Annotated in this window: 60 protein-coding genes, 5 tRNA genes and 1 pseudogene (2 of these 66 only partly in view); 28 read left to right on the forward strand and 38 right to left on the reverse strand. The window is 54.0% G+C overall.

Annotated elements, in window-relative coordinates; translation table 11 throughout:
- Together cobS and cobT are read left to right on the forward strand one after the other, a co-directional pair.
- Positions 1 to 709, forward strand: partial view of an adenosylcobinamide-GDP ribazoletransferase gene (gene cobS / locus AAIG26_RS09580; RefSeq protein WP_343180600.1) — the 3' portion only. Its footprint begins 32 nt before the window's first position; only the last 709 of its 741 coding nucleotides appear in the window; its start codon lies off the left edge, out of view; it ends in the stop codon at positions 707 to 709.
- A gap of 27 nt (positions 710 to 736) precedes the next feature.
- Complete coding sequence (gene cobT / locus AAIG26_RS09585) at positions 737 to 1,795, forward strand: nicotinate-nucleotide--dimethylbenzimidazole phosphoribosyltransferase (protein ID WP_044489406.1); 1,059 nt, start codon at positions 737 to 739, stop codon at positions 1,793 to 1,795.
- A 38-nt stretch (positions 1,796 to 1,833) separates the two neighbouring features.
- Here the strand turns inward: cobT and AAIG26_RS09590 are convergent, their stop codons facing one another.
- Positions 1,834 to 2,145, reverse strand: coding sequence for a helix-turn-helix domain-containing protein (locus tag AAIG26_RS09590; protein WP_020454244.1), 312 nt, complete (start codon positions 2,143 to 2,145; stop codon positions 1,834 to 1,836).
- 237 nt (positions 2,146 to 2,382) lie between these two features.
- Between AAIG26_RS09590 and fusA the strand changes: the two genes are divergently transcribed.
- Positions 2,383 to 4,485 carry an elongation factor G gene (fusA, locus tag AAIG26_RS09595; RefSeq protein ID WP_343180601.1) on the forward strand — a complete coding sequence of 701 codons (2,103 nt, stop codon included), beginning with the start codon at positions 2,383 to 2,385 and terminating at the stop codon, positions 4,483 to 4,485.
- A gap of 233 nt (positions 4,486 to 4,718) precedes the next feature.
- Here the strand turns inward: fusA and AAIG26_RS09600 are convergent, their stop codons facing one another.
- Together AAIG26_RS09600 and AAIG26_RS09605 are read right to left on the reverse strand one after the other, a co-directional pair.
- Complete coding sequence (locus AAIG26_RS09600) at positions 4,719 to 5,159, reverse strand: DUF3828 domain-containing protein (RefSeq protein WP_343180602.1); 441 nt, start codon at positions 5,157 to 5,159, stop codon at positions 4,719 to 4,721.
- Between the two features lies 1 nt (position 5,160).
- A complete protein-coding gene (locus AAIG26_RS09605; RefSeq protein WP_020454241.1) occupies positions 5,161 to 5,520 on the reverse strand; it encodes a hypothetical protein in 360 nt (119 codons plus the stop codon).
- Positions 5,521 to 5,719: 199 nt separating this feature from the next.
- Between AAIG26_RS09605 and ldtA the strand changes: the two genes are divergently transcribed.
- The 5 genes from ldtA to AAIG26_RS09630 all read left to right on the forward strand — a co-directional run bounded on the left by ldtA (position 5,720) and on the right by AAIG26_RS09630 (position 9,582).
- On the forward strand, positions 5,720 to 6,673 hold the full coding sequence (gene ldtA / locus AAIG26_RS09610) for a L,D-transpeptidase (protein ID WP_343180603.1): 954 nt from the start codon (positions 5,720 to 5,722) through the stop codon (positions 6,671 to 6,673).
- Between the two features lie 142 nt (positions 6,674 to 6,815).
- The gene (locus AAIG26_RS09615) at positions 6,816 to 7,841 is read left to right on the forward strand and encodes an LLM class flavin-dependent oxidoreductase (RefSeq protein ID WP_343180605.1); all 1,026 of its coding nucleotides are present in this window, start codon (positions 6,816 to 6,818) and stop codon (positions 7,839 to 7,841) included.
- Between the two features lie 188 nt (positions 7,842 to 8,029).
- On the forward strand, positions 8,030 to 8,506 hold the full coding sequence (locus AAIG26_RS09620) for a cold shock domain-containing protein (protein ID WP_020454238.1): 477 nt from the start codon (positions 8,030 to 8,032) through the stop codon (positions 8,504 to 8,506).
- Between the two features lie 253 nt (positions 8,507 to 8,759).
- Positions 8,760 to 9,299 (forward strand): DUF2058 domain-containing protein, encoded by a 540-nt coding sequence (locus AAIG26_RS09625; protein ID WP_044489404.1) that lies wholly within the window; start codon positions 8,760 to 8,762, stop codon positions 9,297 to 9,299.
- Between the two features lie 37 nt (positions 9,300 to 9,336).
- Entirely contained in the window at positions 9,337 to 9,582 is a 246-nt protein-coding gene (locus AAIG26_RS09630) for a DUF2543 family protein (RefSeq protein ID WP_097405711.1), read from the forward strand.
- 97 nt (positions 9,583 to 9,679) lie between these two features.
- Here AAIG26_RS09630 and AAIG26_RS09635 read toward each other — a convergent pair whose 3' ends face one another.
- Positions 9,680 to 10,186 (reverse strand): hypothetical protein, encoded by a 507-nt coding sequence (locus AAIG26_RS09635; RefSeq protein WP_343180607.1) that lies wholly within the window; start codon positions 10,184 to 10,186, stop codon positions 9,680 to 9,682.
- Positions 10,187 to 10,696: 510 nt separating this feature from the next.
- Positions 10,697 to 11,032, reverse strand: coding sequence for a gamma-glutamylcyclotransferase family protein (locus tag AAIG26_RS09640; RefSeq protein WP_097405712.1), 336 nt, complete (start codon positions 11,030 to 11,032; stop codon positions 10,697 to 10,699).
- Positions 11,033 to 11,362: 330 nt separating this feature from the next.
- Between AAIG26_RS09640 and AAIG26_RS09645 the strand changes: the two genes are divergently transcribed.
- Together AAIG26_RS09645 and AAIG26_RS09650 are read left to right on the forward strand one after the other, a co-directional pair.
- Positions 11,363 to 11,623, forward strand: coding sequence for a hypothetical protein (locus AAIG26_RS09645; protein WP_343182133.1), 261 nt, complete (start codon positions 11,363 to 11,365; stop codon positions 11,621 to 11,623).
- Positions 11,613 to 12,920, forward strand: a complete 1,308-nt coding sequence (locus AAIG26_RS09650; RefSeq protein WP_343180608.1) for an MFS transporter — start codon at positions 11,613 to 11,615, stop codon at positions 12,918 to 12,920. The genes AAIG26_RS09645 and AAIG26_RS09650 overlap by 11 nt, the downstream gene beginning before the upstream one ends.
- 105 nt (positions 12,921 to 13,025) lie before the next feature.
- On the opposite strand, the gene AAIG26_RS09655 is transcribed toward AAIG26_RS09650, so the two are convergent.
- Positions 13,026 to 14,204, reverse strand: a complete 1,179-nt coding sequence (locus AAIG26_RS09655; protein ID WP_343180609.1) for a CocE/NonD family hydrolase — start codon at positions 14,202 to 14,204, stop codon at positions 13,026 to 13,028.
- A gap of 98 nt (positions 14,205 to 14,302) precedes the next feature.
- Here AAIG26_RS09655 and AAIG26_RS09660 point away from each other — a divergent pair, with 98 nt between their 5' ends.
- Positions 14,303 to 14,473, forward strand: a complete 171-nt coding sequence (locus AAIG26_RS09660; protein ID WP_343180610.1) for a hypothetical protein — start codon at positions 14,303 to 14,305, stop codon at positions 14,471 to 14,473.
- Between the two features lie 20 nt (positions 14,474 to 14,493).
- On the opposite strand, the gene AAIG26_RS09665 is transcribed toward AAIG26_RS09660, so the two are convergent.
- Positions 14,494 to 14,569, reverse strand: a tRNA-Asn gene (locus tag AAIG26_RS09665).
- 225 nt (positions 14,570 to 14,794) lie between these two features.
- On the opposite strand from AAIG26_RS09665, the gene AAIG26_RS09670 reads away from it, so the two are divergent.
- Positions 14,795 to 16,210 (forward strand): EmmdR/YeeO family multidrug/toxin efflux MATE transporter, encoded by a 1,416-nt coding sequence (locus tag AAIG26_RS09670; RefSeq protein WP_343180644.1) that lies wholly within the window; start codon positions 14,795 to 14,797, stop codon positions 16,208 to 16,210.
- Between the two features lie 81 nt (positions 16,211 to 16,291).
- A tRNA-Asn gene (locus tag AAIG26_RS09675) sits at positions 16,292 to 16,367 on the forward strand.
- Between the two features lie 49 nt (positions 16,368 to 16,416).
- Here the strand turns inward: AAIG26_RS09675 and AAIG26_RS09680 are convergent.
- The 7 genes and pseudogenes from AAIG26_RS09680 to AAIG26_RS09710 form a co-directional block, all read right to left on the reverse strand.
- Positions 16,417 to 16,548: a hypothetical protein gene (locus AAIG26_RS09680; RefSeq protein ID WP_343180611.1), complete on the reverse strand. Its 132-nt coding sequence runs from the start codon at positions 16,546 to 16,548 to the stop codon at positions 16,417 to 16,419.
- A 59-nt stretch (positions 16,549 to 16,607) separates the two neighbouring features.
- Positions 16,608 to 18,386 (reverse strand): aminopeptidase P family protein, encoded by a 1,779-nt coding sequence (locus AAIG26_RS09685; protein WP_343180613.1) that lies wholly within the window; start codon positions 18,384 to 18,386, stop codon positions 16,608 to 16,610.
- Positions 18,387 to 18,405: 19 nt separating this feature from the next.
- The gene (locus AAIG26_RS09690; protein WP_020454228.1) at positions 18,406 to 19,860 is read right to left on the reverse strand and encodes an AMP nucleosidase; all 1,455 of its coding nucleotides are present in this window, start codon (positions 19,858 to 19,860) and stop codon (positions 18,406 to 18,408) included.
- A 136-nt stretch (positions 19,861 to 19,996) separates the two neighbouring features.
- On the reverse strand, positions 19,997 to 20,974 hold the full coding sequence (locus tag AAIG26_RS09695) for an MDR family oxidoreductase (RefSeq protein ID WP_044489683.1): 978 nt from the start codon (positions 20,972 to 20,974) through the stop codon (positions 19,997 to 19,999).
- A pseudogene (locus AAIG26_RS09700) lies at positions 20,971 to 21,708 on the reverse strand (TetR/AcrR family transcriptional regulator). Before AAIG26_RS09700 ends, AAIG26_RS09695 begins: the two are co-directional and overlap by 4 nt.
- 145 nt (positions 21,709 to 21,853) lie before the next feature.
- Positions 21,854 to 22,042 carry a YjfB family protein gene (locus AAIG26_RS09705; protein WP_017458405.1) on the reverse strand — a complete coding sequence of 63 codons (189 nt, stop codon included), beginning with the start codon at positions 22,040 to 22,042 and terminating at the stop codon, positions 21,854 to 21,856.
- A 159-nt stretch (positions 22,043 to 22,201) separates the two neighbouring features.
- Entirely contained in the window at positions 22,202 to 22,690 is a 489-nt protein-coding gene (locus AAIG26_RS09710) for a GNAT family N-acetyltransferase (RefSeq protein ID WP_343180615.1), read from the reverse strand.
- A 96-nt stretch (positions 22,691 to 22,786) separates the two neighbouring features.
- On the opposite strand from AAIG26_RS09710, the gene AAIG26_RS09715 reads away from it, so the two are divergent.
- Positions 22,787 to 23,719 carry a LysR family transcriptional regulator gene (locus tag AAIG26_RS09715; RefSeq protein WP_343180616.1) on the forward strand — a complete coding sequence of 311 codons (933 nt, stop codon included), beginning with the start codon at positions 22,787 to 22,789 and terminating at the stop codon, positions 23,717 to 23,719.
- Between the two features lie 350 nt (positions 23,720 to 24,069).
- On the forward strand, positions 24,070 to 25,614 hold the full coding sequence (locus AAIG26_RS09720) for a methyl-accepting chemotaxis protein (RefSeq protein WP_343180617.1): 1,545 nt from the start codon (positions 24,070 to 24,072) through the stop codon (positions 25,612 to 25,614).
- Positions 25,615 to 25,960: 346 nt separating this feature from the next.
- Here the strand turns inward: AAIG26_RS09720 and AAIG26_RS09725 are convergent.
- A tRNA-Asn gene (locus AAIG26_RS09725) sits at positions 25,961 to 26,036 on the reverse strand.
- 330 nt (positions 26,037 to 26,366) lie between these two features.
- On the opposite strand from AAIG26_RS09725, the gene nac reads away from it, so the two are divergent.
- Both nac and cbl read left to right on the forward strand, forming a co-directional pair.
- Positions 26,367 to 27,284: a nitrogen assimilation transcriptional regulator NAC gene (gene nac, locus AAIG26_RS09730; protein WP_086873058.1), complete on the forward strand. Its 918-nt coding sequence runs from the start codon at positions 26,367 to 26,369 to the stop codon at positions 27,282 to 27,284.
- Positions 27,285 to 27,388: 104 nt separating this feature from the next.
- Entirely contained in the window at positions 27,389 to 28,339 is a 951-nt protein-coding gene (cbl, locus tag AAIG26_RS09735) for an HTH-type transcriptional regulator Cbl (RefSeq protein WP_343180618.1), read from the forward strand.
- Positions 28,340 to 28,382: 43 nt separating this feature from the next.
- On the opposite strand, the gene shiA is transcribed toward cbl, so the two are convergent.
- Positions 28,383 to 29,708, reverse strand: coding sequence for a shikimate transporter (shiA, locus tag AAIG26_RS09740; RefSeq protein ID WP_045511178.1), 1,326 nt, complete (start codon positions 29,706 to 29,708; stop codon positions 28,383 to 28,385).
- Between the two features lie 349 nt (positions 29,709 to 30,057).
- Positions 30,058 to 30,603, reverse strand: a complete 546-nt coding sequence (locus AAIG26_RS09745; RefSeq protein WP_045511181.1) for a chorismate mutase — start codon at positions 30,601 to 30,603, stop codon at positions 30,058 to 30,060.
- Between the two features lie 304 nt (positions 30,604 to 30,907).
- Here AAIG26_RS09745 and AAIG26_RS09750 point away from each other — a divergent pair, with 304 nt between their 5' ends.
- Positions 30,908 to 31,420: a GNAT family N-acetyltransferase gene (locus tag AAIG26_RS09750; protein WP_343180619.1), complete on the forward strand. Its 513-nt coding sequence runs from the start codon at positions 30,908 to 30,910 to the stop codon at positions 31,418 to 31,420.
- Positions 31,421 to 31,479: 59 nt separating this feature from the next.
- Here the strand turns inward: AAIG26_RS09750 and AAIG26_RS09755 are convergent, their stop codons facing one another.
- Positions 31,480 to 32,271: an MBL fold metallo-hydrolase gene (locus AAIG26_RS09755; RefSeq protein ID WP_343180621.1), complete on the reverse strand. Its 792-nt coding sequence runs from the start codon at positions 32,269 to 32,271 to the stop codon at positions 31,480 to 31,482.
- 226 nt (positions 32,272 to 32,497) lie between these two features.
- Entirely contained in the window at positions 32,498 to 32,842 is a 345-nt protein-coding gene (locus AAIG26_RS09760; RefSeq protein WP_020454215.1) for a helix-turn-helix domain-containing protein, read from the reverse strand.
- Positions 32,843 to 32,932: 90 nt separating this feature from the next.
- On the opposite strand from AAIG26_RS09760, the gene AAIG26_RS09765 reads away from it, so the two are divergent.
- Both AAIG26_RS09765 and AAIG26_RS09770 read left to right on the forward strand, forming a co-directional pair.
- On the forward strand, positions 32,933 to 33,259 hold the full coding sequence (locus AAIG26_RS09765; RefSeq protein ID WP_097405724.1) for a nuclear transport factor 2 family protein: 327 nt from the start codon (positions 32,933 to 32,935) through the stop codon (positions 33,257 to 33,259).
- Positions 33,259 to 34,038, forward strand: a complete 780-nt coding sequence (locus AAIG26_RS09770) for an SDR family oxidoreductase (protein WP_343180622.1) — start codon at positions 33,259 to 33,261, stop codon at positions 34,036 to 34,038. Before AAIG26_RS09765 ends, AAIG26_RS09770 begins: the two co-directional genes overlap by 1 nt.
- Before the next feature lie 187 nt (positions 34,039 to 34,225).
- Here AAIG26_RS09770 and AAIG26_RS09775 read toward each other — a convergent pair.
- A tRNA-Asn gene (locus AAIG26_RS09775) sits at positions 34,226 to 34,301 on the reverse strand.
- Positions 34,302 to 34,400: 99 nt separating this feature from the next.
- Positions 34,401 to 35,198, reverse strand: coding sequence for a DgsA anti-repressor MtfA (mtfA, locus tag AAIG26_RS09780; protein ID WP_020454212.1), 798 nt, complete (start codon positions 35,196 to 35,198; stop codon positions 34,401 to 34,403).
- Positions 35,199 to 35,291: 93 nt separating this feature from the next.
- Here mtfA and AAIG26_RS09785 point away from each other — a divergent pair.
- The 4 genes from AAIG26_RS09785 to AAIG26_RS09800 all read left to right on the forward strand — a co-directional run bounded on the left by AAIG26_RS09785 (position 35,292) and on the right by AAIG26_RS09800 (position 37,289).
- A tRNA-Ser gene (locus AAIG26_RS09785) sits at positions 35,292 to 35,381 on the forward strand.
- 399 nt (positions 35,382 to 35,780) lie between these two features.
- Positions 35,781 to 36,047 carry a cell division protein DrpB gene (gene drpB, locus AAIG26_RS09790; protein WP_343180645.1) on the forward strand — a complete coding sequence of 89 codons (267 nt, stop codon included), beginning with the start codon at positions 35,781 to 35,783 and terminating at the stop codon, positions 36,045 to 36,047.
- Between the two features lie 36 nt (positions 36,048 to 36,083).
- Positions 36,084 to 36,782: a phosphohydrolase gene (locus tag AAIG26_RS09795; protein WP_045511200.1), complete on the forward strand. Its 699-nt coding sequence runs from the start codon at positions 36,084 to 36,086 to the stop codon at positions 36,780 to 36,782.
- Positions 36,783 to 36,794: 12 nt separating this feature from the next.
- The gene (locus AAIG26_RS09800; RefSeq protein ID WP_343180623.1) at positions 36,795 to 37,289 is read left to right on the forward strand and encodes a very short patch repair endonuclease; all 495 of its coding nucleotides are present in this window, start codon (positions 36,795 to 36,797) and stop codon (positions 37,287 to 37,289) included.
- On the opposite strand, the gene yedA is transcribed toward AAIG26_RS09800, so the two are convergent.
- Complete coding sequence (yedA, locus tag AAIG26_RS09805) at positions 37,264 to 38,175, reverse strand: drug/metabolite exporter YedA (RefSeq protein WP_020454208.1); 912 nt, start codon at positions 38,173 to 38,175, stop codon at positions 37,264 to 37,266. The genes AAIG26_RS09800 and yedA overlap by 26 nt on opposite strands.
- 176 nt (positions 38,176 to 38,351) lie before the next feature.
- Here yedA and AAIG26_RS09810 point away from each other — a divergent pair, with 176 nt between their 5' ends.
- The 3 genes from AAIG26_RS09810 to dgcQ all read left to right on the forward strand — a co-directional run bounded on the left by AAIG26_RS09810 (position 38,352) and on the right by dgcQ (position 41,316).
- Entirely contained in the window at positions 38,352 to 39,263 is a 912-nt protein-coding gene (locus tag AAIG26_RS09810; RefSeq protein ID WP_020454207.1) for a DUF808 domain-containing protein, read from the forward strand.
- 79 nt (positions 39,264 to 39,342) lie between these two features.
- The gene (locus tag AAIG26_RS09815) at positions 39,343 to 39,525 is read left to right on the forward strand and encodes a DUF2158 domain-containing protein (protein WP_020454206.1); all 183 of its coding nucleotides are present in this window, start codon (positions 39,343 to 39,345) and stop codon (positions 39,523 to 39,525) included.
- Positions 39,526 to 39,618: 93 nt separating this feature from the next.
- The gene (dgcQ, locus tag AAIG26_RS09820; protein ID WP_020454205.1) at positions 39,619 to 41,316 is read left to right on the forward strand and encodes a cellulose biosynthesis regulator diguanylate cyclase DgcQ; all 1,698 of its coding nucleotides are present in this window, start codon (positions 39,619 to 39,621) and stop codon (positions 41,314 to 41,316) included.
- On the opposite strand, the gene AAIG26_RS09825 is transcribed toward dgcQ, so the two are convergent.
- Complete coding sequence (locus AAIG26_RS09825; RefSeq protein WP_343180624.1) at positions 41,280 to 42,110, reverse strand: mannosyl-3-phosphoglycerate phosphatase-related protein; 831 nt, start codon at positions 42,108 to 42,110, stop codon at positions 41,280 to 41,282. The two genes, dgcQ and AAIG26_RS09825, sit on opposite strands and share 37 nt — an antisense overlap.
- A 222-nt stretch (positions 42,111 to 42,332) precedes the next feature.
- Positions 42,333 to 42,563 (reverse strand): YodD family peroxide/acid resistance protein, encoded by a 231-nt coding sequence (gene yodD, locus AAIG26_RS09830; RefSeq protein ID WP_017458383.1) that lies wholly within the window; start codon positions 42,561 to 42,563, stop codon positions 42,333 to 42,335.
- Between the two features lie 127 nt (positions 42,564 to 42,690).
- Here yodD and dsrB point away from each other — a divergent pair, with 127 nt between their 5' ends.
- Complete coding sequence (dsrB, locus tag AAIG26_RS09835) at positions 42,691 to 42,879, forward strand: protein DsrB (protein ID WP_017458382.1); 189 nt, start codon at positions 42,691 to 42,693, stop codon at positions 42,877 to 42,879.
- Positions 42,880 to 42,922: 43 nt separating this feature from the next.
- Here dsrB and rcsA read toward each other — a convergent pair whose 3' ends face one another.
- The 14 genes from rcsA to fliF form a co-directional block, all read right to left on the reverse strand.
- The gene (gene rcsA / locus AAIG26_RS09840; protein WP_343180626.1) at positions 42,923 to 43,546 is read right to left on the reverse strand and encodes a transcriptional regulator RcsA; all 624 of its coding nucleotides are present in this window, start codon (positions 43,544 to 43,546) and stop codon (positions 42,923 to 42,925) included.
- A gap of 276 nt (positions 43,547 to 43,822) precedes the next feature.
- Positions 43,823 to 44,620 (reverse strand): flagellar biosynthetic protein FliR, encoded by a 798-nt coding sequence (gene fliR, locus AAIG26_RS09845; protein WP_017458380.1) that lies wholly within the window; start codon positions 44,618 to 44,620, stop codon positions 43,823 to 43,825.
- Between the two features lie 8 nt (positions 44,621 to 44,628).
- Entirely contained in the window at positions 44,629 to 44,898 is a 270-nt protein-coding gene (gene fliQ, locus AAIG26_RS09850; protein WP_269230762.1) for a flagellar biosynthesis protein FliQ, read from the reverse strand.
- A gap of 9 nt (positions 44,899 to 44,907) precedes the next feature.
- Complete coding sequence (gene fliP, locus AAIG26_RS09855; protein ID WP_017458378.1) at positions 44,908 to 45,645, reverse strand: flagellar type III secretion system pore protein FliP; 738 nt, start codon at positions 45,643 to 45,645, stop codon at positions 44,908 to 44,910.
- Positions 45,645 to 46,019, reverse strand: a complete 375-nt coding sequence (fliO, locus tag AAIG26_RS09860) for a flagellar biosynthetic protein FliO (protein WP_017458377.1) — start codon at positions 46,017 to 46,019, stop codon at positions 45,645 to 45,647. The genes fliP and fliO overlap by 1 nt, the downstream gene beginning before the upstream one ends.
- Before the next feature lie 7 nt (positions 46,020 to 46,026).
- Complete coding sequence (gene fliN, locus AAIG26_RS09865) at positions 46,027 to 46,443, reverse strand: flagellar motor switch protein FliN (RefSeq protein ID WP_020454200.1); 417 nt, start codon at positions 46,441 to 46,443, stop codon at positions 46,027 to 46,029.
- The gene (gene fliM / locus AAIG26_RS09870) at positions 46,440 to 47,444 is read right to left on the reverse strand and encodes a flagellar motor switch protein FliM (protein ID WP_020454199.1); all 1,005 of its coding nucleotides are present in this window, start codon (positions 47,442 to 47,444) and stop codon (positions 46,440 to 46,442) included. Before fliM ends, fliN begins: the two co-directional genes overlap by 4 nt.
- 4 nt (positions 47,445 to 47,448) lie before the next feature.
- Entirely contained in the window at positions 47,449 to 47,916 is a 468-nt protein-coding gene (fliL, locus tag AAIG26_RS09875; RefSeq protein ID WP_020454198.1) for a flagellar basal body-associated protein FliL, read from the reverse strand.
- Positions 47,917 to 48,019: 103 nt separating this feature from the next.
- A complete protein-coding gene (fliK, locus tag AAIG26_RS09880; protein ID WP_097405731.1) occupies positions 48,020 to 49,294 on the reverse strand; it encodes a flagellar hook length control protein FliK in 1,275 nt (424 codons plus the stop codon).
- On the reverse strand, positions 49,291 to 49,734 hold the full coding sequence (gene fliJ / locus AAIG26_RS09885) for a flagellar export protein FliJ (RefSeq protein WP_017458372.1): 444 nt from the start codon (positions 49,732 to 49,734) through the stop codon (positions 49,291 to 49,293). Before fliJ ends, fliK begins: the two co-directional genes overlap by 4 nt.
- 19 nt (positions 49,735 to 49,753) lie before the next feature.
- A complete protein-coding gene (fliI, locus tag AAIG26_RS09890; RefSeq protein WP_020454196.1) occupies positions 49,754 to 51,124 on the reverse strand; it encodes a flagellar protein export ATPase FliI in 1,371 nt (456 codons plus the stop codon).
- Positions 51,124 to 51,840, reverse strand: coding sequence for a flagellar assembly protein FliH (gene fliH / locus AAIG26_RS09895; protein ID WP_020454195.1), 717 nt, complete (start codon positions 51,838 to 51,840; stop codon positions 51,124 to 51,126). The genes fliI and fliH overlap by 1 nt, the downstream gene beginning before the upstream one ends.
- Entirely contained in the window at positions 51,833 to 52,831 is a 999-nt protein-coding gene (gene fliG / locus AAIG26_RS09900) for a flagellar motor switch protein FliG (RefSeq protein WP_020454194.1), read from the reverse strand. The genes fliH and fliG overlap by 8 nt, the downstream gene beginning before the upstream one ends.
- A protein-coding gene (gene fliF, locus AAIG26_RS09905) for a flagellar basal-body MS-ring/collar protein FliF (protein ID WP_020454193.1) crosses the window boundary here: on the reverse strand, positions 52,821 to 54,370 show its 3' portion. Its footprint extends 151 nt past the window's final position; the window shows 1,550 of its 1,701 coding nt (coding positions 152-1,701); the start codon falls outside the window, past its right edge — the gene reads right to left on this strand; its stop codon occupies positions 52,821 to 52,823. Before fliF ends, fliG begins: the two co-directional genes overlap by 11 nt.

The raw sequence follows: 54,370 nt of genomic DNA on the forward strand, positions 1-54,370 counted from the left end.
TATCAGCCGTTTGCCGGTGCCTGGCCGTTGTGTGCAGGGGCTGGATGTCGCGGAATATGTGCGGGGTATTGTGACCTTTCCATTGGTCGGGCTGCTGCTCGGGGCGCTCAGCGGTGTTGTCGTACTGGCGTTACAACCCTGGTGCGGCGTGCCGCTGGCGGCGCTTTTTGGCGTGCTGGCGCTGGCCTTGCTAACCGGTGGCTTTCATCTGGATGGTCTGGCGGACACCTGCGACGGTATCTTTTCCGCGCGTCGACGCGAACGGATGCTGGAAATCATGCGTGACAGCCGACTTGGCACCCACGGTGGCCTGGCGCTGGTGTTTGTGCTGGTCGCCAAAATCCTGGTTATCAGCGAGCTGCAACTGCGCGGTGTCAGCATCATTGCCGCACTGGCGATGGCCTGCGCCGCCGGGCGTGGTTGCTCGGTGTTACTGATGTTCGGCCATCGCTATGCGCGCGAAGAGGGGCTGGGCAACCTGTTTATCGGTAAAGTTTCCGGCAGAGACACGCTGGTTACGCTGACCATCACTGCGTTGCTGGTAATTGCCATATTGGACTTGAAAGGGATTATTGCGCTGCTGGTGACGCTGGCGGCGATCTTCCTGCTGGGGCAGATGCTTAAACGCACGCTGGGTGGGCAAACCGGCGACACGCTGGGCGCCGCGATTGAACTTGGCGAAGTGGTATTTCTTCTGGCGCTGCTCTGAACAGCCCGCAACATAACGAGAAACAACATGCAGACATTGACGACACTACTGGCAAGTATCCCGACCCCCAATGACGTAGCAATGGCGCAGGCACAGCGCCACCTGGATGGTTTACTGAAGCCGGTTGGCAGCCTCGGGCGACTGGAAGCATTAGCGGTACAACTTGCGGGAATGCCGGGGTTAAACGGCACGCCACGTAGCGGTGAGAAAGCCATTGTGGTGCTGTGCGCCGATCATGGTGTCTGGCATGAGGGCGTGGCGGTATCACCGCAGGTTGTCACTGCGATTCAGGCGGCGAACATGACGCAGGCGACGACGGGCGTTTGCGTACTGGCCGCGCAGGCCGGTGCAAAAGTACATGTGCTGGATGTTGGCATTGATGCCGATCCGATCCCCGGCCTGGTGAATATGAAAGTCGCGCGCGGCAGCGGCAATATCGCCACCGGCCCGGCAATGAGCCCGCAGCAAGCTGAAGCATTGCTGCTGGAAACGATGCGCTACACCCGAGAGCTGGCGGCGCAAGGCGTGAAGCTCTTTGGCGTCGGTGAACTCGGCATGGCCAACACCACACCAGCGGCGGCGATTGTCAGCGTGCTGACCGGCGAAGAACCTGAACATGTGGTTGGCATTGGCGCAAATTTGCCGGAAAACCTGCTCGGGCATAAAGCGCAGGTGGTGCGTAAAGCAATTGCCGTCAACCAGCCCAACCCCGCCGATGGCCTTGAGGTGCTGGCAAAAGTGGGGGGATACGATCTGCTGGGAATGACCGGCGTGATGCTTGGCGCGGCGTCTTGTGGTCTGCCGGTGGTGCTGGACGGTTTCCTTTCTTACGCGTCGGCGCTGGCGGCGTGCCGCATGGCGCCACAGGTAAAACCGTATCTGATCCCTTCTCATCTGTCGGCGGAAAAAGGGGCGCGCCTGGCGCTGGAACATTTAGGGCTGGAACCGTATCTCAATATGGGCATGCGTTTAGGCGAAGGGAGCGGGGCGGCGCTGGCGATGCAACTGGTTGATGCGGCCTGCGCGATCTACAACCATATGGGTACGCTGGCAGCGAGCAATATCGTGCTGCCGGAGACGAAATAACGATGTCCGTTGCCGGGGGAGTTTTGACTTGCCCGGCATTACCCCTCTTTTTGCATTGCCTGCAACAGCGTATCCAGCAAACCCGGATAGCAGGCGTCGAGATCTTCGCGGCGCAGGGAGATCATATTTTCCCGACCCTGCGGACGCTGCCAGACCACGCCGCTATCGCGCAGGACGCGCCAGTGGTGCGTCATCGTGGATTTCGCCACATCTTCCGGTCGCAGAGCGTTACAACTTAATTCGCTGCCGTCGGCAAGCCGCTTGATCATCGCCAGGCGCAGGGGATTGCCAAGGGCAAAGAGCACATTTTCAAGGCGAAATTGCTCACGTTCGGGGTGGTTAGCGATCATAATCTTCCTGTGTCGGCGGTGGCTGTGCTGGAAAAGCAGCAGCCCGTATCGGCGGCTGGGCCGGTACTATACGCAAACTGCTTTGCGAAAGCCACGAGGTCAATCGCGGCTCAACCAATCGTAAGAATAGCAAAAATAGTTCGAATATACTCGTACAGTTGTACTATTATAGATGCCGTGAATGAATAGCGGCCAATTCCGGTCGCGAACTAACAGTCAAATGACTAAGGACGCATCATGCCCCGACCCATCCCCCTCGAACGTTATCGTAACATCGGTATCTCCGCGCATATCGATGCCGGTAAAACAACCACTACTGAGCGCATTCTGTTTTACACCGGGATGAGCCACAAACTGGGTGAAGTACACGATGGCGCGGCAACAACCGACTGGATGGCGCAGGAGCAAGAGCGCGGCATTACCATTACGTCTGCGGCGGTAAGCTGCTTCTGGCCTGGTATGGACAGAGGTTTTGAGCCGCACCGCATTAATATTATCGACACCCCCGGGCACGTGGATTTCACCATTGAAGTGGAACGTTCCATGCGTGTGCTCGACGGCGCGGTAATGGTGTATGACTCCGTGGGTGGCGTGCAGCCGCAGTCGGAAACCGTGTGGCGTCAGGCTAATAAATACCACGTGCCGCGTCTCGCGTTCGTCAACAAGATGGACAGACCCGGCGCGGATTTTTTCCGCGTGGTGCAGATGATGATCGACCGCCTGAAAGCCAACCCGGTGCCGATTGTGATCCCTATCGGCGCAGAAGAGCATTTCACCGGCGTGGTGGATTTGATCAAAATGCGCGAAATCATCTGGGATGACGCGACGCAGGGCATGACTTTCAGCTATGGCCCGGTGCCGGATGATCTCATGGCAACCGCGCTGGAGTGGCGTGAGAAGATGATCTCCGCGGCGGCGGAAGCCAGTGACGAGCTGATGGATAAATATCTGGAAACCGGCTCGCTCGACGAAGCGGAAATTATTGCCGGCCTGCGCAAACGCACGGTTTCCGGGGAAATTCAGCCGATGCTGTGCGGCAGCGCCTTTAAAAATAAAGGCGTCCAGCGCATGCTCGACGCGGTGGTGGAACTGATGCCGTCGCCGCTGGATATCCCTGCTATTCAGGGCGTGGATGAAAAAGGCCAACCGGCAGAGCGCCATGCGAATGACGACGAACCGTTCTCGGCGCTGGCGTTTAAACTGATGACCGACCCGTATGTTGGCCAGCTTACCTTTATCCGCGTCTATTCCGGCGTGCTGAAAAAAGGGGATGCAGTTTACAACCCGGTGAAAGGCAAGAAAGAGCGTATCGGACGTATCGTGCAGATGCATGCCAATGATCGCCACGAAGTGGATGAGCTGCGCGCCGGTGATATTGCCGCCTGCGTCGGCCTGAAAGATGTCACCACCGGTGACACGTTAAGCGACCCGGATAAAGTGATCACGCTGGAGCGCATGGAGTTTCCTGAGCCGGTGATTTCGCTCGCTATTGAGCCGAAAACCAAAGCGGATCAGGAGAAAATGGGCATCGCCTTGCAACGGCTGGCGTCGGAAGATCCGTCATTCCGCCTGCATACTGACGAGGAATCCGGACAGACGATTATTTCCGGGATGGGCGAGTTGCATCTGGAAATTATTGTTGACCGCATGAAACGTGAGTTTGGCGTGGAGGCGAATATCGGTCGCCCGCAGGTCACATACCGCGAAACCTTGCGTAAAACCGTGAGGGATATCGAAGGTAAATTTGTGCGCCAGTCCGGCGGTAAAGGTCAGTATGGTCATGTGGTTCTGACGCTTGAACCGCTGGAGCCGGGTAGCGGCTTTGTATTTGAAGACGCCACCAAAGGCGGCGTGGTGCCGCGCGAGTATATTCCTTCCGTGGAAAAAGGCCTGCGCGAAGCCATGAACAACGGCGTGCTGGCGGGTTACCCGGTGGTCGATGTGAAGGCAACCCTGACATTCGGTTCCTATCACGATGTCGACTCCTCGGAAATGGCCTTCCGCATGGCGGCGATCTTTGGCTTTAAAGAGGGCGCGCGCAAAGCCGATCCGGCAATCCTTGAGCCGATTATGCATGTGGAAGTGGAAACACCGGAAGAGTACGCAGGAAACATCATGGGCGATCTCTCTTCCCGTCGCGGGATGGTGCAGGGCATGGAAGAGCGTTTCGGTAGCCAGATTATCCGCGCCGATGTGCCGCTGGCCGAAATGTTCGGCTACTCCACCACGCTGCGATCCATGTCGCAAGGCCGCGCGACCTACAGCATGGAGTTTCACCACTATGCGGAAGCGCCGCGCAACGTGGCGGACGATATCATCGCCAGCCGTAGCAAAGGCTAACCTGAAAGTGTTAAAACAAAAACCCCGCCTCGGCGGGGTTTTTTCTTGCAAACTGAGCGCCAGCTCATCACCTCTGAAGATAGTCGGTGGCAGGTGTGACTCAGCCTTATTCTTTCGGGACGTTAATCCTTCAAAGCAGGCAAAAAAGATGATTAGGGCTTTCAATACGCTTGCTGGAGCGTGTTTTCTTTGTCATCCGCTATTTCAGCAACAAAGAACCCGGAAAGCGTTGTTTACTGAGCAGCAATAATATCTGTCCCTGTGACGGACTGGATTTTCCAGGTACCCGCTTCTTTAACCATGCAATCCACGACAACATGTTTTTTGTCTTTACCGAAGGCAACAAACACGTTAGTACAGACAGGGTCAACAAGGGTCTGCAATACATTCACATTGCCTGGCCAGTCGTCATCAAAATCCTGCGTGCCGATGAAAAAATCCCCTCCATACGCGGCTTCATCTGTTTTTGCCGTGTGACGTAGCTTTTTCAGCGTGCTTGCGGTGACATATTTATCGATTTCATGCCCGTCCAGCGGTGGAGATTTATCCTCAACAACCTGCGCGATATACCATTTGTTAAATGTAAGGGCCTGCTGCTGTGCAATATCAATTGGGGAGTGTTCGGCCCAAGTCGCTGTTGATATCAACAGCAATAATAGCGAAAGTTTTTTCATATTAATCATGCCTGTAAATTTTGAATGCCGGGTTATGCTTTCTGTAAGCGGCACCGGGATACATACCCGAATGTTGAACAAAATCGCTGATCCACACCTTACCATCAAAAATACAGGTATGACCGGGAACGCTCTCCGGGATACCCTGAATGACAGCTACATCGCCAGTTTGCGGTTGGCCAGTGATTTCATAAAAGCCGGCATGAAGCAGGCTGGCACCTAGATCTTTGGCATAATTTGCGCGAACACCGATAATACCTCCCGCTTCAATCGCTTTCCTGACGGCGAAAGCGCATTTATGAAGACTCCCCGCGTGCGCGTGTTTGCGCGCATACTCAACTGCGGCATTTTTATCCCACATAATTCCCTTTCCCAAATGCAAGTTTTTGTAAACGCGGTTGTAATTTTCAAAGATATGAATATTTCGTTATGTCGGAATAGTCTTAAACGAAGCGCGAGCGGGAGATGATTTTTTACTAAACAGACTGCCCGGTTGTGACAGGCAGAACCACAGAAGCAAACTATGATTAGCAGATATCCGTTTCGTCTGAGGAAAGGTTATGTTGCGTCGCGTCACTCTGCTTTTCTCTTCGTTGTTATTGCTGGCGGTAGCTCCTGCCCAGGCTGTGAGCTATCCGCTACCGCCGGAAGGCAGCCGTCTGGTGGGCAGCCCGTTAACCATCACCATTCCTCATGACAACACCTTCCCGCTGGAAGCGTTTGCCGCGAAATACGGACAGGGGCTGAGTAATATGCTCGAAGCCAACCCGGATGCCGATCCCTTTTTACCGAAAGCCGGTTCACAGCTGGTTATTCCGCAGCAGGTGATCCTGCCTGCGACCGTTCGCGAAGGCATTGTGATTAACGTTGCGGAAATGCGCCTCTACTATTACCCCAAAGAGTCGAATACGGTCGAGATCTTACCGATTGGCATCGGCCAGGCCGGACGCGAAACGCCGCGCAACTGGGTGACTGCGGTGGAACGCAAGCAGGAAGGGCCGACCTGGACACCTACGGCGAATACGCGGAAAGCGTACGAGAAAGAGGGAAAAACCTTACCTGCGTTTGTGCCTGCCGGGCCGGATAACCCGATGGGGCTTTATGCTATTTATATTGGAAAGCTGTACGCTATTCACGGCACGAACGCTAATTTTGGCATTGGGTTGCGCGTCAGTCAGGGCTGTATCCGTTTACGCAGCAATGACATTAAATACCTCTTCGACAATGTGCCTGTGGGAACACGGGTACAGATTATCGACCAGCCGGTCAAAATCACCACCGAGCCGGATGGCAGCAGTTGGGTGGAAGTTCACGAACCGCTATCTCGCAATCGCGCTGAGTTTGAGTCCAGCAATAAAGTGCCGCTGCCTGCCACTCCGGTGCTACATGCGCTAATGAAAGACGAAGGCATCGATGCGAACCGCGCAAGCCAGGAACTGGAGCGCCGTTCCGGTATGCCGGTAAATATTAGTGCGCCTGCGGTGAATCATCCGATAGATAAACAACCGCTATAGAATGGTTTATCAATAAATTTGAATCTTAAGGTTAAACAATCGGTATTTATTCTTCTTATGGAGTGCGTAGAGTAAGGGCAATCCTGGACGGGAAATTCCCCCGTCTGCTGATTACCTCTCTGAACAGAAGGACAACGACGCCATGAAGAAGATCGGATTTTTGTCATTTGGTCACTGGACACTTTCGCCGCAATCTGCGACGCGTTCGGCGGCTGATACGCTGCTGCAATCCATCGATCTGGCGGTTGCCGCTGAAGAACTTGGTGCGGACGGCGCGTATTTCCGTGTGCATCACTTTGCCCGTCAGCTCAGCTCACCTTTCCCGTTACTGGCCGCTATTGGCGCCAAAACCCACAAAATAGAGATTGGCACCGGCGTTATTGATATGCGCTATGAAAACCCGTTGTATATGGCGGAAGATGCCGGCGCGGCGGATTTGATTTCCGGCGGTCGTTTGCAGTTGGGTATCAGCCGGGGCTCACCGGAACAGGTTATTGATGGCTGGCGCTATTTTGGCTATCAGCCGGCGGAAGGCGAAACCGATGCGGATATGGCGCGCCATCATACGGAAACGTTTCTGGATGTGCTGCGCGGCGAAGGGTTTGCCAAACCGAACCCGCAGCCGATGTTCCCGAACCCACCAGGCTTGCTGCGCCCGGAACCCTGGTCTGAAGGTTTGCGCGAACGTATCTGGTGGGGCGCAGGCTCAAACGCGACAGCGGTTTGGGCGGCAAAACTGGGGATGAACCTGCAAAGCTCCACGCTGAAAGATGATGAAACCGGCGAACCGTTCCATATCCAGCAGGCGCAGCAGATTCGGGCCTACCGTGAAGCCTGGAAAGCAGCAGGGCACTCACGCACGCCGCGCGTCTCCGTTAGTCGCAGTATCTTCGCGCTCATGGACGATCGTGATCGGGCTTACTTTGGTGGCAGCCGTGATGACAGCGATAAAATCGGCTTTCTTGATGAGAAAACCCGCGCTGTTTTTGGCCGCAGCTACGCCGCAGAACCGGATAAATTGATCGAGCAGCTGAAAAAAGATGAGGCCATTGCCGAAGCAGATACGCTACTGCTGACCGTGCCGAATCAATTAGGCGTGGATTATAATGCGCACGTGATTGAGTCGATTCTCAAGCATGTCGCGCCGGGGATGGGCTGGCGTGATTGATGTGAAACTGCAGTTGAAAGCATAACTTTCTCTTCGTGCGGCGCTTTGTAAAGCGCCGCATTTCGTTTTGCAGTACAGAAATTTATCACCGACACTTGAGCCAAAGACGTAGTCGGCGCAGGCATTGTGCTTTACACTGCGCGCTGCAAAAAACAGAGCAAATGAACGATTAAGTAGGTGGTAAGGCGATGAACGGAAAGATCACAACCTGGTTTAAAGATAAAGGTTTTGGATTTATCAAAGATGAAAACGGCGAAAACCGTTACTTTCATGTGATTAAGGTCGCCAACCCAGAGTTGATTAAAAAAGATGCGGCGGTAACGTTCGAACCCACGACAAACAACAAAGGGTTGTCTGCTTATGCGGTGAAAGTTGTCCCGGAAAGCAAATACATCTATATCGCAGGTGAACGAATTAAGCTCACGTCGATCAAATCTTATCTGGTATACAGCGAAGAAGTTCCTGTCGATACCCGCATCGATAAAGACAATGCCGTGCTCTCCGTTGGCGCGCTGATGGGAAGTATCCGGCCGAAATCCGCGACTAAGCCTGGCGAAATGCGTTCGCTAAAAAAACTGGCAATCACCACTTTTCAGGGAACGACCCTGATTTTCTCCGAAGACGAGATAGACGTGGATGCGACGGTTAAGCTGCTTAACGTCTAAAAACATCCAGATTGGTTTGCTGCCGAAACCGGCGTTTTTCTAAACCGCGTTTCGGCATCATTTACTGTTCGCTGTGGTTCCCGTTTTTCTGTTCAATCCGTCCCGCCAGAGCAATGCTTTCGCCCCGTGCGAGTGTGGAATGGCGAGCGCAATGTTTGCGCTTCGCGGGTAATAAGCCGATTCCTCAATCTGGTCTCTTCGCAGCAATTACAGCTATAATCCGACCCAATGTTCAACCGGTTTACAGACGAAAATGACAAAACTCACTTTACAAGAGCAGATGCTCAAAGCGGGATTAGTAACCAGCAAGAAAATGGCTAAAGTCCAGCGCACTGCCAAAAAATCACGCGTTCAGGCGCGTGAGGCAAGAGAAGCCGTGGAAGAGAATAAAAAAGCACAGCTTGAGCGCGATAAGCAATTAAGCGAGCAACAAAAACAAGCGGCGTTATCCAAAGAATATAAAGCGCAGGTTAAGCAACTTATTGAAATGAACAGGATCACTATTGCCAAAGGCAATATTGATTTTAATTTCACAGATAATAAGTTAATTAAAAAAATAGTGGTGGATAAAAATACGCAGGCACAATTGATTAGCGGTCGTCTCGCCATTGCTCGTCTGGTTGTTGATGGCAAGGATGAGAGTGAATATGCGATTATTCCCGCAATCGTAGCCGATAAAATCGCTCAGCGGGATGCGAACAGTATTGTGTTAAACAGCGCGCTTAGCCAGGAAGATCAAGATGAAGATGATCCGTACGCTGATTTTAAAGTGCCCGATGATTTGATGTGGTAATAACCATTGCAAACAATTTCAACCTCCGGGGGAATGTATGAGTAACGAAATACCGCTTAAATTTTATGACATCGTTGATGAGTATTCGACGGAAACCGAAAAAACGGTAAAAGAATCAGAACGCGATGCGCTGGCGCACTATTTCCAGCTACTGATCACCCGTTTGATGAATAACGAAGAAATCAGTGAAGAGGCGCAGCAGGAAATGGCCAATGAAGCGGGTATTGACGCGCTGCGTATTGACGAGATTGCGACGTTTCTGAATCAGTGGGGCAACGAGTAGTTCTGTTGCCGTGATTTTCAAAAGCGCGAAAGTGCATTTTTTATGTCCGCTCGCCGCCGGAAGCGGACATCGCAAACATCCCCGAACGTGCAAAACATCAGTAGAGGATATTTGCCATCGCTTTGTACCGTTCGGGTAACGCGCTGTTCAGCGCCAGGACTTTTTCAAGAGTAGAAAATGTTGGAGCCCCTTTAGCGCGTTCGCCATCAACAATCGCGGAACGTATTGTCGCCGCCGCCGTAGAAACAGTGTTGAAATACTCTTCTGATTCCGCAGTTTGTAATTCTCCTGAAACGGCGTAACGGACAATTGGCCAGTCTGTAAAATCAATTAACGGGAATGCTTCTTTATCAGATGATATGTTAGCTAATAACAATTCTTCTGCTTTTTTATGATCTCTTTGTGCAGTTGAAAGTAGCTGTAAGCGATATTTCATTCTTGACAAAATATCGCTATTCATTTTTTCTGACGAGAGTGCCACAATAAAGGTGGATAGCTCATCAGGCGGGCTGTGATCATAATGCGTCTTCCGCTGGGCTTCAGAAGAAGGTTGGGTGCTATTTGATGCAATTTCAATTAAATAATTTAAAATTTCTAAAGTCATTTAATGTGCCTTATGAATTTCATTGTGCGGGATTAACTGGCGATACTGAAAATAGTGCTGGCAGCTTTGTATCACGGTTAATAAATCCCGTGTCGAAAATAACGCATGGCCTGCCAGTATATGACAGATGCGTTAAATGAACGTTTTTAAAACGTCACGCAGATCCTGTTTCATATTTAAATAGCAGCGCGCTGCCAGGCTTACGCGATGAGTATCATTGATAGTGTGCGGTTTGAAAAACGAATAATTGTGCGGTCTGCTGTGAGTTCAACTCAACATGGTTAATAACGATGGGGCTACTGACGTGGGGTGGCCTGCGAGAAGCGGTATGGCCGGTGTTGGATTTGCTTCGAACAGGTTCCGGTATTTTGCAAACCGCCAGCGTTTTGTGGCTTAACGGTTAGCGAGGCACAAGCCCCGCAAAAGAGGAGCCTGGTTCAACAGAAAGGTTTCGCAGACTTGCCTCTGACATGAGGCATTTTGCGATGAAGGCTGTTAATCACAGCGATACTATGCTTTTTCCTGCGGTTGCAGTTGATAAATCCATGCCGTCACATGCTTGCCGTCGAGCGTGGTCACATCCACCCGAACACGATCGTAGCCCTCTTCGAATTCGTCCAGCATCGTCCAGTGCGCCGCGAGATGAGCGGATACAAACAGGTAACCATCAACCCGGGAACCGTCTTTATCCAGCACAATGCCGGGGAATTCGGCGGCGGCCCCCCAGCCAAATTCATAAAATGTTCCCGTAACGTAACCAGGCAGCCACTCTCCACCGATATTTTCCAGAATATGTGCATTCGAATGACCGGGGCGAAGCGTCCCGTAAACAAACAGTGATTCCATTTTTCCTCATTATCTAACGCAATGAATAACCAGCAGAATGATCACCAACATACGTTTAAGCACTGTAGTTCGCAACTGGCTGGAATCGGGTAAGTGGTTGTAACATCCCGGGGATGTGCTCAGGGTTATTACCGGCATTGAGAATGTACTTACTGATAACTCCATGATTTATGATTCACTGAGCAACCGGTCTTCATTATTGCGGCTCAAAACATGCGGTCGGGCAGTTATCAAACCTGCCGGTGATGAGTCAGGCGAGACTGAAAGCATCAATTTCAATCAGTGGTTTCGCTGAAAATACGACATGATGGCCTGTTTTAATAAGATGCCATGGAACCGGTTGAGCGGAATGGTATTTCCATCGGCAGTATGCACATACCACTGCGGGCGTTGCCTGCATGCATCGCAGAACTCCTTCAGGATCAACTGATAGTTGTTACTGCAAATCCGAAAGCCCCGGCAAACGCACTATCCTGTATCTCAGGGATCGTGGTTTTACCCACGTTGTTAATCTTACCGGCGGGGATGATGGGGCTGATACAAAGCGAAAAGCAAAATTGGCGCGAATGGGATGAGCACTATGAAAGTTGATGCGTTTATGCCTTCCGAACCCCGTTTTTTCTTATTGCAAACCGGCGCATCGCTGGGCACGGTGTCGGGGCATATTTTCCGCCTGGCCATCGCCTGGTGGTGCCTGCAAGTTACGCACTCGGCGGCCACTTTTTCTTCACTCGTTGCGATATCCGTGGCGGCAGAAATTTACCTTAAACCGTTTCTGGCGTCATTTGGCGATCGCTTCAATCGCATTAAATTTATCATCGTCTGTCAGTTCGCTGTTTCAGGGATCATCACATTATTCTGCCTGGCAAGTTATCTGGGGTATTTCAATTTGGTGGCTATTACCTCAGGGCTGGTCGTGATGAGCGCTATCTCATCTGTGCGTGAACCGACGATTATGGGGTTTATTCCCGATCTCGTTGCAGAAGGGGAAGTGACGCAAGCTATATCGCACCGCTCGACCATTAATTCCCTTATTATGTTGATAGGGCCGGTGATTGCGGCCTCGCTTATTTCACTTTTTTCCGCTGGTGTTGCGTTGTATATTTCTGCGCTGGTTTATGCATCATCTTGCATCGCATTCATTATTTTATGGTTTAAATATGATGTGGACACTGTTTCAACTGGCGAAAAGGAGAGCTGGTTTTATAAAACTAAGGGAGCATTTAAAGCGATTTACCATGTTAAATCTGAGCTTCATATTGCACTGATCTCCTCTGTTATTAACTTAACGATGTTCCCTTTCTTTTCTGTGACGATACCCTACTGGATCAGCACTGAATTAAAGCTTCCCGCCACCTATCTTGGCGCGTTTGAATTCTCATTTGCTCTGGGGCTCATTGCCAGTAGTCTTTATATAAACGCTTTTGTAAGAGCGTGGGCGGGACGGCTCAAGAATGTTTTATTTGGCTTTGTCCTGTTGGGCAGCAGCGTCATGGCAATTGTCCTGATGGGAAATATCTATATGTCTATTTTGCTGGCGTTCTTTTGCGGTATGGCGTTTATTTTTATTAACGTCAACCTCAGTACGCTGCGCTCAACGGCAACTCCCCGTAATTACCGAACGAGAATGAGCGCCATGGCAGGATTTTTATCCAGCCTGGCCAACCCTTTTGGTGTGGCCATTGCTGGCTGGTATATCAGTTTATTAGGCGTGGTTCCGTTTACCGTTATTTCCGGTGCCGTTGTGGTGCTAATTGCTCCCGTTATTTTATGTTCGTTTCATTTGCGTCGGGCACTTTCACTTGATGAAGTTGAAATGAAAGGGTATTACGAAAAAACCTATCCGGCCGCATTTTATAAACCTCGGCAACGTAAACAGGATACATGAATGATATCCAATAGAAGCGCTTTGACGTTATGACCAGACTTTGCATGGTTGCCATTCTGGCAACCATGCTGAGTGTGTTTTCTCTGTGACTGGTTTCTGCGGGGGCTAAGGCGTGTTTGCGGTTACGAGACGGTTATTAATGGCGTACACCGTACAGTTGCCCGCGCCCGGACGCTGCTCCTGTTGACAGATGCTTAGCGCCGTTTCAGCGGCTTCATGGCTGTTTCTGCTCCAGTACGCCGCGCCCCAGTCGCCGTCCTCGTCCGTGGCAAAGGCTTTTTCATAGCGTTGTGTTGCTGCATATTCTGAGAACGCCTTTTTCCCGGCGGCATTGAGCGCGGGCGGTGCAGGCAGGTGCGTTTCGGGCAGAGGCACAGCTTCGCTGGTCGGTAAATGCTGCTGTTTTAGAAATGTGGCCACCGTCTGCCACCAGAAACTTTCCGGCGCTGAATCCATAAAGACATGGCCGTTATTACCGAAGGCAGGCATCGTGATGAATTGCGCAGTGTGGCTTCCCTGCTGATAGGCATCGAACATCTCTTTGCCCATCGACGGCGGGAAGGATTTATCATTTTTCGCATACAGCCACAGGGACGGGATTTGCGCTGTCTTCCCGTAACGTGCATAGGCTTGCAGCAGACCGGCTTTATCGCAGAGTGATTTCCCGTCAATCGCGCCCCTTCCGCCGTCGAAATTGATCACTGCCTTAACGCCAGGTGGATTAGCCGCGCCAGTAGCAAGCACCGCAAAACCGCCTGCGGACATCCCGGCCAGGATCGCGTTATCGGCTGCGGCCCACGGCTGGTGGCGCACGGCATCGAGGGCCGCGAGCAGGTTACGGGTATCCTGCTCCCCGGCCCGCAGATGTAAAGGTTGCGCGCAGGAACCATCGGCATACTCCGCCGCACCGCTTGATTGCCCGTAACCCTGGCGCAGGACCACCACCGCCGCATAACCGTGGCGCGCAAAAGCGATAGCCGCTGAGGCATAACGGTTCGGGTTGATTATCCAGCGATCAAATTCAGCAGTGCCAACGGTTCCATTAGTGATTAACACCACGGGCAAAGGCGTTTGGCTGTCCATGCGTGTCACAAAGGAATCCAGCACGGCTGGCTGACCATTATCTAAGGTGACCGCCAGCAAAAGCGGCTCTCTTATCAACCCGTCAATCTGTTGGTATTCCGGGACTTGCCCTACAACATCTGCATGGCCTGCAACAGTAAAAAGAAGGAGGGCGGTGGCGAAAAGGCGTTTTGCCGGACGAGTCGTAAAACGGTTGCGCATGGTGGTTAACCCTGAAATGTTTGGCCTTAAAAGGCGCGGCGTGACTGGAGAGCTGGTCACTTGTTTTTCTATTTCCTGTCGCGCGGTATTGATCACGCATGTCGGTACTTTCTGCAAGCCGTGAGCATAGCATTAAGGTAAGCAAACATTTTCAATGGATTACGTTACAGGTTCAGCTTGATGCTCAAGAAGCGGAAAGGGCGGTTTCTGAAGGGGAAAAACTTATCGCTATGTTTATCGGAGCGATAAAAAGCAAAAAGCCTGCTTGAAAGCAGGCTTTTTTTGAATCTGGCTCCTCTGACTGGACTCGAACCAGTGACATACGGATTAACAGTCCGCCGTTCTACCGACTGAACTACAGAGGAATCGTTGTGGAGGCTTATCTTAGCGGCGAAAAATCTTTTGTCAAACCTCATTTCTCGCAGGGTGCGCTGACTGCCGAATCCATCGACAATTTGAGTTCATTATCATCGATTTCTGTGGAAATGCTTTGCAGGATCACGGTTTCTCCCCCATCATTTGAAATGTGATTTCACCTTTTGCGGCTAAGGACCAATTTGAACGTCGTTACTCCTCTTCGCCAGGCTGTCATGCGCACGCCGTGGTACAGAAAGCGTAAAAGCTACCGTGTTTTATTCTGGCGAGAAATCACCCCCCTTGCCGTACCTATCTTCCTCGAAAACACCTGCGTCCTGATGATGGGCGTGCTCAGCACCTTCCTCGTAAGCTGGCTGGGCAAAGAGGCGATGGCGGGGGTAGGTCTTGCCGATAGTTTTAACATGGTGGTGATGTCATTTTTCGCGGCAATCGACCTGGGAACCACGGTGGTGGTGGCCTTCAGCCTCGGTAAGCTGGATGGCGAGCGGGCGAGGGCGGCGACGCGCCAGTCGCTGGTGATCATGACGCTGTTTTCGATTGTGCTGGCGGCGGTGATCCACTACTACGGTACGGAAATTATCGATTTTATCGCCGGGGCGGCAACGGCGGAGGTCAAGGCGCTGGCGCTGACCTACCTTGAACTGACGGTTCTCAGCTACCCGGCTGCGGCCATTGCGCTGATTGGCAGCGGTGCGCTGCGCGGCGCGGGCAATACCAAAATCCCGCTGCTGATTAACGGCGGCATGAATATCCTCAATATTCTTATCAGCAGCGTGCTGATCTACGGTCTCTTCGGCTGGAAAGGGATGGGATTCGCCGGGGCAGGGCTGGGGCTGACCATTTCCCGCTATATTGGCGCGGTGGCGATTATCTGGGTACTGATGATTGGCTTTAACCCGGCGCTGCGTATTCCGCTAAAAAGTTACTTCGAAAAGCTCAACTTCAGCATTATCTGGGAAGTGATGGGTATCGGCATCCCCGCCAGTATCGAATCGGTGCTGTTTAACGGCGGCAAGCTGCTGACGCAAATGTTCGTTGCCGGTATGGGCACCAACGTTATCGCCGGTAACTTTATTGCTTTCTCCGTTGCGGCGCTAATTAACTTGCCGGGCAACGCGCTGGGTTCCGCCTCCACAATTATTACCGGTAAACGACTGGGCAAAGGACAGATAAGCCAGGCTGAGCGCCAGTTGCGGCATGTATTCTGGCTCTCGACGCTGTTACTGACGGTGCTTGCCTGGGGAACCGCGCCGTTTGCCGGCCTTTTCGCCTCGTTTTACACCCAGGAAGAGGATGTAAAAGAGGTGGTTAAAGTGCTTCTCTGGCTTAACGCGGCGTTTATGCCCATCTGGGCGGCATCCTGGGTGCTACCCGCCGGGCTGAAAGGCGCGCGCGACGCCCGTTTCGCCATGTGGGTGTCCATGCTTGGAATGTGGGGTTGTCGCGTCGTCGCCGGTTATACCCTCGGGATTATGCTCGGTATGGGCGTGGTTGGGGTCTGGCTCGGCATGTTCCTTGACTGGGCGGTGCGCGGCGCGCTGTTTTACTGGCGTATGGTCAGCGGATGCTGGCTATGGAAGTACCCGAAGCCGCAAAAAAGCGCCATTTCTGCACAGAATGGAGAATAATTCGGCAAACGCGCCAAAATGTGAAAATCAGGCTTTGACAAGGGCATGGGGCATCGCTAATATTCGCCCCGTTCACACGATTCCTCTGTAGTTCAGTCGGTAGAACGGCGGACTGTTAATCCGTATGTCACTGGTTCGAGTCCAGTCAGAGGAGCCAGATTTAAAAAAAGCCTGCTTTTAAGCAGGCTTTTTGCTTTTCTGCGTTCTCACATCCCGCAACTTAGCGTTTTTCCCTGCGGGAATTTCTCGTTGAAGCAGCAATGCATCGCGATGACAAAGGCTATCGACATGGTCAGTTCGGGCGTCGATACGCTGGTAAAGAAGCGCTGAAAAGCCATTATGCCTGCACGGAGTAAAATAAAACCCGCCGCAGCGGGTTTGTGAATGATACGAGCGCTTAGCTTGCCTGCACCCGCAGTGGTGCAGTGGCTGCATCAAGCCACGCGCGGGCATCGTCATCAACCAGTGGCGACAGGGTGTCGCGCACCTGCTGGTGATAATCATCCAGCCACTGCTGCTCCTGTTCGCTCAACAGGCTCCATTCCACCTGGCTTAAATCGATGGGAATAAGCGTCAGCGAAGCAAAGCGGCAGAATCCCGGCTGGCTTTCCACCACTTCCACCTGGTTTTCGATACGAATGCCGTAGTTGTCCGCTAAATAGTAACCCGGCTCAATAGTCATAATGTTGCCCGCCGACAGCGGCCAGGGGTTGACCTTTTTCGCAATGCGTTGCGGCTGCTCATGGATCAGCAACTGATGACCAACGCCATGACCGGTGCCGTGATCGAAATCCAGCCCTAAATCCCACAGCGCGCGGCGGGCAAACGCATCCAGTTGGTGGCCGTGCGTACCTGCAGGAAATTGCAGGGTGAACATCGATAAAAAGCCTTTCAGCACGGCGGTGTAGTGCAGCCGTTGCTGAGCATTGAGTGCGCCAAACGACAGGGTACGCGTCGCGTCAGTGGTGCCGTTTTGGTACTGGCCGCCGGAATCATTCAAATAGAAATTGGCGCTGGTGATGGCTTTATTTGTTTTTTCGCTGCTGTGGTAATGGCACATCGCCGCATTGCTGGCAGAGGCTGAAATGGTGCTGAAACTCTGTTCAATAAAGCCGGGTTGCCGCTGGCGGAATGCCAGCTGTTTTTGCTGCGCTTCCAGTTCGGTTACCGGGTTACCCGCCGCTTCCCGGGCGGGCACTTCGCGCGCCAGCCAGGCGAGGAAATTGACCCACGCCACGCCATCCTGCTGGTGGCTTTCGCGGTAGCCTGCCAGTTCGGTCGCATTTTTATGCGCTTTGATAAAGGTAATAGGATCGGCGCTCCACAGCACTTCGCCCCCCTGCTGTTCAATAGCGAAACGCAGCGCCACCGGCGCGAAATCACCGTCGAGCAGGATGCGTTTTCCGGCAGCGATCTGTTGGCAACGCGGCAGGAAATCCCCGACATCATGCAGCGTCAGCGTGGAGGTGAGCTGCGCAGATAAACCGGCGGTTTTCTGCGGATTGACAAACCATTCGACGGCACCTTCGCGGCTGAGCAGGGCGAAGGAGTGCGCCACCGGGTTCATCGCAATGTCCGAACCGCGAATATTCAGCAGCCAGGCGATATTATCCGGCAGTGTAATCGCCAGGTAATCCGCCCCTTTTTCCGCCAGCACCCGCGCGATGCGCGCGCGTTTATCGGCACTGCTTTCACCGCTTATCGCCAGCGGCATTTCACGGATCGCGCCACACGGTGCCGCCGGGCGATCGGTCCAGATGACGTCGAACGGATCGCTGTCCAGTGCCACCAGTTCACAGTGCGTGGCGTTCAGCGCCTGGAACTGGCTGTTGACCATCAGCAGCGGCTCAAAGCCGATGCGGCTACCCGCAGGCAATGAAGCGTTTAACCACTGATCCAGCGGTTCGTTGTGCAAATGGTGGATCGCAAAATCATGGAGATCGACTTCGCTACGCACCTGTACCTGGTAGCGACCATCCACAAACAGCAGCGCTTTGTCGCGCAGCACCAGCGACAGCCCGGCAGAACCGGTAAAGCCGGTGAGCCACTGGAGTTTATTGTCATGTGGCGCGCAGTCTTCGCTCTGGTGCGCATCGGCACGCGGAACAATCATGCCGTCAAGCTCCAGGGCGACCAGCCGATCGCGTAACGCTTGTAACGGTGTCGGGGTTTGCATGGTTAATCCTTTTTAATTGTTATCGGAATGGCGGTTCGTTAAAGGTGCGCAATTTACGCGAGTGCAGGCGATCGCCCTCTGCGCGGAGCAGGTCGATGGCGCGGATGCCAATTTGCAAATGCTCGGAAATCGCCCCTTCGTAAAAACGGTTGGCCTGGCCGGGAAGTTTGATCTCGCCGTGCAGCGGTTTGTCAGAAACGCAGAGCAGGGTGCCATACGGCACGCGGAAGCGATAACCTTGCGCGGCAATGGTGGCACTTTCCATATCTATCGCCACCGCGCGGCTCAGGTTAAAGCGTAGGGAGGAAGCGGAATAACGCAGCTCCCAGTTGCGATCGTCGGTGGTGACCACCGTGCCGGTACGCAGCCGCTGTTTAACCTCCTCACCCGGCATGTCGCTGACCTCTTTGGTCGCGTCGTATAGCGCACGTTGCACTTCAGCGATGCTCGGGATCGGAATATCCGGCGGCAGCACGGCATCGAGCACGTGGTCATCGCGCAGGTAGGCATGCGCCAGTACGTAATCGCCAATCGACTGGCTTTCACGCAGCCCGCCGCAGTGGCCAATCATCAGCCAGACATCCGGGCGCAGCACGGCCAGATGATCGCAAATGGTTTTCGCGTTCGACGGGCCAACGCCAATATTTATCAGCGTAATGCCCTGACCGTCAGCGGTGACGAGGTGCCAGGCCGGCATCTGGTGTTTTTTCCACGCCAGATCAGAAATGGCCTGCTCCGGCGCTTCCGTATCGGCAGTGATCCAGTTACCGCCCGCGCAGGAGAGGGCGACGTAAGGGCTATCGGGATTGAGGATCTCGTTACAGCCCCAGCGCACGAACTCATCGACATAACGCGTGTAGTTGGTGAACAACACAAACGGCTGGAAATGTTCAACCGGCGTGCCGGTGTAGTGGCGCAGTCGCGCCAGCGAGAAATCCACGCGGCGCGCATCAAAATGGGAAAGCGGGTAAAGCTCGGTCGGGTGGAATAGTCCATCGGCGGTCTCGTCGCCAATCTGCGCCAGTTCGGTAGTGGGAAAATGGCGCGTTAAGCCCGCGCTCATTGACCTGTCCAGCGTCAGCTCCGAGCCGTCAATCACGTAAGGGTACGGGATTTCATGCGCGGATAACCCCACCTCGATATGAGCGCCATAGTCCTGACACAGCAGGGTTAATTGTTCGAGTAAATAGGGACGAAACAGCGAAGGGCGGGTGATGGTGGTGGTGTAACAGCCCGAATGGGTGAAGCGGGCGTAGGCGCGGGTTTTCGGTGGGTTCGTCGCGCTGCCATTCCAGCTTACGGATAACTGCGGATAGACGAATAACCCTTGTGCGCGGGCTTCGGTATCGGGAAGCTGACCGTCGTCAATATAGCGAGCGATCGCCTGACGAAGGGCCTCGACGGAACGGTCATACAGCGCTTCAAGTTGATCCAGCGCTTGTTCCGGGGTCAGAGTTGCACCCTTATTATTCATCTTTATCTCCTTATCTGCTCTACGGCTGTAGCCGATAGTATGTCACAGGAATGTGAAACGAAAGCAGCGCGCAACGGGATTCAGAGGAAACGGATGAGGGAACAATCCGGCGCGACAGCGCGCGCCGGAAGGCGGATTAGCCGCTGATTTTCACCAGTGTACGGCCCTGGATTTTATTATTGAGGAAATCGGCAGCGGTTGCCGGAGCCTGTTCCAGCGTAATTTCCGTTGCGGCCTGCTGGTAGTAACTTTCTGGCAACGTACGTGCGAGATTTTCCCACACGGCGCCGCGCTGTGCGGTTGGCACCATCACGGAATCCACGCCCTGCAAACGCACGTTTCGCAGAATAAACGGCATCACGGTGGTCGGCAGTTCGAAACCGCCTGCCAGACCGCATGCGGCAACGCATCCGCCGTAGTTCGTCTGCGCCAGCACTTTTGCTAACACGTGGTTGCCAACCGTATCAATTGCACCGGCCCACAGCTGTTTTTCCAGCGGACGGGTCTGTTCAAAATCGCTGCGCGGCAGGATCTCATCGGCGCCCAGCTTACGCAGAAAATCATGGGTAGATTCGCGACCGGTTACGGCGGCAACGGTGTAGCCCAGCGCTTTCAGCAGCACGACAGCGGTGCTGCCAACGCCGCCACTGGCACCGGTGACCAGCACGGTACCATCCTGCGGTTTAATCCCGGCATCCTGCAGCGCCATGACGCACAGCATGGCGGTAAAACCAGCGGTGCCAATGATCATCGCATTGCGCGCACGTAAACTTTCCGGCAGCGCCACCAGCCAGTCCCCTTTTACGCAGGCCTGCTCGGCAAGTCCACCCCAGTGGTTTTCGCCCACGCCCCAGCCGGTGAGGATCACGGCCTGGCCGGGAGTAAAGCGCGCATCGCGGCTTTCGCTCACGCGACCGCAAAAATCAATGCCTGGCACCATCGGGAACTGGCGAATGATTTTGCCTTTACCGGTGATAGCCAGCGCGTCTTTGTAGTTAAGGCTGGACCAGTCAATATCGACCCGAACGTCGCCTTCGCCCAATGCGGGCAGGTCTACCTCTTTCACTTCCGCCAGGGTTTTATTCTCATTCTGTTCCAGAACTAATGCTTTCATGACTGCGTTTTCCTCGTCGGATGAGGTGTATTTTCGGCGTTTTCGCCGTCCTGTGCAGATGCTCCATCCCCCGTCATGCTTCACACAGCAGGGGCGGTTGTTATGCTGTGGTGGAAAAATTTCCAGTACTGATCCAGCGGCTCGACGGAGCGGAACAGTTTGGCGCGCATTACTGCGCCTTCCCAGCCGGACCAGAACACCCTGGCCAGTTCGCGGCTCGCGGCATCTGGCGGCAGTTCGCCGCAGACTTTTGCTTCATCGAGACACGTTGCGACGCGCGTTTCCCAGTCGGCGAGGATGGCTTTCAGGCGCGCCGGGAAGGCTTCCGGTAACAGTGGCGTTTCCTGCAACAGGTTGCCCACCAGGCAACCCCGGCGGAAATCGTATTTCGCCATTCCCTGGCCCGCGTGGTGCACAAAGGCTGCCATGCGTTGCAGCGGGGAGCGCTGGGTATCGGTTAAAAATTTATCCAGTTTATGTGCGAAAAAGTCGCCGTAAGCGGCCAGCACTGCCATGCCAAATTCCTGCTTGCTTTTAAAGCAGTGATAAAACGAGCCTTTAGGAACCGCGATATTTTTGATCACCGCATCAATGCCCGCCGACAGATAGCCGGTTTCGGTTAGCACTTCCAGGCCGGAGCGAATCAGCTCCTGTCGGGTATCGGTAAAGTCGCGCTCGACTTTTGGCGGCCGTCCGCGGCGGGGTTTTTGCCGTGCTGCTGTTTCGCCATTCATAATTTAGACCGATCGGTTTTAATTCGGCAGAGGCTACGCCGATTTACCATTCCAGGCAAGCGAAGAAACAAAAAAGCCCGCACGAGGCGGGCTTGCAAACTTGCCGGTTGACGCTGCTACCGCAAACGCCAGCGGGCAAACCGGGTTAGGCGGTGGTATTGATATTACGACCGATTGCCGGGTTGGAAGGTAACTGCGGGATCTGCTGAATCAAGTCGCTGGCGATCGTTTTCTGGGTATCGAGCGCTTTTTTCAGCACCAGCGTGTTGACTTGGTTATCAAGCTGATAAGAGTCAAGGCTGCTGGCTAATGATGCAATTTGTATCGGATCCATGCTGTAAATCCTTTATTGTAGAAAAAACAACCAGAGAACAGCTATGAGTATAGCTGCACAATTTTTATCGGCAGTAAGCGCGGGATCTTTAAGCGAGGCGTAAGACGAACCCGATGATGAATAAGCGAAAACCCGCCGTGGCGGGTTAATGGAGAAAGATTAAGCGCCGGGGCTTTCGGCGAATTTCAGCAGGGCATCGCCATCCAGCCGGTAACGCACCCATTCACTTTGCGCCCGCGCGCCAATGCTCTGGTAAAAATCAATGGCTGGCTGGTTCCAGTCGAGCACGCTCCACTCCAGACGACCGCAGCGGCGCTCAACGGCATACTGCGCAATCTTTTGTAGCATCGCTTTTCCGGCACCGTTACCGCGAAAATCGGGCGAAACGTAGAGATCTTCCATGTAAATGCCGTTGCGGCCAAGCCATGTCGAATAACTGGTGAAGAAAACCGCATAACCCACGGCTTTGCCTTCGATTTCACAGATTAAGGCTTCCGTTTTGCTCTCCGTGCCAAACAGGGTTTCGCGGATCTCATCTGCTGTGGTGATCACTTCTTCAGGCGCTTTTTCATACACCGCCAGTTCATAAATCATCGCAAAAATGGCGTTTGCGTCAGTCGGGCGGGCGGGGCGGATGGTAATGCTCATTGCGTTTCCTGTTGTTTTTACCGGGAGTTCAAAATTGATGGTCGCCAGCATAAGCGGTATTGTGCAAAGAATTAAGTGCAATGAAATCACTACTCGATGAATATTATGCATCCCACGTTACGGCGTCTTGATCTCAACCTGTTACCCGTTTTCGACGCGGTCTACCGCCACCGTTCTGTGCGCCAGGCGGCAGAAGAACTGGCGATGAGCACATCGGCACTCAGCCACGCGCTCTCAAGACTACGTGTGACGCTCAACGACCCGTTATTTTACCGGGAAGGGCACGTAATGTGCCCAAGCGTTTATGCCAGCCAGCTTGCGCCCGCCATTGCGTCGGCATTAGCGCATCTCAACCATGAACTCACCCCGCAAGCGGAGTTTGATCCCGCGACGACCACAGACTGTTTGCAGGTCGCGATCACTGATTTCACCGTGTTTAGCATTTTCCCCGCGCTGATGGCCGCATTACAGCATACGGCGCCCGGGCTGCGTTTTGAGTTTCGCTATTTGCCTCATAGCCCGGCGCTTAATGAGCTGCTGGCAGGAGAAGTGGATTTCGCGCTGGGGTTTAGCGCGCCGCAGGATATTCATTACGCAGAGCTGGATGAGATCAGCTTGTTTGCAGATGAATATGTCGTTATCAGCAATCAACACAGGCAACAGTTAACGCTGGACGATTACCTTGCCGCGCGCCACCTGGTGGTGACGCCGTGGAATGAAAGCAAAGGCGTGCTGGATTGTGAACTCGAACGTCTGGGTTATACGCGACAGGTGGCGATAAAAACCCCTTCGATGCTCAGCGCGCCTTTTATTATCGCCGACAGCGATCTGCTGATGGCGCTTCCGCGTTCGGCAGCGGAAAAGTTAAAACAGGCGGCAAGGATTAACATTTTTGCGCTGCCTTTTTCGGTTCCGCCGTTCGAGGTGAAGATTTATTCCCATAAACGCAGCGGCAAGCGCGGGGCGGCGCAGTGGTTGCAGAAAATGTTGAAAGAACTGTTGCACCCGCAAACTACGCGCAACACGTAAACAGCCTGTCCGTAGGCCAGACGTTGCGCAGTACGCACAAAACGGCGATGACTCGTTAGCGAATGCGGCGGGAGTGCTGTTACCTCCCGGTGATGCCTTCGCGCATGAATGTGACGGCGTTCTTATTTATTAATAAGACTTTCGCTGGCTGCATTAACCCGCCAAAAATAACACTCTATTTATTAATTGGTTACTTTTTTATAACCTCAAAACGGTTAAGTTGTTAAAGATATACAACTTCTATCGATTAACTCGTTTTTTTTTATTTCCGATATAGAGATAAGGCGCGGTTCGAATGCCCGAAGCCGATGCTGTACCCGCCATATAAAACAACAATAGGTACTCATGCCATGAAACTATCCCTCGCGCAAAAACTTTGGCTCCCTCTCATCGTGGCGCTGGTGTGCCTTGCCGGGACACTGCTCTACAGCTCTTTTACGGTCAAAGAAGACCAACTGTCACTGCGCAAAAACGAGTTGCAGCATGTTTCGCAACTGGCGCTGAGTATCGTCAAAACACAGGCCGCGCTGGTTGATAAAGGGGCGATCACGCAACAGGAAGCGCAGCAGCGTGCAACCCAGTTAATTAAGGATTTACGCTATGGAGAAACGGGATACTTCACGATTCTCAATACCCAGGCTGAAGTGATTATGCATCCGATCAACGCCAAGCTGATTGGTCAGGGGCCACAGGTTGCGGATGCCAATGGTGCCTACATCTTCAGAGATATGGTTGCGGTTACCCGTGATAATCAGGCCGGGTTTACCGCTTATGTTTTTCCGCGCCCCGGCGAGACGGAAGCTCAGCCGAAAATCGCTTACAGCATTCCGTGGGCGCCCTGGGGCTGGATCATCACCACCGGTCTGTATGTGGATGATATCGACGCGGCGTTTCGGGTTTCGCTGTATCAGAACCTGATTGAATTTGTGGCTATCAGCATTTTGTTGTCGGTGATCGTCTATCTCATCAACCGGGGAACGTTGCTGGCACTTGGGGGCGAACCTCGTTATGCCGTTGATGTCGCCGCGCGGATTGCCGCCGGGGATCTTTCGCAGACGGTGGATAAAAAATCCGGGGACAACTCAAGCCTGATCCACGAAATGGGCGTGATGCGTGAGCAACTGACCGCGGTGATCAATGATATCCGTGAAGGGGCGGAGATCATTAACACCAGCACCCATGATATTGTTGCCGGAAATCAACAAATTGCCTCACATTCCGAGCAACAGGCGATGTCGCTGGAGCGCACCTCGTCCAGCATGGAACAGATCACCGCCGCCGTGAAACAAAACGCGGAGAACGCCGGGCAGGCGCGTCATCTGGCGAGTGAAGCTGTGGATATTGCTTCGCGCGGCGGTGTGGTAATGCAGAGCATGAATGAAACCATGAACGGTATCTCCGAGAGCGCCGGGAAAATAGCGAGCATTATTGAGGTGGTCAATGGCATCGCGTTTCAGACCAATATTCTGGCGCTGAACGCGGCGGTTGAAGCAGCCAGAGCGGGTGAACAGGGCAGAGGCTTCGCGGTGGTCGCCGGTGAAGTGCGCAGTTTGTCATTGCGCAGTTCGCAGGCAGCGCAGGAGATTAAAGGGCTGGTGGAAGAGTCTGTCACGCGCGTCAATAACGGCTCGTCACAAATCAAAATTGCCGGCAGCAGTATCGACGACATGATTGTGGCGGTACGGCGCGTCTCGGACATCATGTCGGAGATCTCCGTCGCGACCGAGGAGCAGAGTAAAGGCATCAGCCATGTTAACGAAGCGATTGTGCAAATTGATGCGGTCACGCAGCAGAACACCGCTCTGGTTCAGCATGCGGTATCGGCGGCCAGTGCGCTGGAAGAGCAGACCCGTCGACTGACGCAGACGGTAGCCTTTTTTAATACCGGCAGATAATCACCGCGACATCACGTTCCTGGGCCTGCGAAGGCAGGCCCGTTAAGGCTTATCCCTGCCAGCCTCGCCATGACAGGCAAAGCAGCACTTGCAATCACGGGGCTTCATCTTCACTTTTACAGTGGACAGCCTTTATTGCTCAATCGGCAAGCGTAAGCCCTGAGCAAAACAATGCTGCTGGTCAGGAATACCTGAAAAAACGCGAGGTTGAAAACCGCGACTAGTGCAAGGGGCGCACGCGCTCGGCTCGCAAAGCAACGTTTTGCCTGGATGAAAGGTGAGTGGTTTATCGCGTGCGCTTGGCAAAAAAGCAAAAAGCCTGCTTAAAAGCAGGCTTTTTTAAATCTGGCTCCTCTGACTGGACTCGAACCAGTGACATACGGATTAACAGTCCGCCGTTCTACCGACTGAACTACAGAGGAATCGTGTGAACGGGGCGAATATTAGCGATGCCCCAGAGCCTTGTCAAAGGATGGATCGTGCCGTCGCGATCGTTTGCTGACTATTTCAGCAATCTGCTGCCGGGATAAGCACTTAAGCGCGTATTTGCACCAAAATTGTGCAATGCATCTTCCATGGGGCATCATACAAACCACTGTTTCAGTAATAATTCCCCCGCTCGTAATTAGAATCTCTTATTATCCAGCCTGTTAGCGCCTTTCATTTTGCCTAACTAAAACTGGCAAGCATATTGCAACTCCTCTGGCTACATCACATCCGGCGTTGGCACTGGTACCCGTACAGGAGGCAAAATGAACTTAAGACGACTGAAATACTTCGTAAAAATCGTCGATATTGGAAGCCTGACTCAGGCAGCCGAAGTATTACACATTGCGCAGCCCGCGCTGAGCCAGCAGGTTGCCACTCTGGAAGGCGAGCTGGATCAGCAATTACTTATTCGCACCAAACGCGGTGTGACGCCGACCGAAGCGGGCAAAATCCTCTACACCCATGCACGGACGATTTTGCGCCAGTGCGAACAGGCGCAACTGGCGGTAAACAATGTCGGTCAGTGCCTGCGGGGACAAGTCTCCATCGGCCTGGCACCGGGCACTGCTGCGTCTTCCGTCACCATGCCGTTGTTGCAGGCGGTGCGGACCGAGTTGCCGGAAGTTATGGTTTATCTGCATGAAAATAGCGGCTCAACGCTGAACGATAAATTGCTCAGCGGGCAACTGGATATGGCGGTGCTGTATGAACGCGCGCCTGGCGCGGGGATCAACAGCCTGCCGCTGCTGAAAGAGGATCTCTATCTGGTGGGCACGCGTGACTGCCCAGGCCAGAGCGTCGATCTGACGGCGGTTGCCGATATGAATCTTTTCCTGCCGCGCGATTACAGCGCTGTCCGTTTGCGTGTTGATGAAGCCTTTTCGCTGCGTCGACTGACCGCCAAGATCATTGGCGAAATTGAGTCGATCGCCACGCTGACGGCGGCGATTGCCAGCGGAATGGGCGTGACGGTACTGCCGGAATCTGCCGCGCGTTCGCTGTGCGCCGCGACCAACGGCTGGATGGCGCGTATCACCACGCCGTCGATGAACCTGCCGTTGTCGTTAAACGTTTCCGCGCGCGGCACGCTCTCGCCGCAGGCGCAAGCGGTGAAAGATATTTTAATGTCATTAGTCAGCCGCCCGGCAATGGAAAGCCACGAGTTGCAGCTGGTGAGCTAAGCATTATTCCTTAATGGAATAAGATGCTGGTTTTTATTATTTGTTCTGCCTGGCCGCAGACTTTAACAATATCGTCATGTCTGACAGGCCAGGAGCAGCGAAGGGTGAATTTCCAGCAACTCAAAATTATCCGCGAGGCGGCGCGGCGGGATTACAACCTGACCGAAGTCGCCAACATGCTTTACACATCACAATCCGGCGTGAGCCGCCATATTCGTGAGCTTGAAGAAGAGCTGGGGATTGAGATTTTTATCCGTCGCGGCAAACGTTTGTTGGGCATGACGGAACCCGGTAAAGCGCTACTGGTGATTGCCGAGCGCATTCTTAACGAAGCGAGCAATGTGCGCAGGCTCGCCGATCTGTTTACCAATGACACCTCTGGCGTACTGACCATTGCGACGACGCATACTCAGGCGCGTTACAGCTTGCCCTCGGTGATTAAAGCTTTTCGCGCGCTGTTCCCGGAAGTGCGGCTGGAGTTGATTCAGGGCACCCCACAAGAGATTGAATCTCTGCTGCATAACGGTGGCGCAGACATCGGCATTGCCAGCGAACGCTTAAGCAATGACAGCTCACTCGTGGCGTTCCCCTGGTTTCGCTGGCACCACAGTTTGCTGGTACCGGCGGATCACCCGTTGGCGCAATCCTCACCGTTAACGCTCGAAGATATCAGCCGCTGGCCGCTTATCACTTATCGCCAGGGGATAACCGGACGTTCGCGTATTGATGAAGCGTTTGGTCGCAAGGGGTTAATCCCGGATGTGGTGCTGAGCGCGCAGGATTCCGATGTTATCAAAACCTATGTTGAGCTGGGGCTGGGCGTCGGGCTGGTGGCGGAGCAATCGAGCGGCGAAAACGAAGAGGGCAAACTGGTGCGGCTGGATACGCAACACCTGTTTGATGCCAATACTGTCTGGTTAGGGTTAAAACGCGGCCAGTTACAACGAAATTATGTCTGGCGCTTTATTGAACTGTGTAACGCCGGGCTGTCGGTCGAGGATATCAAACGCCAGGTGATGGAGCCGGACGAAGCGGCGATCGATTACCAGATTTAACAAGGGTCACAAGAAACAGAGCCTCCGCATGCGGAGGCTTTTTTTACTGATGCGCGTGCGGCGGTGTTTTCATCAGCATCGCTGTCAGAGCGGAGAGCAGACAGCCTGCCAGCAGATAAATGGCGACGGAATGCCACTCACCGCCGGAAAAGTTCAGCAGCGCGGCGGCAATAAAGGGCGTAAACCCGCCGCCAACCACGCTGGCGACCTGGTAACCAACACCCGCGCCGCTGTAGCGATAACCCGCGCCGAACATTTCGGTGAACATCGGCTGCTGTACGCAAACCACCATATCGTGAGCGATATTGGCAAGCAGTAACGAGAAGAGCACCACGCCGAAAATGGAGCGCATTTCCAGCGCCATAAAGAACGGGAAGGCGCTCAGTGCGCCGATCAATGCGCCGGTGATATAGATGCGCCGCCGTCCAAAACGATCCGCCAGCCAGGCGAATAACGGAATGGTCAGGCAACTTATCCCGCCGACCAGCAAGCCGATATTAAGGAACAGCTCACGCGGTAAACCCAGATTTTGCGTCGAGTAGTTCAGCGCAAAAGCGGTGACGATATACATGGTCAGCAGTTCGCACAGGCGCAGGGCGATAATTTTCAAAAACGCCCCCGGATGGCGAAACAGCGCTTCAAATACGGGCGGGCGTTTTTTTATTTGCGTCGGTTGTTGCGTCTGCGCTCGTTCAAACTCGGCCGATTCCGCCATGCCGTTACGCACCCACAGCGCACCGAGCACCAGTACAATGCTGAACAAGAATGGCAGACGCCAGCCCCAGCTCAGAAACTGTTCGTTGGTGGTCAGGCTGCTGATGAGCGACACAAGCCCCGTGGAGAGCAATAACCCGACGCCATATCCGACCTGAACGCCGCTGCTATAGAAGGCTTTTTTGCCGGAGGGCGCACTTTCGACTGCCAGCAGCGCCGCGCCGCCCCATTCGCCACCAACGGCGAAACCCTGAATGGCGCGCAGGATGACCAATAACGCCGGTGCCCACCAGCCGATGGTGGCAAAAGAGGGCAGAATACCAATACAGGCGGTGGCGATCCCCATCATCCAGACCGTCATCATCAGCATTCGCTTGCGACCGAGACGATCGCCGAAATGACCAAAGACAATGCCGCCGAGCGGGCGGAATAAAAATCCGACGCCAAACGTGGCGAAAGCGGCAAGCGTGCCCATCGCCGGATCTATCTGCGGGAAAAATTCGCTGTTAAACACCAGCGCGGCGGTGATGCCATACAGTAAAAAATCGAACCAGTCGACCACTGCGCCAGCGAAGCTGCCCCAGGCCGCACGGCGGGCGCGATTTAGTGGCGGTACCTCTTCATCGGGGCGGGTAGTGATGAGCGTGGAGTCCATAGTTGTTCTGTCCGTTCCTCAAAATTGCAAAATTTTCTAGTTTTAATAGGAGAAAAGGTTACTCACATCGTACGCAGCTAAACAAGTCGCTATTGAGACTACAGCGACAGCGGACAGGTGAAAACTCTTTTGCAGAGCGGGCGGCATGAAAGGGGGAATTTAACTCAGGGGGCGTTAATGCGCAGAAGATTATTCGGTTGTCGAATGATTCGCATGTGTGGTATTCGGGCGATTGATGTTACACCGCAGGCGCCGACCATAAGCCGTTAATCTTCTTATCGGATGCCCGACCTGTCATGCGCCTGGCAGGCCGGGTATCCATGTTATTCATTGCCTACGGCATTGATGGCTAACGTACGCGATGAATACGGCGTAAAGCGGCAAGCAGGTTGTTTTTATCCGCCTCGCTGAGATTGGGCGCCATAATTTGTGCCGACAGCCATGTGGTGTCTGCTTCAGTAAAGGCACCGGTGAGCAGCCGCTGGCTGATGGCGGTGAGCAACTGGCTATCGAGTTGATTTATCTGTTGCCGGGTCGCGTCCAGGCTTCTGACCGAGTGGCTGGTATCCGGTGTGGCTAACCAGTCGGCCAGATAGCGATACTGAACGGCCTTGCTGGCGTTCATTAATGCGCGGAAAAAAGGCTCCACGGAACCGGGATCCAGACCCGCGTCCTGGGCATTTTTCACTGCTTCTGCCAGTACTTTTTGTTCCCGCCCGACATCTTCCACGGGGGAGTGGTGCTGTGCCTTGTAACTGGCGACATCTTTCATGATCAGCATGCGTTCATTGAGTGCTGATGAAAGTGTGCTGAGCGACACCGAGGCGACGGAGCCTGCAAACACATTGCCGCACATGAACAGTGACGAAAGGAAAACAACCGCAGACTGGAACATCAACTTACCCTCCTGTCAAAACCCAAAAAAAAGCCGTTCTCGGGGAAGAACGGCGAATCGACCATCACGGCTAAAATCACTAACACGATTCATATTCTATTAGTTACGTGAATGAATTATTTCCTGGTGAGCGTTTTATGTAAGTAAATGAAACGATGTAAATAAGCGACAAAGAGTGAGGGCGCAGCGTGAAAATTGTGCTGGCGCATGCGGGATGTACAATACCAGGCACGAAACGGCGCGGGAACGCCTGACGCTCTCGTGTCGCTCAGGCTTAACGCTTGTTACCTTTGGGAACATTCAGATGACAGATATCGCAATCAGACCAGCGCGAAGCGAGTATTTTGCGGCGTTAAGAGCCATCGAACTTGCATCGTTTGAAACCCTGCGCGAGGCGGGTGCAGTGAGCGGAACGCCTGTCGCTAACAGCCTGGAAGCGTTGCACCAGCTGTGCAGGGAAGGGGTATTGCTCGTCGCGTTTGCTCCGGACGATATCCCCGTCGGGTTCGCCGGTGCCGTGATTAGGGAAGACTGGCTGCACATTGCCGAAGCGGATGTTCACCCGGACTGGCAGCGGCAGGGCATTGGCCGGCGCCTGATGCACGCGCTTTTGTCGGAAGGCAAAGCGCGCGGTTTAAACGGTGCTTCGTTGACGACCGATCGTAATGCGCCCTTCAACGCACCTTTTTACGCTTCGCTGGGTTTTGACATCGTTGAAGGCAACGCCATTTCACCCCGGCTGAAAGCTGTGCTAACAGAGGAAATCCTCGCTGGGCTGGATCCGAAACGCCGGGTTGCCATGCAATTAGTGTATTGAAATCAAGGGTCGCAGTGCGTTATGTGCAAGCGCGCACGGACGGATAGATAAACAATCGCTTAGCGCAGGCAAGCGATATATTTCTCACCTGAACGGCGCACCATTTCCGCAGCATCGTGCGCGATCTCCCGCCCTTCAAACGCACCGTAGAGTTTCGCGAATTTCACCGCATCCAGCCGGCGCATTATTTCACGAACCGTCTCTGCTGGCAGCGGCAGCATATTCGGATAGCTCCACATGAAGGAGACGGCATTAGCGCCTGGCGTGACCTGAACGATATCGCCGGATAGCAGCACACCATCATCCCGCGCCCAGTGAAGGACGCAGCCGCCGGCAAAATGACCGCCAAGGCGCATGATACTTACGTCTGATGTCAGTTGAAGTGTATCGCCATCCCAGAGGGTAATGTGCGGGCTGTCGCGCATGATCCATTCGCGATCGCGTTCATGCAGATAAATCGGGGCGTCAAATGCGGCAGCCCAGTCTTGCATGGTGGTATAGAAATGAGGATGCGAAATAGCAATAGCCCTGAGCCCGCCCAGAGAGGCGATCAGCGTTTTTGTGGCGTCGTCGAGGGTGGAAATGCAGTCCCACAGGATATTGCCCTGCGCTGTTCGCAGCAGAAAAGCGCGCTGCGCAATCGCGAAATCAGGCACGGTTTTAATGCTGAAGAGATCGCTTTCGTGTTGTTGCCATTTATTGACATGCGAGGCCAGAAGGGTGGGGAAATCAACCCACTTCTGCCCGGTTACCGGCACGAACTGGCGCTCATCTTCGCAGATAGTGCACCGGTGTGGGGGAGTGTCAGTTATTTCATACGATGTGCCGCACGCGTTGCATAAGGTGATCATTATCGTCCTCTTTGTTGCGGATACGTCAGTGCTAAAGGGTTTTGCAGCGAATGGCCGCTTTTTTGCGCGCCATTATTTGAGTAATAACCTCTTTAGCATGGCACATGAAGGCCGCGGTATGTGCTGGAGAGTGCGGCCAAAAAAAAGAAGAAATGCCCGCTGCGCGACAGAACGGTTCAGCGCGCAGCAGGCTGGGGCAGAACGAAGGAAAAGGTGATTGCCGGATTTAAGGCTCGTTCGGTGGGAAGGTGTCGCGTTTTTCTGCCCATTTCAGCATGGCATCCAGCGCCGGGCACAGGGCCTGGCCCCACTCCGTCAGCCGGTATTCCACCTTCGGCGGGATCTGCGGATAGACCTTGCGCGACACGATGCCATCCGCTTCAAGTTGCCTTAGTTGCTGGCTTAACATCTTTTGCGAAATGCCCGGAATAAGCCTGCTGAAATCGGAGTAGCGCTGCACTTTTCCATCAAATAAATGAAACAGGATGACCAGCTTCCAGCGGCCTTCCAGTAATCGCAGCACCTGTTCGACGCCAAGCGCGGCGGTATCGGGGGTATAAATCTTACTCATAAGCCTGTTACTAACTTTTTTGTGCGTTCTTGATGATTTGACACTATATGGTGAAAATGAGAGCACCGCAAACCACAGGAGCCTCTCATCATGTCTTTGTCACTACCCGACGCTGTTGCTACCTACTTCGCCATCAGCAATGGCGCAGATATCGCCAACGTTAACCACTGTTTTACGCCTGATGCCGTGGTTATCGATGAACATAAGACCCATCGTGGCCTTGACGCTATCCAGGCCTGGCAACGCGACGTGCAGAGTGCGTTTGAGTACACCGTTGAACCGATCCGGGTTGCTGATGAGGGAACACGGTTAACGGTGACCTCGCATGTGGCGGGCAATTTTCCCGGCAGCCCGGTGCAGCTTAGCCATGCGTTCACTTTGCTGGACGGGAAGATTGCCGCACTGGAGATCGTCTGATGAGCATGAATCTGAACATACAAGGAAAACGCGTTCTGGTCACGGCGGGCACTAAAGGTGTCGGAAAGGCGGTTGTTGGTCTGTTTCATGAACAGGGGGCAAAAGTGTTAACCACCGCGCGGATCCAGCCTGATGAATCGTTAGCGGATCACTTTGTGGCGGCCGATCTGACAACGGTTGAGGGTTGTCAGCGCGTCGCGCAGGCGGTGCAGAGCCGCTTTGGCGGCGTTGATATTATTGTTCATGTTGTTGGCGGCTCGACAGCGCCCGCGGGTGGTTTTGCGGCGTTAGGCGAAGAGGAATGGCAGCAGGAACTGAATCTCAATCTGCTGCCTGCGGTCCGCCTCGACAGAGCACTTTTACCCGGTATGCTCGCGCAGGGAGCGGGGGTCATTATTCATGTCACCTCCATCCAGCGCGAACTGCCGTTGCCGGAATCGACAACAGCGTATGCCGCGGCAAAGGCTGCACTCTCGACCTACAGTAAAAGCCTGTCGAAAGAGGTCTCGCCAAAAGGGATCCGCGTGCTGCGTGTCGCACCCGGCTGGATTGAAACGGAAGCCTCTGTCGCGCTGGCTGAACGGCTCGCGCATCAGGCAGGAACGGATTACGAAGGCGGCAAGAAAATCATCATGGATTCGCTCGGTGGCATTCCGTTGGGGCGTCCATCAAAACCGGTGGAAGTGGCAAATCTCATTGTGTTCCTCGCTTCATCCTGCGCGGCGGCAATCACGGGTACGGAGTACGTTATCGATGGCGGCACAGTACCCACCGCGTAATCGCGACGACGATTGCGCGTGACCTCCATGTGCCGGCGGCTGTTTATTCTCTCGCGCGAGCTGGAATGTGTGTAAATCAGGCCGCTCGCTATGCGGAAAAAGAGAAGTAACGGCTGAAGGGAAGGGGGCAACACGTTGCCAGGCCTGAAAAGCAAAAAGCCTGCTTAAAAGCAGGCTTTTTTGAATCTGGCTCCTCTGACTGGACTCGAACCAGTGACATACGGATTAACAGTCCGCCGTTCTACCGACTGAACTACAGAGGAATCGTGTGAACGGGGCGCATACTACTGGCCCCGTACTTGAGTGTCAACACTAAATTTAACACACTGATTCAATTGGCGAATTAAAACACAGGCGGCGTTTTAATGTACCTGCCTTGCGCTTTCGTTATCGCAGCCCGCCTGCCCGCGCAGACGGCTTAGCGGATCCTGGCCATAAAAATGACAGAAGCGCTGCCACAGCGCCGGGAAGCGGGGAGCAAACAGCTCTGGCGCGCTAAAGAAATACTCGGAAAGCACGGCGAAACACTCTGCCGGATCGGTTGCCGCGTAGGCGTCGATGCTGGCCGCGCTTTCGCCAACCAGGTCAATCTCATCCTGAATATTGTCCATCGCTGCGCGCAGATCGTGTTCCCAGCCGGCCACTTCACGCAGCGGAATCAGCGGAATGCCGCTGGCGCGATCGCCGTTGCGCGTATCCAGTTTATGCGCCACTTCATGAATAATGAGATTGAAGCCGGAAGCGTCGAACGAGTCCTGAATATCCAGCCAGTTAAGGATGATAGGGCCTTGTTGCCAGCTCTGCCCGGACTGAACCACGCGCTGATTGTGCACCAGGCCAATGTCGTCTTCCCACTCGTCATCAACAACAAACGGCGCCGGGTAGATCAGCACTTCGTGGAAGCCATCGAGCCATTCAAGACCAAGCTCCAGCACCGGCAGGCAAAACAGTAAGCCGATGCGCGCGCTTTTCAGCGCATCCAGATCGAATCCTTGCAACGGAACCAGGCGTTTTTGCTGCAAAAAGCGATCAGCCAGATGAACAAGTTTCTCCTGTTCCTCCGGCGACAAATTTGCTAACACAGGGGCATTTAACGCTTCTTCCCAGGGGTATTCTGCGCCTTCGGCAGATTCCCTTGTCTTCCAGGGCCACTTAATCATCGTTTTGCTCGCAAACTCGCCACTTGAACCAAATTAACGGGACAGGGTCTGTTAAAATGCCAAATTACCTGGCATCATGGCAACCATCTGAACGGAGAGATGCCGGAGCGGCTGAACGGGACGGTCTCGAAAACCGTAGTTGGGGCAACTCAACCGGGGGTTCAAATCCCCCTCTCTCCGCCATTATTCAAACAGTTACGCGCTTCGCTTTCAACTACTCCCGTCACAGTTGCTTTTCCACTCTTGCATTTGCACATTTTATAACCTTTTCTTAACATAATCGATAGAAATGATTGCCGCTTTTACCATTAATTTTTGTAGCGTTTTCCCGCGGCCTGGAAATATCACCGCACGCGCGTTAATTACACTTTTTCTTATTAATTTTTATCCCGTTACATCTGTTTGTCATTTACGTGTTGCACACTCTTTGGCGGTCTGCGGCCGTTGCAGGTGAGGGGATTCATCAGTCTCGCTGATATATCTTTAAAATTCATCAACTGGCGATATGATGAGAGAGTTGTCACATTTATGTCGGAACCATTTCCTTCCTTTCATCCCTTAACCCATGCGGTAAAAACCATTATGGACGATAAAGCGGTGCGCAGCCTCGGTGGCAAACTGGCACTCTGGGTGTTCTGGATTTTCTGCGTCTATTTTGTCTGGTCGGTGCTTAATGATATCTGGCCAGTCAGCCAGACAAATTTGCCGGCCGGGTTTAATACTGGCACTGTGGGTACCGCGACCGGGAGCTGGCTGAATTCGATTTTTGGCGTGCTGGTGTTAGCCGTCGTGGGTGCGATACTTGGCGCTATTGCCTGGTACACACGTCCGCAGGATCCGGATGCCTGAAATAGCGGGTAAGGGCTTTCATTGACGGGAACAAGCATGAATGTAATCGACTGGCAGTACCGTTTTGACCAATGGATTTCTCAGCATTTCAACCACGGCGACGCCGCGCATGATGTCTCACACTTTCGTCGGGTCTGGAAAACAGCACAAACGCTCATGCAGGGCCAGCAGGTCGATGCGCTGGTGGTGCTGACCGCCTGTTATTTTCATGACATTGTGAGCTTTGCCAAAAATCACCCCCAGCGTCATCAGTCCTCGGTGATGGCCGCAGAAAAAACGGCGGCTATTCTTGCAAGCGAGTTTCCTGATTTCCCGCAACACGCCGTGGCTGGCGTGCGCCATGCCATTGAAGCGCACAGCTTCAGCGCCGGCATCGCCCCGCAAACGCTGGAAGCGAAAATTGTTCAGGATGCCGATCGGCTGGAATCGCTGGGGGCGATTGGCCTTGCACGCGTTTTTGCCGTTTCCGGCTCAATGGGAGCGGCCTTATTCGATGGCGAAGATCCGTTTGCCGCCGAACGTGAACTGGATGATAAAGCCTTCGCTCTCGATCATTTTCGTTGCAAGTTGCTGAAACTACCCGCCACCATGCAGACTGAACAAGGGCGTAAACTCGCCGAACACAACGCGGATTTTTTAGTGCACTTTATGGCGAAACTCAGCGCCGAACTGCAAGGCGATCACCAGCGCGTTGATGAAGAGGTGCTACGCCGCTTTGGTTTTCATCTGGCCTGACGGAGACGCGTGATGGCGGATGTGCATGATAAAGCGACGCGCAGTAAAAATATGCGCGCCATCGGCACAAAGGATACGGCGATTGAAAAGCGGCTTGCCGCGTGTCTTGCTTCACTGGAACTCGATTTTCGTGTCCAGGACGCCGCCTTGCCGGGGCGGCCTGATTTTGTGCTCGACGATTATCGCTGCGTTATCTTTACCCACGGTTGCTTCTGGCATCACCACACCTGTTATCTGTTCAAAGTGCCTGCCACGCGCACGGATTTCTGGCTGGAAAAGATTGGTAAAAACGTTGAACGCGATGCACGCGACACGGCGTTATTGCTGGAGCAGGGCTGGCGAGTGCTGGTGGTCTGGGAGTGTGCGCTGCGGGGGCGGCTAAAACTTAGCGACGAGGCGCTAAGTGAACGGCTGGAGGAGTGGATCTGCGAAGGTCAACAGGCCGCGCAGATCGACACTCAGGGGATCCATGCGACGACGGTTACTTCTCTGCCTCGCAAGGCGTAACGATCGGGCGCGCCGGAATAAGATATTTACCCAGCGTCACCAGTACCACCGCCATAATAATAATGCCCAACGCCAGCCATTCCACGGATGAGAGATGTTCCCCGCCAAAACTTGTGCCGAGCAGCACGGCGACAACCGGATTGACATACGCATAGCTGGTGGCAACGGCAGGCGAGACGTTGCGGATCAGATACATATAGGCGTTGATGGCGATAATGGAGCCAAAGAGCGCCAGATAACCGACGGCAAAGAAACCGGAAAGTGGCGGTACTGCGCTAAGGCGCTCGCCACTTAATGCCGAAGCCGCTAACAACACAATGCCTGCGGCCAGCATTTCGATTGCGCCCGCCATCATTCCGCCCGGCAGTTCAATGCGCGAACCGTATACCGAGCCAAATGCCCAACTTAGCGAACCGACCAGAATCAACACGGCCCCCCACGGATTACCGCTTAAATTCCCGCCGCTATTAAGTAAAACAATGCCTGCCAGACCAATGGCTATGCCAAACCATTCAAGTTTTCGCGTCTTAATGCCGAAAAAATGACTGAAACACAAGGTAAATAACGGAACGGTCGCCACAACAACAGCGGCAATTCCCGATGGCACATTTTGGTGTTCGGCGACGGTCACAAACCCGTTGCCCACCGCCAGCAGCAGCACGCCAATCAGTGCGGCATTAAGCATCGGGCGCAGCGGCGGCAATTTATGGCCGGTCAGTAATAAGACGCTGGTCAGAATGACGCCCGCAGATAAAAAGCGTGTACCGGCCAGCATAAACGGCGGCCAGCTTTCAACACCAATGCGAATAACAAAGTACGTGGAACCCCAAATAATATAGAGCGCGAAAAGCGCGCCAATAAGCGGTAAAACCTGCCTGAAACGCATAACCCACCACGGCAAAAGATAAGAGGCTTATAGTAAACGTTAAAACTATCGGCCTGGCGAGTGGTTAATTGCGAAAGAGGTGTTAAATTTTTGTTGACTCAAGGGGGTGATTTTCGTCCCGGACTTTTTCCATCATACTGAGAAGCGTGACATCATAAATTCAAAAGGAAGACATTTTGGCAGGAAGTAGTTTATTAACATTACTCGATGATATTGCGACGTTGCTGGATGATATTTCAGTGATGGGCAAACTGGCGGCGAAAAAGACCGCCGGTGTGCTGGGCGACGATCTTTCGCTTAACGCGCAGCAAGTCACCGGCGTGCGCGCCAATCGTGAATTGCCGGTGGTGTGGAGCGTCGCGCGTGGGTCATTGCTGAATAAGGTGATTCTCGTCCCGCTGGCGTTACTGATTAGCGCCTTCATCCCCTGGGCCATTACACCTTTGTTGATGCTTGGCGGCGCATTTTTATGCTTTGAAGGTGTGGAAAAAGTGTTGCACACGTTTGAAGCGCGTAAACATAAAGAGAGCCCGGAGGCGCGCCAGCAGCGTCTGGAGGCGCTGGCAGCGCAGGATCCGCAGCAGTTCGAGAAAGATAAAATCAAAGGCGCAGTGCGCACCGATTTTATTCTCTCTGCCGAGATTGTTGCCATCACGCTTGGCATCGTTGCCGACGCGCCTTTGCTGAATCAGGTGCTGATCCTGTCGGGCATCGCGGTGCTGGTTACCATTGGTGTTTATGGGCTGGTGGGTATCATCGTGAAGCTCGATGATATGGGCTACTGGCTGGTAGAGAAACCGGGCGTTCTGACGCAAGGGCTGGGGAAAGGGTTGTTATTCACCGCGCCCTGGCTCATGAAGATCCTGTCTGTCGTCGGTACGCTGGCAATGTTCCTGGTCGGCGGCGGGATTGTGGTACATGGTATTGCGCCGTTACATCACGCTATCGAACATTTTGCCGCGAGCCAGCCCGCATTGCTACAGGCGCTGACACCGATGGCGGCCAACCTGGTGCTGGGCTTTGTGATTGGTGCCGTGGTGGTCGCGGTTTTGAAAGGTGTGGAACGTTTACGTGGCGGTGAAAAATAAAATCTCGCGGCAGGGATTATGCAAATTTAAGTAACTTCGTCTAAGGTGAAAAAGTTTCGCCCTGATACCGGAGGCAAGAATGGTCTTTTTGGTCAGCGATGAAGTGCAGAGTAAAAAGGGTGGTCCGCTCATGATTGTTACCGGTTATGCCAGCGGTATGGTTGAGTGCCGCTGGTATGACGGCTACGGCGTCAAACGGGAAGCCTTTCGTGAAGATGAGCTGATGCCTGGCGACAGGCGGCGGATCCACGAAGAAGCATAACCACTAAAACGCCCGGCATTGCTGGGCGTTTTTATTGCCGGATAAAATGCGAGCGGGGCGAAAGAGCACTCACAGAGATTTCAGGGAGCCCGTGTGCGGCAGAACCGTGTCGTAAAACAGCCCAGGTCGTTTAAACAACTGCAGCGCTATTTTGTTCCGGCTCAGGTGGTCAACCTTTGCTTTGTGATCGTGATGGTGTGCTCGACGATCCTGACGTGGCGTGAAGTCATTGTGCTGCAGGGGGCTTATGTCGCCAGCCAGCGTAGCGCGCTGGAAAACGTCAGTAATGCGCTGGATATGCAGTTTCAGGTCGGTGTGGACCGGTTGCTCTTTTTCCGAAATGGGATGCAGGCCGCCCTGCAAACGCCGTTGGGATTTGAAGCGTTAAATTCCGTGCAGGGCGAATTTGATCGTAAACGTGCCTTACCGTACTGGCAGATTGGGCTGGATAACAGCCGGACGCTGCCCATTTACGGTGTTTCCGATGCTTTGGTTGAACAGAGCGAGCTGCTGCGTCGCGACGAGGAGCTGTTGCACAACGAACTCACGGCGGCAATGGAACTTGGCTACCTGTTTCGCCTCTCCTCTGAGGCCTCTATGTTGCCGCGTCAGGCTTATTATTTCTCACGTGCGGGCTTTTTCCTCTCCACGCGCGCTGTTGAGCATGAGCAGGACATTATTTCTACCTATTACCGCTTATTAACGCGCCCCTGGTTTAGCAGCCAACAGCTGCAGAAAAACCGCGCGCGTGGGGTTCGCTGGTTCACGTTTTTTACCAACTCAGAAAGCAACAGCTTTGTTGCCGCCAGTGTGCCGCTTGATTATGAATACTATTGGTACGGTGTACTGGTCATGAGTTTCCCGTTGAGTGCGATTAAGCCGTTACTGGTTGGCGTACAACTCCAGCAGGATGGCGGCGAGTATCAGCTTTACGATAACCATTTCCGGCTGCTGACCAGTACGCAACCGCAACAAAATGCCAGCGGCGAGTTTAATCAGGATGAGATCGCTAAGCTACAAGCAGACATGACACGCGATACCGTCGGTGGCCTGCATCTGGGCACCCGTTATGTGAGCTGGCAAAAACTTAAACATTTTGGTGGCGTGCTGGTGCGCATTCACTCTTTGCAGGAAGGCCTCTCCGGGGATTTCGGGCGTATCAGCATTGCGCTCTCGCTGTTGTGGGTGTTGTTTACCGGCATGCTGCTTTTTTCCTGGGTGGTCATCCGCAGAATGGTGACCAACTTGTATAGCATGCAACACACGCTGCAATGGCAGGCGTGGTTCGACCCGCTGACGCGCCTTTATAATCGGGGCTCGTTTTTTGAGCAGGCGAAAGTGTTATCTGAAGAAGCGCGGGTTCAGCGACGGCCGTTCTCAATCATTCAGCTTGATATTGACCATTTTAAGGGCGTCAATGACCAGTTCGGCCATCAGGCTGGTGATTTGGTACTATCCCACGCCGCCGGGCTTATCAGCAGTTCCCTCAGAGAGCAGGATGTTGCCGGGCGCGTCGGCGGCGAGGAGTTCTGTATTTTATTACCGGACAGCACACTTGAGCAGGCGGTACAGGTTGCCGAGCACATCCGTTCGCGCATTGAAAGTAAAGAGATCCTGATCCACAAGCGTACGACTTTGCGCATCACGGTTTCCCTCGGCGTCTGCGATGCGCAGGAAAACGGCAATTACGATTTTGAATATCTGCAATCCGTCGCCGATAGCCGCTTATACCGGGCGAAAAACAGTGGTCGCAATCAGGTCTGTTCAGTGGATGTGATGCCAAAGAGGTGATCCAGACCTTCACGCCAGCCCGCTGCTCCCTCTTGTTGCGTGTGATAAACCCGTGGCGGGCTATCCTGACGCAGCGTTACTCCCTGACGATTAAGGCCTTTTACCACCACGGCGTAGTCAACGTTATCAAGTAGCGGCGCATCGTTTGGCCCATCACCCAGCCCGACCGTGACAGCGCGTTTACCCCGGTAATGGCGATATTGCCGGGTCAGCCAGTTTACGGCCTGATCTTTTCCACAGCGCTCATCCAGCACATGCCAGAAACGGGCTCCCTGAACAACACGTAAGCCCAGTTGCGCCAGCGCATCATCAAAGGCGGCCATGTGTTCATCGCTGTCGCGCCAGATCAGGGTTTCAGAGGCTTCCTGCAACTTAGCGAGAGTAGCCTGCGCAGGCGTAAGGCCTGTTAACTCTGCCAGCACATGTTCATCCAGCTCTGTAAAGGTTGTGAATTTCCAGCCATTGCTCAGGCGTAATTGAGTCAGCACACGGGCGATTTCCGCATGGGGGGAACCCGTAATAATCCGTGGGTAGTCATCGTGATCTTGCCAGTGTTCATCTAACTGAATCACCGCGCCGTTTTCGGCAATAAAAGGCAGACCTTGCAGTTGCAGCATGTTTTGCACAGCGATCATTTCTGCCGCGGTTTTGCTGCTACAGAGGATCACCGGTATCTGGCGCTGGCGCAGGCGCGCAAGCCACCCGGCAGCGGGTTGCCATTCACCGGTGTGGCTATCCAGCAGCGTTCCTTCTATGTCAGAAAAGATCAGTAACGGGTCGTCCAGGCTCGGCATAGTGAGCTCCTTTGGCAGTATGAGTCGGGAGACTTTTGTCGCGCATTGTATGCAGTAGAATACAGATGTATCTGCTAATTCATTGATTTATAGTTATTTCTTGTCATGTGGACGTTTTATCTATAAAGTTGTCCCCACATCAGATTCCCTGGTGTACGAATTTTAAGTGCTTCTTGCGAGAGCAAGTTTGTCCCGGCCGTTTCGGCGGCCGGGATGTTTTCTTCAGCGATTCGCCTCCGTAATACTGAAGTCATGCACGTCCAGTTCAAATGCTTCCGCCAGTTCCCGCCAGGTATGATATTCCCGACCATCCACGCTCACGCGCTGGCCATCTTCGTCGTCGACACGATGCACTTCGCTTTCGCTGATTTCGTTAATCGCAGCCAGCAGGGCATCAACATCGATATGCACGTCCCGCTTTGCGGTCTCGCTGTACTCTTTGACTGTTTTCACGCCGTCACCTCCTTCATAAATGCAGTGTTAAGTATAGTCGGTAGAAAAAATCGCCAGCTAAACGCAGGCACGCTGTCAGGGCTGCGGTTTTGTTCTACACTGGCGTAAATGCGAGAGGAGGGTACTTATGAAAGTTAACGATCGGGTTACGGTCAAAACGGACGGGGGTCCACGCCGTCCGGGGGTGGTATTGGCTGTCGAAGCGTTTAATGAAGGTACGATGTACCTGGTCTCACTGGAAGATTACCCGCTCGGGATTTGGTTCTTTAACGAAAAAGACCACCCGGACGGCGTATTTGTAGAACGTGCAGATTAATATTTCGCCCTCCGCCTGGAGGGTGAATAAATAAAAAATATCCTCAACGCATATTAACAAATATACCAGTGGTAACATTATCTGTTAGCCGCACTACATGATATATAACCTGTTTATTATGCGTTTTAATTTTTCTTTTAATATTACCCTTATGTGATGATACCGTTTTCGCTTTAATATTCATCTGATCGGAGATTTGAATCGTATCCTGCCCGGACATCCACATTCTCAACATGCTTGACTCGGTACGACTTAGTGAAAGTGTTGGTAAGTTAATGGTCCCAACGCTTTTTTTCTCTTTGTTGAGACAATCTCCCAGAATATTATCCAGCGACTCAGGCTTGATTGATTTAGAACTAATCAATAAGTTTTTGCGAACCAAAAGATATTCATCAAAGTGGATATTGGCGATAGCCATAAACACAATAAAAAGTGTACGGGGATGCTGATTAATGACTTGCTTAATGTGTTGACTGCTGTTTGGGTCATGAATAAAGCAGTCCTCATTAATAAACACCACGGTTGGCTGGAGTGTGGCGCAAGCTGATTCGAGTTCATCAACTGTCTGGATGTCGTTGATATCTCGCTTTTTAACCCCCCGGCTTGTCAGATACCCTGTTAATCCCAACCGGGTATAACTGCATAAATCCATAATAATCGTTGACATGGCATACCCTCACTCAATGCGTAACGATAATTCACCACCCGCCAGAAGCTTCAGAAGCCATACAGGAAAAACTTATATTACTGAAGTACGACGCGAAACTTCAGGCGAACCCACTATCCCGTAAAGTTAGGTATAATTTGCCAGGAATCATCTTAAAGTAAAGTAAATGTTGCGTTATGTGAGAAGGCTAAAAACAAATAAGCCGCGCCAGATATATGGTGGGGGATGTTTTTCAAATTTAACTTTAGGAATATCCTCAGAAAGGCATTACTAAAGTCAGGGATTACTATTCTGTGGAAGTTCGCTAACAATATCAGCTAACAGATTGAAAATCTCACTGAATAATCGCTCACAATAAGGGGCGATTAACGGCATCATTGCCGCCATCAGTAAAATCCCAACGCTTAACGTAACGGGAAAACCAATCACGAACACCGACAATTGCGGTGCCATGCGGTTCAGTAAACCAAGGGAAAGGTTAATGGTCAGCAGCAATGTGATAACCGGTAACGCCAGCATCAACCCATTGAGGAAGATCATGCCTGCCGCACGCGTCAGCGCCAGGTACGCATTGCTGTTTACCGGATTACCGCCAATCGGCAGGGTGTGGAAGGTATCGACCAGCATCGAGATTAACCACAAATGCCCGTTAAACGTGAGGAACAGCAGCAGCGCCAGCATATCGAGGATGCGCGCCAGCACCGGCATGTTTAAGTGGCTGGTGGGGTCGACAAAGGTGGCGAAAGAGAGGCCCATTTGCAGGCCAATCAGCTCACCGGCGGTACGAATGGTCGCAAAGGCGAACTGCATCGTAAAACCGAGCGCGACGCCAATCAGGATCTGCTGTAGCGCCAGCCAAAGCGCCGCCGGGGCGAATACCGGTACATCCGGCGTTGGCGGCAAGGTGGGGGCGATAACGATGGTAATCACAATCCCCAGCCCCACTTTTATCCGGCGCGGAATACGCGATTCGCTGAGGATCGGCGCGGTCATAATTAACGCCATCACGCGCAGCAGTGGCCAGAAATACATACTGATCCAATGCAGCCACTGATCGCTGGTGACGTTCAACATAAGTCGGCTTACCCGATGATATAAGGAATGTTGTTGAACAGGGTGCGCATGTAATCAAGCAGTAAATTCAGCATCCACGGCCCGGCAACCACAATCGTGACAAACACGGCGATGATTTTCGGGATAAAGGAGAGCGTCATTTCGTTGATCTGTGTCGCCGCCTGCAAAATACTGATAATCAGGCCCGTGACCAGCGCAACCAGCAGCAGTGGGGCAGCGAGCGCGAGTGCGACTTTCATCGCCTCGGTGCCCATCATCATGACCGATTCTGGTGTCATGGCTTACTCCTAACTGTAAAAGCTCTGGGCGAGCGAGCTGACCAGTAACTGCCAGCCATCCACGAGCACGAACAGCATCAGTTTGAACGGCAGGGCAATGGTTGCGGGCGGTACCATCATCATCCCGAGCGCCATCAGAACGCTGGCGATCACCAGATCGATAATCAGGAACGGAATAAAGATTGTAAAACCAATCTGGAATGCGGTTTTCAGCTCGCTGGTGACATAAGCGGGCAACAGAATGCGCATCGATACGGCTTCCGGCCCCTGAATTGGCGGGCTATTAGAGAGACGGGCAAACAGCGCCAAATCGGCTTCGCGCGTCTGGCGCAGCATAAATTCGCGCAGCGGTTGTGCGCCGCGTTCCAGCGCCACATCGACGGAGATTTTATTCTCGCTAAACGGCTGATAGGCGTCGGTATAAATCTTGTCGATCACCGGCGACATAATAAAAAAGGTCAAAAACAGCGCCAGCCCAAGCAGCACCTGGTTTGGCGGCGCAGACGGTGTTCCCAGCGCGTTTCGCAGCAGGCCGAACACAATGATGATGCGGGTAAAGCTGGTCATCATCAGCAAAATGGCGGGCAGGAAGGTGAGCGAGGTAATAAATACCAGCGTCTGCACTGGCAGCGACCAGCTCTGGCCGCCACCGGCTATCGGCTGGCTAATCAAACCCGGAAGTTGTGCAAATGCCGCAGGGGCAACCAGCCATAATCCGGCCAGCGCAAAAGAGAACAAACGGCGCATCAGGATCTCCCAGAACGCTTAAGCAAATTCTTCATCACGGTCTGGAAATCCACATTTTTCACGTTCACGTCTTCACTTTCTGCGGGTGCGGGAGGAAGTTTGTGCAACAGATTGATGTTGGTGGGCGTAACGCCCAGCACCAGGCGTGCATCCTCAACATCCACGATCACCACGCGTTCACGCGGGCCAACCGTGGTGCTGGCGGTCACTTTTAAACCCCGGCCGCTGGCGGTTTTGCCGCCGAGGCCAAGGCGTTTGGCGAGCCACGCGATAATCAGAATTAACGCGATCATGCCAAACAGCGCGCCACTGACCTGCAACAGTGGCGAACCGGAAAGGGCAGACGGTTGGGAAACCGTGGCCTGTGTTTTCATGCTCGACTCAGCGGCTCAAACGACGCATACGCTCGGAAGGGGTGATGATATCGGTGATACGTACGCCGTATTTATCCGCAACGACCACCACTTCACCCTGAGCAATCAGATAACCGTTGATCAGGATATCCAGCGGTTCGCCCGCCAGCCCGTCAAGTGCCACCACGGAACCCTGCGTCAAACGCAGCAGCTCTTTAATTGTCATACGCGTACGACCCAGTTCCACGGTCAGTTTGACCGGGATATCCATAATCAGGTCGATATCCTGGAGAGTGCCGCCAACATCACCACCGCCGAGCTGCTGGAATACGGCATCGGCCGCGCTTTTCGTCGCGGGAGTGGTTTTTTGTTCGTTCAACGCGTCAGCCCACAGATCGTCCAGTGCTCCGCTGTTCTCATCGGACGGATTGTTCATATCACTCATTTGGGCTGTTCCTCATTCAGCGAATTCAAAATCGGGTTTATCAAGTGCTCTACACGTAACGCATATTGTCCGTTGACCGTACCATACTGGCTCGTTAGCACCGGTACGCCGTCCACATGAGCGATAATGCGATCGGGTTTATCAATCGGCAGCACATCGCCGGGTTGGAGCTTAAGTATCTGCGACAGGCGCAGGGGAATATCCGCGAAATTGGCAATCAAATTCAGTTCAGAGTGCTGAACCTGACGCACCAGGTTGTCACGCCAGTTCTGGTCTTCACTGCGTGAGTTTTCCAGCGGCGGGTTGACCAGCATTTCGCGCAGCGGTTCTATCATGCTGAAAGGCAGACAGATATTGAACTCACCCGTCAGGTTGCCGATCTCAACATGGAACGGCGTATTGACGACGATATCGTTCGGCGATGTCGTAATGTTGGTAAATTTGACCTGCATTTCCGAACGCACATACTCCACGTCCAGCGGGTTAATCGCCTTCCACGCATCGCTATAGGCTTCGAGCGCCAGCTTCAGCATGCGGTTAATGACGCGCTGTTCAGTGTGCGTAAATTCACGGCCTTCCACTTTCGTTGGAAAACGCCCGTCGCCACCGAACAAGTTATCCACGGCGATAAACACCAGGCTTGGCGAGAAAACAAACAGGCCGGTGCCGCGCAGGGGTTTCAGGTGGATCAAGTTAAGGTTGGTCGGAACGGGTAAGTTACGCGCAAACTCGTGATAGGGCTGAATGCGGATCGCGCCAACGGTGATATCCGGGCTACGACGCAGCAAGTTAAACAACCCCATACGGAACTGACGCGCAAAACGCTCGTTGATGATCTCCAGCGCTTGCAGACGCTCACGCACCACGCGGCGCTGGGTATTGGGGTCATAGGGGCGAATATCGCTATCGCCACCCATACCCGGTTGCGGATCATCGCTCTTATCGCTGTCTCCGTTGAGCAGCGCATCGATTTCGGCCTGAGAAAGAATGCTATCGCCCATGTCTTTACCGCAAAATGAAAGCTGTATAAAGAACGTCAGTGACTTCCTGCTTCGGCTGTCCTGGCACTAACGGCGTTGCGATCGTCTCTTTAATCGCGGTAGCAAGGTTCTGCTTGCCTTCGTTGGTTGCAAGCTGTGCTGCGTCCTGACGTGAGAACAACATCAACAAGCGGCTGCGTACTTCCGGCAGATATTCGCTAAGTCTGGCGCGCGTAGCGTCATCTTTCAGACGCAGTGTGATACCGACATACAACACACGGTCAGCATCGCCCAGATTCACTGTAAAGGTGTCGAGAGCGAAGAAAACCGGCGCTGGCGGAGGAGGCGCTTCCACTTTTGCGCTAGCCGCAGGTTTCTGTTGCATACGCCAGTAACTATAGCCAGCGGTGGCGCAAGCTGCGAGTGTGATTAACACCAGCAGCGGGATCCAGATAGAGCGCTTACGTTTTTTGTTAATAGCGGAGTCAGTCATCTGTTACGGGCTTCCTGTTAGTACTGCTTATGAGCTGATTATCCCGTGTCCTGCTCCCGTCAAAGCGCGGAAAAGACGGGGATAATCATGCTACCTCTGGCGTTTAGGCAAAGATGTCGACTGCGCCGTTACCGCGAGCCGCAGATTGCAGGCTTGCCGGGGCGACTAACGCGTCGCCATCATCCGCGCCAAACAGATCGCCTGCGCCCGAACGTGAAGCCTGTTGCTGCTGTTGAGAGGCCTGCTGTTGCTGCTGCTGACCGGCAAAAGACTCGCTGCTGATATTGCTCTGACCCAGCTGAATGCCGTTTTCTGCAAGCGAGGTACGCAACATCGGCAGCGCCGCTTCCAGTGCCTGGCGAACATGGCTGTGCGCTGAAACCATCTGCAACTGCGCCTGGTTATCTTCGAGTTTAATAGAAATCTGAACCTGACCCAGATCTTCCGGGTGCAGACGCAGCTCCGCGCTCTGCTGGCCCTGGCGGGTAAAGAGCGTGACATGCTGGCTGATATTCTGCTGCCACTCATGGCTGCCCAGCGGGGCACTGATCACCGGTGCGGCAACAGGCGTGCTGGCCTGGGCGGCACTGGCGGTAGTCGTCACCGGTGCGATGCTGGCCGTGGTATTGGTGGTTTGCAGCGCGTTGTCATTATCTTTCTTCACCGCCGCAGAAGAGGAGGCGAGCACCGCCGTCTGCTGGGCATCATCCGCTACATGGAACGGCGTGGTGCTGGCAGGGCTGTCATTTTTCGCGCTGCCGCGCGGTAAATCGGTATCTGTCGTCAGTGAACTGGTATTCAGTGCGCGGTTTGCTGCTTTGGCCACATCAATACCGCTTGTCGCGGTAGCCGGTTGGGCGCTGGCGTTGTTTAACTGCGCAGCTTGTTGATGCGGAAGCATCGCCATCAGCGCGCTTAAACCAGCCAGCTCTTCATCATTTAAATCGGTTTTGTTTTCGCTGTCAGTGGCTTTAGCCGTTTTGCTTAACGCGGCCAGCACATCGGTTTTCGCCGCAGGTGTGAGGCCAGAAAACAGTTTTTGCACGTCAGCGTCGCTTGCCGCTGAGGCAATCACATCGCTTTTCGCGCTCTGGCGCGCCAGCAGTTCCGCCAGTTTTTGCGCCGGTGTTTGTGCCTGCGTCTCTTCGCCGGTAGCTGCGGTTGCCGCCAGGTTGCCTTTCGCCAGCTTGCCGCTCAGGGCGGCGGCCTGCAGATCGGCAAGCGTAATCGGCGCATCGCTCTCCTGTCCCTGGCCGCCGGTCATTGCACCCGTCAGCAGAGCGAGGAAGTCTTGTGCAGAATCGCCGCCGCTTTTGCCGGCTTGTACACCGGTGGTGGCATCGGATTCTGTCATTAACAGTTTTGACAAGTTGATCATTCTATTTTCCTCAGGGACGCGCGCTGTGCAAATTCATCCATTTTTTTCTGATCGAGACGGTTTTCCGCCAGTAACGCCGCGGCGCTTTGTCGGTCCTGCAAGGTTTGCCAGGCTTGTAAACGTTGTTTCTTTTCACGCCAGCTACCCAGGGCACTATCGACTTTTTCATTCCACTGCGCTAACTGCTGACGGTGCTGCTCAATCGCTTTTTCCAGCGTCTGAATAAATTGCTGATAATTCTGCCAGCGTTGGTTATCAATCCCCTGGCTCATGTTGTTATTCAGACTGCTGCGATACTCATGCTGATATTCAATCAGCATTTTTAATTGCTCTTCCGCTTGCTGGCAGCCGCGACGCATCTCACCCAGTTTCAGTGCGGCGTCGTCAACTTCTTTCTCTGCCAAATCCTTTAGCGTCGTTAATGCGCTGTTTTGCGTCATAAGTCAGCTCTCCACTACCTTAGACTGTCGGGAAGATCAGCTCTAATGCCTGCATTGAATCTTCCCACCCGGCACGTTCAAAAATGCCCTGCTGCAGGAAGGCTTCCAGGTGTGGCCACAATGCGATGGCTTTATCCAGCATTGGGTCGCTACCGCGCGCATACGCGCCAACGCTAACCAGATCGCGGTTACGCTGGAAGCTCGACAGCAACTGCTTAAAGTTCCGGACTCTGGCGTAATGTTGTTCCGTAATTAACGCTGTCATCGCACGGCTGATAGAGGCTTCAATGTCAATGGCCGGGTAGTGACCGGCTTCCGCCAGGCGGCGGGACAAGACAATGTGCCCATCAAGAATGGCGCGTGCGGAGTCAGCGATCGGATCCTGCTGGTCATCCCCTTCGGTCAGAACGGTATAAAACGCGGTGATCGAACCGCCGCCGTGAATACCGTTCCCCGCGCGTTCCACCAGCGCCGGTAATTTGGCGAAGACAGAAGGGGGATAACCTTTCGTCGCTGGCGGTTCGCCAATTGCCAGCGCGATTTCACGCTGCGCCATGGCATAACGCGTCAGGGAGTCCATGATCAGAAGCACATGCTGACCGCGGTCGCGGAAATCTTCAGCAATGCGCGTCGCGTACGCAGCGCCCTGCATACGCAATAAAGGAGAAACGTCTGCCGGGGCGGCAATCACCACCGAACGTGCGCGGCCTTCTGCGCCAAGGATGTTCTCGATAAAATCTTTTACTTCGCGGCCACGTTCACCAATCAGCCCGACGACAATAACGTCGGCCTGGGTATAACGGGCCATCATGCCTAACAGCACGCTTTTACCGACGCCGGAACCGGCGAACAGACCCATACGCTGACCACGACCGACGGTCAGCAGGGCGTTAATGGCGCGTACGCCGGTATCCAGCACATGCTCAATCGGCGTACGTTGTAAGGGGTTAAACGGCTGCGTGACCAGTGCGCCGGTCTCACCGGTTTCCGGTGCAGGCAGACCGTCGAGCGGCTTGCCGCCGCCATCCAGCACGCGGCCAAGCAGGGCAGGGCCGAGCGGCAGCTGTTTACCGCTTTGCAAACCATCACCTAACACGCTGCGGGCATAAACGCGCGCGCCAGGCAAAATACCTTCAACTTCTTCCAGCGGCATTAAAAACAGGCGCTGGCCGTTGAAGCCAACCACTTCACATTCGACTTCGCGCGTTTCGACACCGTCCTGACGCTCAATAATGCAGGTCGCGCCCAGCGGCAATTGCAGGCCGGTGGCTTCCAGCACCAGCCCGGTCGCGCGGGTCAGCCGACCATAACGGCGCACAGCGGGCAGCTGCGCCATTTTGACTTCAAAGTTATCCAGCGTCGTTAGCCAGCGGGTCAAACGTGCGGTCATTAAACTACTCCCGGCGCCGCCAGACGGCACAGTTCCTGCCAGCGTGTTGCTACGCTGGCGTCGAGATCGCCTTCATCGGCGGACACTTTGCACCCGCCCGGATGCAGGGTCGGATCGCCACGCAAACGCCAGCCGTGCAGGCTGAGGGTTGCGCCAAGCATCTCTTCCACGCGCTGCAAATCGTCCGGATGCACGCGCAATTGCGGTTTCCCGCTGAACAGCGGCTCCTGCTGGATTAAATGCTGGATCTGCTTGATCAGCGCGCTGTTATCAACAACCGGCACCTGGCCTAACACCTGGCGCGCGGCTTCCAGCGCCATCTGCATCAGACGCGAGGCGATAACGCTGTCCAGCGCATCCAGCGTGTACTGGAATTCGCTGACCAGCTGCTGCATACGCGCATGGATTGGCGCCTGTTGCTGGCGCGCCTGGTTGAGACCATCTTCGCGCCCCTGCGCCAGACCTTCCTGGTAGCCGACGTCGTGACCCGCTTTGCGGCCTTCCGCCAGACCGGCGTTATACCCGGCGTCGTGCGCCTGCATCTGGATCTGCGCTAACTGCTGCTGCAGCTTTTGCTCTTCTGATATCTCATCTTCTTCGCCGTCCGCTTCAGCGGCTGACGACGACTCTTTCGTCAGCAGGGGAGCGAACTCGGCGGCCAGCGGGAGGGCCAGATCGTCCGGCTTCCAGACTTTCCACGGCAATTCATTAGACATAGGTATCCTCGCCGCTGCCAATTACCATCTCGCCGGTCTCCGCCAGACGGCGAACGATGAGCAGGATAGCTTTCTGTTCGTTTTCCACCTGAGACAGACGCACCGGCCCACGGTTGGCCAGGTCGTCGCGCAGAATATCTGCCGCACGTTGCGACATGTTGCGCAGGAACTTCTCGCGCAGCGGTTGCTCGGCACCTTTGAGGGCAACCAGCAGGGATTCGGAATCCACTTCCTGCAGCAGGCGCTGGATGCTGCGGTCGTCCACATCCACCAGGTTTTCGAACAGGAACATCTCGTCGATAATTTTCTGCGCCAGCTCGCCGTCGAACTCGCGAACGGCGGTAATAACGGCTTCTTCCTGCTGCGTTTTCATCAGGTTGATAATTTCCGCCGCGGTTCTCACGCCGCCCATTTTGCTGCGCTTGAGGTTCTGGCCGTCGAGCAGGTTGTTCAGCACTTCGGTCAGTTCCGCCAGTGCGGCAGGCTGTACGCCGCCGAAAGTGGCGATACGCAGCATCACATCGTGGCGCATACGCTCATCAAACAGCGCAAGGATATCCGCCGCCTGAGAACGTTTGAGGTGCACAAGGATAGTGGCGATGATCTGCGGGTGTTCGTCGCGGATAAGGTCGGCGGCGCTCTGCGGCTCCATAAAGTTGAGCGTTTCGATGCCGCTGGTGGTATCGCGCGTTTCGAGGATATCTTCCAGCAGGCTGGAGGCACGCTCTTCGCCGAGGGCTTTGACCAGCACCGAACGCAGGTAATCGTTGGCGTTGATGTTCAGCGCCGCGAATTGTTCCGCTTCGTTCTCGAACTCCTGCAATACGTCCATCAGCTGTTTGTTGGAGATCTGACGTACGCTGGCCATCGCGGTACTCAAGTGCTGGACTTCGCGGGCGGAGAGGTGTTTGAACACCTCAGCCGCGCGATCTTCGCCAATGGTCATCAGCAGGATGACGCTTTTGTCCGTTCCGGAAAGATTATTGCTCATGTTCGTTACTCATCCACTGGCGAATGACCAGCGCCACGACGCGCGGATCGTTATCTGACATTTCGCGAATACGCTGGCTCATCACCTCGGCGCTCAGGCGCTGGTTAGAGCGACGCTGCTGGTTCTGTTCGTCTTTGCTGAGGCGAACTTCCACCGATTCTTCGATTTCCGCTTTGGCTTGTTGCGCTTCCTGCAAGGCTTTCGCCTCTTCCTGGCGGCGTACCAGCTGCGGACGTACGGCTTTACGCCACAGCAGCCACGCCACGATGAGCACCAGCAACCAGCGACCTGCGGACATCAGCTGATCGATAAACGACTGCTGTTGCCAGAACGGGAGCTGACCACCAACATCATCCGTTGCGTTGAACGGCGAGTTGACGACGTTCAGGGTGTCACCGCGTTTCTCGGTGTAACCCATCGCTTCGCGAGTCAAATCTTCAATCTGTTTAATCTGGTCGGCTGTCAGCGCGGCGGTTTTGCCACCCGGCAGCGAACGATAGTTGACCACCACCGCAACAGAGAGGCGCTCGATATCGCCGACATTCATTTTGGTGTGGCGGATCGTACGGTCGACTTCGTAGTTATTGGTTTCGTTATGCGTGGTGTTACGCGGCCCGGTGGTGGTGGTGTTAGCCGTGCTCGTGCCTTGCTGGCCCTGCGCATTTTGATTCTGCTGACCGTTCTGCTGATTAGCCGGTGTGGTAATCGGCGCGGTATTCGCCGGAGCAGGCTGGTTCGACAGCGCACCCGGAACGCCGCCAGGATACTGGCCGCCAATCTGCTCGCTGCTATTTACCTGACGTGAACGCAGCACAGCCTGTGACGGATCGCCGCCGTTTGGCGTGTATTGCTCTTCCGTCTGCTCTTTATTCGCAAAATCGAGTTTCGCCGTTACCTGCGCGTGAACGTTGCCGTTACCCACGATAGGGCCAAGGATCGCTTCGATACGGCGCTGGATACGGCCTTCAACGTCGGCGGTGTATTTCAGTTGTGCATCATTCAGGTCACGACCGGCAACGCCGGATTGGGTCAGCAGACGACCGCCCTGATCGACAACGGTCACGTTGCCCGGCGGTAAACCTGCCACCGCGCTGGAAACGAGGTGTACGACGGCGCTGATCTGGCCATCATCCAGCGCGCGTCCCGGTTGCAAATTCACCGTCACGGATGCGGAAGGGGCTTTCTGCTCGCGCACGAACAGCGACGGTTTTGGCATCGCGAGGTGAACGCGGGCGCCTTTTACCGGACCGAGTGCTTCGATGGTGCGTGCCAGTTCGCCTTCCAGCGCACGCTGGTAGTTCACTTGTTCGCTGAACTGGCTGATACCAAATTTTTCCTGATCCAACAGTTCAAAACCGACAGCGCCGCCTTTCGGCAGACCCTGTTGAGCCAGTTTCAGGCGCAGCTCCTGGACTTTATCGGCGGGAACTTCAATAGCACCGCTACCGTCAGCAAAGCGGTAGGGGACGTTCATCTGCGTCAATTGGGTGACGATAGCGCCGCCGTCCTGATCGGACAGGTTGCTATAAAGCGTGCGGT

Source organism: Kosakonia sp. PSU_27, assembly GCF_039409795.1.
Lineage (GTDB): Bacteria > Pseudomonadota > Gammaproteobacteria > Enterobacterales > Enterobacteriaceae > Kosakonia.

Bases quoted from the DNA above. Each gene is read 5' to 3' on its own strand.
- cobT (WP_044489406.1), top strand. From the start codon at position 737: ATGCAGACATTGACGACACTACTGGCAAGTATCCCGACCCCCAATGAC.
- AAIG26_RS09590 (WP_020454244.1), bottom strand. From the start codon at position 2,145: ATGATCGCTAACCACCCCGAACGTGAGCAATTTCGCCTTGAAAATGTG.
- fusA (WP_343180601.1), top strand. From the start codon at position 2,383: ATGCCCCGACCCATCCCCCTCGAACGTTATCGTAACATCGGTATCTCC.
- AAIG26_RS09600 (WP_343180602.1), bottom strand. From the start codon at position 5,159: ATGAAAAAACTTTCGCTATTATTGCTGTTGATATCAACAGCGACTTGG.
- AAIG26_RS09605 (WP_020454241.1), bottom strand. From the start codon at position 5,520: ATGTGGGATAAAAATGCCGCAGTTGAGTATGCGCGCAAACACGCGCAC.
- ldtA (WP_343180603.1), top strand. From the start codon at position 5,720: ATGTTGCGTCGCGTCACTCTGCTTTTCTCTTCGTTGTTATTGCTGGCG.
- AAIG26_RS09615 (WP_343180605.1), top strand. From the start codon at position 6,816: ATGAAGAAGATCGGATTTTTGTCATTTGGTCACTGGACACTTTCGCCG.
- AAIG26_RS09620 (WP_020454238.1), top strand. From the start codon at position 8,030: ATGAACGGAAAGATCACAACCTGGTTTAAAGATAAAGGTTTTGGATTT.
- AAIG26_RS09625 (WP_044489404.1), top strand. From the start codon at position 8,760: ATGACAAAACTCACTTTACAAGAGCAGATGCTCAAAGCGGGATTAGTA.
- AAIG26_RS09630 (WP_097405711.1), top strand. From the start codon at position 9,337: ATGAGTAACGAAATACCGCTTAAATTTTATGACATCGTTGATGAGTAT.
- AAIG26_RS09635 (WP_343180607.1), bottom strand. From the start codon at position 10,186: ATGACTTTAGAAATTTTAAATTATTTAATTGAAATTGCATCAAATAGC.
- AAIG26_RS09640 (WP_097405712.1), bottom strand. From the start codon at position 11,032: ATGGAATCACTGTTTGTTTACGGGACGCTTCGCCCCGGTCATTCGAAT.
- AAIG26_RS09645 (WP_343182133.1), top strand. From the start codon at position 11,363: ATGGAACCGGTTGAGCGGAATGGTATTTCCATCGGCAGTATGCACATA.
- AAIG26_RS09650 (WP_343180608.1), top strand. From the start codon at position 11,613: ATGAAAGTTGATGCGTTTATGCCTTCCGAACCCCGTTTTTTCTTATTG.
- AAIG26_RS09655 (WP_343180609.1), bottom strand. From the start codon at position 14,204: ATGCGCAACCGTTTTACGACTCGTCCGGCAAAACGCCTTTTCGCCACC.
- AAIG26_RS09660 (WP_343180610.1), top strand. From the start codon at position 14,303: ATGTCGGTACTTTCTGCAAGCCGTGAGCATAGCATTAAGGTAAGCAAA.
- AAIG26_RS09670 (WP_343180644.1), top strand. From the start codon at position 14,795: ATGCGCACGCCGTGGTACAGAAAGCGTAAAAGCTACCGTGTTTTATTC.
- AAIG26_RS09680 (WP_343180611.1), bottom strand. From the start codon at position 16,548: ATGGCTTTTCAGCGCTTCTTTACCAGCGTATCGACGCCCGAACTGACC.
- AAIG26_RS09685 (WP_343180613.1), bottom strand. From the start codon at position 18,386: ATGCAAACCCCGACACCGTTACAAGCGTTACGCGATCGGCTGGTCGCC.
- AAIG26_RS09690 (WP_020454228.1), bottom strand. From the start codon at position 19,860: ATGAATAATAAGGGTGCAACTCTGACCCCGGAACAAGCGCTGGATCAA.
- AAIG26_RS09695 (WP_044489683.1), bottom strand. From the start codon at position 20,974: ATGAAAGCATTAGTTCTGGAACAGAATGAGAATAAAACCCTGGCGGAA.
- AAIG26_RS09705 (WP_017458405.1), bottom strand. From the start codon at position 22,042: ATGGATCCGATACAAATTGCATCATTAGCCAGCAGCCTTGACTCTTAT.
- AAIG26_RS09710 (WP_343180615.1), bottom strand. From the start codon at position 22,690: ATGAGCATTACCATCCGCCCCGCCCGCCCGACTGACGCAAACGCCATT.
- AAIG26_RS09715 (WP_343180616.1), top strand. From the start codon at position 22,787: ATGAATATTATGCATCCCACGTTACGGCGTCTTGATCTCAACCTGTTA.
- AAIG26_RS09720 (WP_343180617.1), top strand. From the start codon at position 24,070: ATGAAACTATCCCTCGCGCAAAAACTTTGGCTCCCTCTCATCGTGGCG.
- nac (WP_086873058.1), top strand. From the start codon at position 26,367: ATGAACTTAAGACGACTGAAATACTTCGTAAAAATCGTCGATATTGGA.
- shiA (WP_045511178.1), bottom strand. From the start codon at position 29,708: ATGGACTCCACGCTCATCACTACCCGCCCCGATGAAGAGGTACCGCCA.
- AAIG26_RS09745 (WP_045511181.1), bottom strand. From the start codon at position 30,603: ATGTTCCAGTCTGCGGTTGTTTTCCTTTCGTCACTGTTCATGTGCGGC.
- AAIG26_RS09750 (WP_343180619.1), top strand. From the start codon at position 30,908: ATGACAGATATCGCAATCAGACCAGCGCGAAGCGAGTATTTTGCGGCG.
- AAIG26_RS09755 (WP_343180621.1), bottom strand. From the start codon at position 32,271: ATGATCACCTTATGCAACGCGTGCGGCACATCGTATGAAATAACTGAC.
- AAIG26_RS09760 (WP_020454215.1), bottom strand. From the start codon at position 32,842: ATGAGTAAGATTTATACCCCCGATACCGCCGCGCTTGGCGTCGAACAG.
- AAIG26_RS09765 (WP_097405724.1), top strand. From the start codon at position 32,933: ATGTCTTTGTCACTACCCGACGCTGTTGCTACCTACTTCGCCATCAGC.
- AAIG26_RS09770 (WP_343180622.1), top strand. From the start codon at position 33,259: ATGAGCATGAATCTGAACATACAAGGAAAACGCGTTCTGGTCACGGCG.
- mtfA (WP_020454212.1), bottom strand. From the start codon at position 35,198: ATGATTAAGTGGCCCTGGAAGACAAGGGAATCTGCCGAAGGCGCAGAA.
- drpB (WP_343180645.1), top strand. From the start codon at position 35,781: ATGGACGATAAAGCGGTGCGCAGCCTCGGTGGCAAACTGGCACTCTGG.
- AAIG26_RS09795 (WP_045511200.1), top strand. From the start codon at position 36,084: ATGAATGTAATCGACTGGCAGTACCGTTTTGACCAATGGATTTCTCAG.
- AAIG26_RS09800 (WP_343180623.1), top strand. From the start codon at position 36,795: ATGGCGGATGTGCATGATAAAGCGACGCGCAGTAAAAATATGCGCGCC.
- yedA (WP_020454208.1), bottom strand. From the start codon at position 38,175: ATGCGTTTCAGGCAGGTTTTACCGCTTATTGGCGCGCTTTTCGCGCTC.
- AAIG26_RS09815 (WP_020454206.1), top strand. From the start codon at position 39,343: ATGGTCTTTTTGGTCAGCGATGAAGTGCAGAGTAAAAAGGGTGGTCCG.
- AAIG26_RS09825 (WP_343180624.1), bottom strand. From the start codon at position 42,110: ATGCCGAGCCTGGACGACCCGTTACTGATCTTTTCTGACATAGAAGGA.
- dsrB (WP_017458382.1), top strand. From the start codon at position 42,691: ATGAAAGTTAACGATCGGGTTACGGTCAAAACGGACGGGGGTCCACGC.
- rcsA (WP_343180626.1), bottom strand. From the start codon at position 43,546: ATGTCAACGATTATTATGGATTTATGCAGTTATACCCGGTTGGGATTA.
- fliR (WP_017458380.1), bottom strand. From the start codon at position 44,620: ATGTTGAACGTCACCAGCGATCAGTGGCTGCATTGGATCAGTATGTAT.
- fliQ (WP_269230762.1), bottom strand. From the start codon at position 44,898: ATGACACCAGAATCGGTCATGATGATGGGCACCGAGGCGATGAAAGTC.
- fliP (WP_017458378.1), bottom strand. From the start codon at position 45,645: ATGCGCCGTTTGTTCTCTTTTGCGCTGGCCGGATTATGGCTGGTTGCC.
- fliO (WP_017458377.1), bottom strand. From the start codon at position 46,019: ATGAAAACACAGGCCACGGTTTCCCAACCGTCTGCCCTTTCCGGTTCG.
- fliN (WP_020454200.1), bottom strand. From the start codon at position 46,443: ATGAGTGATATGAACAATCCGTCCGATGAGAACAGCGGAGCACTGGAC.
- fliM (WP_020454199.1), bottom strand. From the start codon at position 47,444: ATGGGCGATAGCATTCTTTCTCAGGCCGAAATCGATGCGCTGCTCAAC.
- fliL (WP_020454198.1), bottom strand. From the start codon at position 47,916: ATGACTGACTCCGCTATTAACAAAAAACGTAAGCGCTCTATCTGGATC.
- fliK (WP_097405731.1), bottom strand. From the start codon at position 49,294: ATGATCAACTTGTCAAAACTGTTAATGACAGAATCCGATGCCACCACC.
- fliJ (WP_017458372.1), bottom strand. From the start codon at position 49,734: ATGACGCAAAACAGCGCATTAACGACGCTAAAGGATTTGGCAGAGAAA.
- fliI (WP_020454196.1), bottom strand. From the start codon at position 51,124: ATGACCGCACGTTTGACCCGCTGGCTAACGACGCTGGATAACTTTGAA.
- fliH (WP_020454195.1), bottom strand. From the start codon at position 51,840: ATGTCTAATGAATTGCCGTGGAAAGTCTGGAAGCCGGACGATCTGGCC.
- fliG (WP_020454194.1), bottom strand. From the start codon at position 52,831: ATGAGCAATAATCTTTCCGGAACGGACAAAAGCGTCATCCTGCTGATG.